This is a genomic window from Pseudomonas sp. GW821-FHT09C08 (assembly GCF_059418125.1).
On sequence record NZ_JBWKPG010000002.1, the window covers coordinates 581798 to 637298 of the forward strand.

Here is a 55501-nt window from a genome sequence, read left to right on the forward strand (position 1 = left end):
GTGTCGCTGTTGGGGCTGGCGGCGGCGATCGCGATGCCGAACCGGGTACTGCGCGGCCGTGAAGACAAGGCGCGCTGACCCACTAGGCGCCTGGCTTGCCGACCCCCATCGCCGGCAAGCCGGGCTCCTACAAGGTCAACCTCAAGGGCTGTAGTACCCGACCGCCACCATGAAATGCCCGGCCTTGCGCACATACGCATGTTTGTTCTCGACCTTGTCGGTCACCGGGTTCTTCCAGCGATATTTGTATTCACCCTGGTCCTGCTCGGCCATCAGCTTGAGGATCGGCTCGCCTACCGGCTTGCCGTCGGGGTCCTTGATCTTGCTGAAGTCGGTGTTGAGCAGGCGCAGGTTGGTGCCATGGGCCACGTAGCGCCGGGTATTGAGGTCGACCACAAACACATAGAGGTCATCCTGCAGGAAACCGCCCTGCAAGGCGTTGATCGCCTTGAGCGTACCGGCCTCATCCTTGAGCAGTGCATTCACCGCCTTGTTGCGCAGCGCCCGTGCCTGTTCCGGTGTGGCGCGCGGCAGGTAGTAGCCGACCGCCAGGATGCGTTCGCCCACGCGCTGATAAAACACGTGCTTGTGCTCGACCTTGCCATCGTTCCAGTTCTGCCAGCGGTAGTCGGCCTGCTGGATGCCCTGGTCCTGCGAGACCTTGAGCGCGTCCTTGAACGACTGGCGCAGATCCGGGCCGAGCACTTCAGAGACATCGCGTCCGATCAAGGCGGAGGAGGGGCCGCCGCTGGCCAGCAGTACGCCCTGGGTGTCGACCACGAACACATAGCGATCTTGGTCGACAAACTCGCCCTGGCGGCTGAACGCGGCAAACGCCTTGTCGCCGTTACTCTGGTAGTAGGCCAGGGCTTTTTGCAGCAGTGCCTTGGCGGCCTGGGCGTCCTCGTCCTGAGTCGTCGCGGCGTGCACCTGGCTGAAACACAACAGCAGCAGCGCGGTGATGCGGAGCAGTCCCTTCATGTTCCGTCCCTCATTATTGTTGATGTGACAAGAGCGTAGACGCCTATGGCTCAAGGCGCCGCCAGCCATTGATCGACGATACCGGCATACACCCCGGTGGCCACGCTCAGGTGCAACCATTGGTCGACATAGCTTTTCCAGGCCACATCGTCGCGGGGCAGCAGGAAGGCCTTTTCGCTGTACTGCATCTGCCGCTCCGGGTTGACCGCGCACAGCCCTGGCTTGAGCTTCTGCTGGTAACGCGCTTCGCTGGCGTCGGTGATCATCACGTCGGCCTTGCCTGCCAGCAACTCGTCGAAAATGGTCACGTTGTCATGCAGGCGGATGTTGGCCTGGCCGAGGTGCGCGCGGGCAAACACTTCGTTGGTGCCGCCCGCCGGTTCGATCACCCGTACCTGTGGCTGGTTGATCTGCTCGACGGTCTGATAGCGCTGCACATCCGCGCAGCGCACCAGCGGGATCTTGCCATCGACGCCGAGAGACTGGCTGAAGAAGGCCTTTTTCTGACGCTCGAGAGACACCGAAATACCGCCCACGGCGATGTCGCAGCGCTGGGCGAGGAAATCCGGCATCAGGCTTTTCCAGGTGGTCGGCACCCACTGGATCCTGGCGTTGAGGCTCTTGGCCAGGGATTCGGCCATGGCAATGTCGATGCCTTCGTAGCTGCCATCGGCGCGCAGCGAGGTATAGGGTTTGTAGTCGCCCGTGGTGCACACGGTGAGCGTGCCGCGCTGCAACACCTCATCAAGGCGCGACGGCGCGGTGTCGGCCAGGGCCGAGGTGGCGAGGCTCGCCAGTACGCATAAGGTTATTGTTGTTTTCATGCGATCGAGTCCTTGGGGCATGATCGGGGGCGGTCATTATTTCCAGGCGAATGGCCAGGTAGCAAGGGCCGTCGAATGTTTAGCCAAGTTGCAACCAAACTCCGCCAACCCTGAATTTAATCGCCTATGCGGGCATGTGACGCTGTCCGGCATCTTCCTCAGTGTGATTCCCGCATGGACGGCTGCCCCGACGCTCACCCCGCGACACTGCCGTCCGCACTGGCCTTCTGGGCGCTGTTTCACTGCCGACATGCGCGCCCACCAGATAGCTTTCTCCTACGTTGATCCACCTCACGGATGACGCGCACCTGTGCGCATCTGCCCGGCGGCGCCTGCGCGCCTGCCTGACGCAAACGTATGAGATTTCCCATGAGTGTTTTTGCCAGCCTGCACGAAGCCCAAGCTTTCCTTGAGCAGCACCCGGACATCGAGATGTTCGAGCTGTTTATCTTCGACAACAACGGCGTGCCACGTGGCAAGTTGCTGCACCGCGACGAACTGCTGGCGGTGTATGCCAGCGGCCGGCCGTTGCCCAGCACGATCCTCGGCCTGACCATCAATGGCGATGACGTGGAAAATTCCGGGCTGGTGTGGGAGGTCGGCGACATCGACTGCCGCGCCTACCCCATAAGCGGCAGTTTGCAGCGCATGCCGTGGCGCCTGATCCCGACCGCCGCCGTGCAGGTCAGCATGCACCCCACCGAGGGCTTGCCCGCCACTGTGGCCGACCCGCGGCATCTGCTCGCCAAGGTGATCGCGGGGCTGAATGCCGACGGGTATTACCCGGTGATGGCAGCCGAGCTGGAGTTTTACCTGCTCGACCAGAAGCCCGACAGCCACGGCCGCCCCCAACCGGCACGGGACAGCGACGGTGGCCGCCCGCGTTCGACCCAGGTGTACGGCTTGCGTGAGCTTGAGCAGATCGAGCCGTTCCTGGCGGACCTGTACAGCGCTTGCAAACTGCAAGGCATCCCGGCGCGCACGGCGATTTCCGAATACGCCCCGGGCCAGGTGGAGATCACCCTCGAGCATCGCGCCGATGCCCTGCAGGCGATGGACGAGGCGGTGCGCTACAAGCGCCTGGTCAAGGGCGTGGCGCATAAACACGGGATGAGCGCCTGCTTCATGGCCAAGCCGTTCGACGACCTGGCGGGCACCGGCATGCATATGCACGTCAGCCTGGCGGACGCCGAGGGCAACAACCTGTTTGCCAGCGAGGCCGCCGACGGCACGCCGCTGCTGCGCCAGGCGGTGGGCGGCATGCTCAGCACCTTGCTCGACTCGTTGCTGATGTTCTGCCCCAATGCCAACTCCTATCGCCGCTTCCAGACCAACAGCTACGCGCCGCTCGCCGCCACCTGGGGCGTCGACAACCGCACCGTGAGCCTGCGCGTGCCCGGTGGCCCGGCCTATTCGCGGCACATCGAACACCGCATCTGCGGCGCCGACGCCAACCCCTACCTGGCGGCGGCCGCGATCCTCGCCGGCATCCACCGTGGCATTCGCGAACAACGCGACCCCGGCGCACCCGTGGAAGGCAATGGTTATGCCCAGGCCAAGGAGCTGCTGCCGACCGACTGGCTCACCACCCTGCGCGCACTGGAAGGTTCGAGCTGGGCGCGCGAGGCGTTTGGCAGTGAATTCCTCGGCGTGTACCTGGCGGTGAAACGTGCCGAATATCGCCAGTTCATGGGGGAGGTGGGCGAGCAGGACTGGCGGTGGTACCTGCATCAGGCGTGATGCTTGGCTAGGCGGGATGAGCGCAGCGTTGCTTTTGTGGTGAGCGGGCTTGTTGTGGCGAGCGGGCTTGCCCCGCGTTGGGCGGCGAAGCCGCCCCTTCCTAAGGCCCCCGCAGTGTGTCAGGCATAACCGGTTGACTGATTTTGGGGCGGCTTCGCCGCCCAACGCGGGGCAAGCCCGCTCGCCACAATAAGCCTGTTCAACCAAGCCTGCTGCCCACAACAAACCTGTTCAACCAAGCCTGCTGCCCAAAACAAGCCTGCTCAACCAAGTCTGCTGCCCACAACAAGCCTGCTTAACCAAGCCTGCTCTCCATAACAAGCCTGCTCACCACAACAAGCTCACTTGCCACAGAGATCACTACATCCTTCCCCAGCACCCCCCCCGTCACGCGTTTCAACTTTTTTTTCACGTTCCGCTGGTTAAGCTGCGAATCAAGGTCGTTCACTACCGTTTAACTCACATGAGCCTGTGATGTCGCCACAACCGCCTTCTTCCATCGAGATTGAATACGCCGAGCGCTGTGACCGTGAGCACGCCAGGGTCTGCGGCGATACACGTCCGCCAGGGCTGCGGCGGCGCCTGGCGTCGTGGCGCGATGAGTGGCTGGTGCGCCAGGCGCTGAAAGTCGCCGGCGAACCGGGGCTGGTGCTGGACCTGGCCTGCGGCTCGGGGCGGTTCTGGCCGGTGTTGGCCGAACACGTCAACCGGGTGATCCTGGCGTCGGACAACTCCCAGGCCATGCTCGACCACGCCCGCACCCACCACCCGGCGTCGTTGCTCAAGCGGGTCAAGACGTTTCAGGGCTCGGCGTTTTCCGTCGGCTTGTCGGCCAACGCGGTGGATTGCATTTTTTGCCTGGAATTATTTCGTCATGTGCCCAGCAGTGAAGGGCGCCTGGCCTTGTTGCGCGAGTTTCACCGGGTCAGCCGTGACACGGTGATTGTGTCGGTGCCGTCGCGTACCCCGGTGGAAGAGGAGTTTCGCCAAGCCGGCTTCAAAATCCTGCATCACCAGGAATTCATGCCCGGCTCCCACCTGTGGCGGGTCTACGTTCTGCGTAAGAGAGGATAAGTCCCGCCTGTCGGACTATTCTTCATCTCTTGTCTGAGTTTTCATGGACGCCTGTGCACTGCGAATGCTCGCAAGTCCCTTTCGCGATATATACTGCGCGCCATTCTTCAAGGGAGAGCCGTGTGGCCATCGATATTCACTGGATCTGCGACAACGATAGCCTCGGCCAGCATTGCGCCGAATGGCAGCAGTTGCCATTCGTCGCCCTCGACACCGAATTCATGCGGGTCGACACCTTTTATCCCATTGCCGGGCTGATCCAGATCGGTGATGGCGTTCGCGCTTACCTGATCGACCCCCTGACCATCGACAACTGGCAACCTTTGGCCGCCTTGCTGGAAAACCCAGCGGTGATCAAGGTGGTGCATGCCTGCAGCGAAGACCTCGAAGTGCTGCTGCGCCTGACTGGCAGCCTGCCGGTGCCGTTGTTCGACACCCAATTGGCGGCGGCCTACCTGAACCTTGGTTTCTCCATGGGCTATTCGCGCCTGGTGCAGGCCGTGCTCGATATCGAGCTGCCCAAGGGCGAGACCCGCTCCGACTGGCTGCAGCGGCCATTGTCGGAGACGCAAATCAGCTACGCCGCGGAAGACGCGGTGCATCTGGCCGAAGTCTACACACGCCTGCGCCCGCAGCTTTCCGACGACAAGTACGCCTGGGTCCTGGAGGACGGCGCCGAGCTGGTCGCCAACCTGCGCCGCGAGGTCGACCCGTACGAGGTGTACCGCGACGCCAAGCTGGCGTGGAAACTCTCGCGTGCACAGCTCGCCGTCTTGCGCGAGCTGTGCGCCTGGCGCGAACAGCAGGCGCGTGCGCGTGACTTGCCGCGCAACCGCATCATTCGCGAACACTCGCTGTGGCCCCTGGCCAAATCCCAGCCGGATAACCTCGCCGCGCTGGGCAAGATCGAAGACATGCACCCGCGTACCGTGCGACAGGACGGCCAGTTCCTGCTGGACCTGATCAAGCGTGCCGGCAGCGTGCCCATGGACCAATGGCCACCAGCCGTTGCTGAACCGCTGCCGGTGGACGCCGCCGCGCTGATCAAGCAACTGCGTGCCCTTGGCCAGACCTTCGCCGAGCGCCTCGACATGGCGCCCGAGCTGATGCTGCGCAAGAAAACCCTCGAAGCCCTGGTCAAAAGTGGCTATCCCGATGGGCCTTACCAATTGCCAGACTCGCTGCGTGGCTGGCGCCGCGAGTTGATGGGCCAGGCGCTGCTCGACAGCCTGGCCACTGCCGGAGAACAGCCTTGAAACGTATCTGCTCCATCTATCGCAGCTTGAAACGCAACGAAATGTATCTCTATGTGCTGAAAAGCGATGCCCTGGAGCGCGTGCCGGAACCGTTGATGGAAGCCTTCGGCAAGGCCCATCACGCGTTTGACATGGTACTGACGCCGGAGCGCAAGCTGTCGCGCGAAGACATCACCGTGGTGCTGGAAAACCTCGAAAAGCAGGGCTACCACCTGCAAATGCCGCCGGCCGAGGACGAGTACATCGAGCACTTGCCCGAAGAGCTGCTGCGACGCAACGACCCGGTGTGATCGGTGGGTGCCCTGTTCAGGGCACATTCATCCATGGAATCGTATTATCGGGCGCTGGCCGCAAGGGATGCGGGCGGCCGTCTGCACTGTTTTTGAAAGGTTTGAAGCATGCGTGTTCTGATTGCTGAACAGGATCACCCTCTGTACGCCCGGTTGCTGGGCGAAGCGGCACCGGACCTTGAGGTGCTCACCAGCGGCGACTCGGCCGAACTGTCGCGCCTGGCCGCCGATTGCCCGGTATGGCTCGGCCAACCTGACCTGCTGGCGACGTTGTTGCGCCAGGGCCATCAACCGCAATGGCTGCAATCGACCTGGGCGGGCATCACGCCGCTGCTGGCCGACGGCTTGCCACGCGATTATCGCCTGACCCGTGCGGTCGGCATCTTTGGCCAGGTCATGGCTGAGTTCGTCCTCACCTACATGCTCGGCCACGAGCGCGAAGTACTCGCGCGGCTGGTCAGCCAGGTCGAGCGCAAATGGGACAACCGCATGGGCCAGAGCCTGGCGGGGCGTACGGCGCTGATCGTCGGTACCGGCGATATCGGCCAGAGCGTGGCGGAGTTTCTCGTGCCGTTTGGCGTCAAGGCGTACGGCATCGCCAGCACCGCGCGGGAACAGGCGCCGTTTATCGAAGTGGCCGGGCTCGATCAGCTCGGCCGGCTGGTGGGCGAGGCGGATTATGTGATCAACCTGCTGCCCAACACGCCGAACACCCACGACCTGTATGACGCGGCGCTGTTCAAGCAATTCAAGCCGACCGGGCTGTTTATCAACGTCGGGCGCGGCGTGGCCGTGGTCGATGCCGACCTGGTCGAGGCCTTGAAGGAAGGCCACCTGGCCGGCGCGGTGATCGATGTGTGCCGCCAGGAACCGCTGCCGCAGCGCCATCCGTTCTGGACTGCGTGGGGCCTGTTGCTGACCGGGCACAGTTCCGCACCGACCTCGCCGTCGATGATGGTCGAGTTGTTTGTGCAGAACGTGCGCGCGTTTCAGGCCAAGCAAGCCCTGCGCGGAGAAGTGGATTTCGAGCGCGGTTACTGACGGCGACACACAACCTGACAGTCAAGATGGAACCTTCTTCGCGAGCACTCCCACCCAGTGACCGCAAAGGGCGCAAGGTCGCGCCCTTTAAGGATATCCATATGACTAAGGACAGGTTCGCCCATGACCACGCTCACCCCTTCCTCTTTCAATACGCCAGCCTTGGCGTTTTCCAGCCGGGGAGCACCGGCTCCGACCGACGCCGCCTTGGCGGCCAAACAAGCTGTATCCGGTGGACTTGAATGGCATGCCTGGGGAGTTCATGGTGCCGGTGGTCAAGCGCGTGTATGACCGGCAAGTCGCCGAACTGCGGGCGGCGTTCAATGAGCTGATCGCCCCCGCGTCTTGACCGGCTCACCCTGGCGTTCGGCAACGCCAGGGTGACACGGCTCAAAGGCTGAAATCACCCTCTGACACCAGCTCGCTCAGCGGCTTGCGCGGGCTCGGTGCTTCGCGGCCTTGCAGGTACTCGGGCAAGGTCGACTTGTCACCCAGCTTGCCGACGGCCACGGCCGCGTGCAGCGCATACCCTTCAGGAATCTTCAGCTCCTTGCGGGTCAGCTCCTGGTCGAAGCCGGCCATGCCGTGGGTGTGCCAGCCGCTGAGGCTGGCTTGCAGCGCCAGGTGGCCCCAGGCCGAGCCGGTGTCGAAGGTGTGCCACAGCGCCGGGGTTTCTTCCGTGGCGCCGGGGGCGGTGAAGTCGGTTTTCGAGGCGATGATCACCAGGGCCGAGGCATGCTGCGCCCACCCACGGTTGAATTCATTCAGCAGGCCCAGGAAACGTTCCCAGTCCGGCGTGTCGCGGCGCGCGTAGAGAAAGCGCCATGGCTGCGAGTTGTAGGCCGACGGCGCCCAGCGTGCGGCTTCAAAGAAGCTCAGCAGGGTTTCCTGGGGAATGCTTTCACCGGTAAAGGCGCGTGGCGACCAGCGCTCGGTGAACTGGGTGTGGATCGGGTAATCGGCAACGCGTGGATTTGTGCTCATGAACAGTTCCTGATGACGACGATGGGCTACGGTGAGATAGGCAAGCGCAGTTCAAAAAAACGGGGCACCGATGAGCTCGGCGAGGGTTTTTTCAAGGCTCCATGGGGCGTCGTGGGCAATGCGGCGAAGCATTTATGGCGGCCGACGCAGGGCCTTCGCGGCTCACAAAGCTACTGCGACGAAGGGTCGCTGACAAGTCTTGTCGTACCGACAGTCGCCAGCGCTTGGCCCCAAGGGCCTTGGGCACTAGACTGGCGGCCTTTTCACCTACCGATACTGATGCAGAGCCATGGCCGCCAAAGTCGAACCTTTCTGGATACGCAAAACCCTTGAACACCTCGACCAGGAGGAGTGGGAGTCGTTGTGCGACGGCTGTGGCCTGTGCTGCCTGCAAAAGCTTGAGGATGAGGACGACAACAGCGTCTATTACACGCGTATCGCCTGCAAACTGCTCGACCTGAAGACCTGTCAGTGCACCGACTACCCCAACCGCCGCGCCTCGGTGCCCGACTGCATCCAGCTCACCCCGGGCCAGGCCGACCAGTTCAAATGGCTGCCGCCCACCTGCGGCTATCGCCTGGTCAGCGAGCGCAAGGACCTGCCGCTGTGGCATCACCTGGTCTGCGGCGACCGCGACGCCGTGCACCATGAACGCATTTCCCAGTCCGGGCGCATGCTCAGCGAAGGCAGCGTGCCCGAGGATGACTGGGAGGATTACCTGATTTTCCGCGCGGGCTGAACGAGGAGTGTGTATGAGGGCGGGAACCCAGCTGGCGGCAAGCCTGGTGTTACTGGCGTTGAGCATGCCTGCGTGGTGCGCGAAGAAGGTCGACCTGGATTATCACGTCAAGTTGTTGCCCCAGAGCGATCAGGCCGAGGTGCGCGTGAGCCTGTCCCAGGGCTCGGCGGTGCGCAGCCTGGATTTCGACCTTGGCCATGACGGTGACTACAGCGACTTCAAGGCTGATGGCCAATGGAGCGTCACCGAGCACCGCGGCCGGTGGCAACCCGGCGCCAACAAGGCCAGCCTGACCTACCGGGTTCGCCTCACCCACGCGCGCAAGCCAGGCATTTATGAGGCGCGGATGACGCCGAGTTGGGCGCTGTTTCGCGGCGAAGACCTGGTGCCGCCCGCGCGCCTCGACCAGCAGGACGGGGTGGAGTTGGTCTCGCGCCTGGTGTTCGAACTGCCGGCAGGCTGGAAAAGTATCGAAACCGCCTGGCCACGCATCGGCAAGAACAAATTTCGTATCGACAATGTTTCGCGCCTGTTCGACCGGCCGACCGGCTGGATGCTCGCCGGCACCCTCGGCAGCCGCCGCGTGCGCCTGGGCGAGAGCGAAGTCACCGTCGCGTCGCCCAAGGGCCAGGCCATGCGTCGCATGGATGTGCTGACGTTGCTGACGTTCGTCTGGCCCCAGGTGGAAGCGGCGTTCCCGCGCCATCCGGCCAAGCTGCTGGTGGTAGGCGCCAGCGACCCGATGCGCCGTGGCGCGTTTGCCGCGCGCGACTCGATCTACCTCAACAGCCGTACGCCGCTGGTCAGTGAAAATGGCAGCAGCCCGCTACTCCGTGAAGTAGTGCAGGCGATTGGCCGTTTCAACGATCACGACACCAGTGACTGGATCAGCGAGGGCCTGGGCGAGTACTACGCCATCGAGCTGCTGCGCCGTGCCGGCGGCATTACCGATGAGCGATATCAGGCAATCCAGGCGCGGTTGGTCAAGGAGGGCAAGGACGTGACCAGCCTGCGCGGCGAGCACGTCAGCGGGGCGACGGTGTCACGGGCGGTGGTGGTGATGCAGGAGCTGGATCGCGAGATCCGCGTGAAAACCCACAACAAGCGCTCCCTGGATGATCTCGCCCAGGCGGTGATGCGGGCCAACAGCATTACCACCGCGGAGTTTGTGCAACTGGCCGAGAGCATCATCGGCGAGACGTCGGTGGTGCTGGACAGCAAGCTGCTGCGCTGAACCCGCCGAACAGACTGCAACTTCCTGTAGGGGCCCGGCAAGCCGGGCTCCTACACGAAAGGCTAGCCGGTGGTTTTTACCGCTTTTTCAGCCGCCACTTCGGCCTTGGTCTTCAGGTTTTTCAGCTCTTCACCGGCGCGCTCGATCTTTGTACGCACGCTGTTCATTTCCTGACGGCCCTGTTCCAGCTTGTCCTTGAGCGAGCTGTGCCCGGTGACGCCGCGCACCAGCGCCACGCCGCCAATCGCCACCTGGATCAAGCCGAAAATCCCGCCGCGGCGCAGGCCTTTGCCGACCATCATCACGCCACCGGCCACCGAGCCGATGCGTTCCCAGCCGTGCACGTTCTGGGTGGGCTGGGTCTGGAACGGCGTGTGTTCGATGATAGGGCGCAAGGTTTTGCTGTCGCTCATGATCTGTCTCCAACGAGGGCTAGTGATATGCAGCTGACTGCGGGCAGGCGCCGGATGTTCCCGATAAATCAGTACTTGGGGCCCGAACGGGTGTTGTTGCCCTTGGCCAGGCGGTCGTAGAGCACCACGTTGACGGTCGCGGCGAGGTTCATGCAGCCGGTCGTCGGGATGTACACGACGTCTTCGCACCAGTCGCGGATCTCTTTATCCAGCGAGCCATCTTCGGGGCCGAAGATATACAGCGCGCGGTCAGGGTGCGTGTATTCGGGCAGCGGGCGGGCGCCTTCCACCAACTCCACGGCGACCGGGATGCAGCCCAGGGGGAGGATCTTCTTCAGGTCGTCGATGCCGATCAGCGGAATGTCGTGATGGACTTTCTTGGTGTCGGTGATGAAGTCCCGGGCGCGCTCGTAGCGCACGCCGGTGTAGAACACCGAGGCCACGCCGTAGCAGCCGGCGGCACGCATCACCGAACCAACGTTTTCGGGGGATTTGGGGTTATACAGACCGATGCAGCTGTAGCGTTTATTGCCCACGGGAGTGCCTTAAAAAGGCAGCAGTATAGCGGCAAGCTACGAGCTGCAAGTAAAAGCGGCATGGCTTTTTCTTGTGGCTCGCTGCTTGAAACTTGAAGCTGCGTCATTCAGTCGTCTTTCTTCATCAGCCCCGCCAACGCCGCAAACGGGTTGTGCGTGGCCTTGGCAATCGTCGGGCTGCTGGTGGAGCCTTCGCCGAAGTACTGCTGGTCGGTGTAGCGCGAGTGTTCGTTGTCGTGGCAGTACAGGCACAGCAACTCCCAGTTGGAACCGTCCTGGGGGTTGTCATCATGATTGTGATTTCGGTGGTGTACGGTGAGCTCGCTCAAGCGTTTGCCGGAGAACTCACGGGCGCAGCGGCCGCACACGTGGGGGTACATCTTCAAGGCTTTGTCGCGGTAGCCCATTTCCCGGTCACGCTGGGCATCGGCCAGGATGCGGTCCAGCTTGGCGGTGTGGGAGGGCGGGTTGGTCGAGCTCATCATGGCTCCTGGCTATTTGGTGGGTCACGGATAGGGTTGATTCTAGCCGCTCGCGCTGTAAAAGACCGCTGGCTTTTTCAGCAACCGTACAGCCTGGCCGCGACGAACGTTTGTAGTATCGGTTCACTCACTTTCATAAGGATCTGAAGCCTATGCGTTTACCTACATGGACAGTTGCACTGCTGCTTTGCGTGCTGGCGGCTCAAGCCCAGGCGTTTTCCACCCCCAAGCCCGGCCAGGTGATCGAGGTCAGCCTCCAACAGCTGCACCCGACCCAGGCGGTGGTGGGGTTCGACCAGATTTACTACAGCCTGGGGCTGTTTGCCGACAAACCGAAGAAAGTCTTCGATGAGTACTGCGAAACCAACGGCCAGGGCGAAGCCGACAACGTGCCGAAAAAGGCCGACCTGCAGCGGCCCGACAGCTTCACCTGCAAGGACCCGGTGGGCACCCATCCTGAAGACATGAAAACCGTGGTGGTCGGCCCCGCGGGCCAGTTGTACCTGACCGACGGCCACCACAGTTTCACCACCTTGTGGGAAGTCCCCGGCGGCGGTCCCCGGTTGAACATGTGGGTCAAGGTCACCGACGACTTCAGCGACAGCCGCGACCTCGCCACGTTCTGGCAGCGCATGCAGGCGGCGCGCAAGGTCTGGCTCAAGGACAACCAGGGCCAGACCCTGCCGCCGGCGCAATTGCCGGCCCACCTGGGCTTCAAGAACCTGCAGGACGACATGTTCCGCAGCCTCGTGTACTTCACGCGCAAGGCCGCCTATGGCAAGCCGGAGGAGGGTGCGGTAGCGCCGGAATTTCTGGAGTTCTACTGGGGCAACTGGCTGCGCACGCAGATCGACCTGAGCCAGTACAACCTGGACAAGAAAAGCGGCTACAAGGACGCCATTGAAGCCGTCGCCCAGCGCATGGTCAGCCTCGCGCCGGGCTCACAGGTTGGCGACAGCGGTTTTACCGCCCATCAACTGGGCGGCATGACCACGCTGGACCGCGATGAGCTGGAGAAGACCTTCGAGAAAAAAGTGCCGTATGTGATTGATTACCGCAAATCCCGCAACTGACGCGGGATTGGAGATGCGGGCGCTGGCTGGCCTGCGATGTGGGCACCCGGGGGGCAGGCGCACCGGGTTGATGCCATCGCAGGCCGGCCAGCGCCTACAGTGGCTCAGCCCTTGAGCTTCTCGGCGATCCAGATGGTGTGCCGGGTGCCCTTGTTACCGTGGGCGAACACCTGCACTTCTTCGGCCTTGAAACCCGCCTTGCGCAATTTGTCGCTGAACAGTTTGTCGGCGCTGGCGGACCAGACCGCCAGCACGCCCTTGGGGCGCAGGGCCTTGGCACAAGCTGCCAGGCCACCGGCGGAATAGAGCCAACTGTTGGCTTTTTGCGTCAGGCCTTCGGGGCCGTTGTCGACGTCGAGCATGATCGCGTCAAAACCCTGGGGCTCGGCCTGCAGTACGTTGGCCACGTCTTCCAGGCGGATCACGGTGCGCGGGTCAAGCAATGGCCGACCGGATTTCTCCCCCAGCGGGCCACGGTTCCATTCCACAACGCCGGGCACCAGTTCCGCTACCACCACCTCGGCAGTCTTGCCCAAATGCTTGAGCGCCGAAGCCAGGGTAAAGCCCATGCCCAGCCCGCCGATCAACACCCGCGAACCCGGACGGCCAGCGACTTTGCGGCAGGGAATTTCCGCCAGGGCGTCTTCCGAACCGTGCATGCGCGTGTTCATCAACTGGCCGCCGTCCCCGCCCTGGATCTTGATGACAAAATCCTCACCGTATTCGAACAGGCACAAGGCTCCGCCATTGTCGGGGATCGGGGTGGTGTCCAGCAGAACGAAACGTTTCATGGAAATCTCATTGGGAAGGGCATTCTTGCGCGGTTGGGAGTAGCCTTGTGACATTCCGGTCAGGCCATGGAGCCATCGATGAAGTGCAGCATTCTAACGGTCATTGTGTTGAGCGCGCTCGCATTGGGTGCGGCGCAGGCTCAGGAGTTGCAAACCGTACCGGTCGCCCCGACGCCAACCCCAGGCGCGCCGGGCACGCCAACGCCGACGCTCTACCCGCAAGTCACCCCGCCCGCCGTGCCCAAGACCAACGGCTCGCCGCCCCTGGTGCCCATCGTGCTGCCAACGCCGCCGAAGGACCAGACGGTGCCCGGCCTGTTGCAAAACGACAGCAAGCCGAAGACGCCCGGCGGCTAGAACTGTTGCGAGAGTAATTGCCCGTCGGCCATGCGCAGGCGCTTGGACAGGGCAATGGCAATGGCGCGGATGATCTTGGCGGCCACCCGGGGCGCTTCGTTGAGCATCTTCTCCAGGGAATCCTTGCCCAGGTTCAACAGCACGCAGTCACTGGCGGCCACGCAGCTGGCCGAACGCCGCTCGCCGTCCAGCACCGCCATTTCACCGAAAGCGCGCCCACTGCGCAGGGTGGCGATCGTCAGGCGCTGGCCGGTGTGGCTGGATTTCTGCACGGCCACCTGGCCGCTGTGGAGGATGCACATGAACGTGCCGGCATCGCCCTCGAGGAAAATCACCTCATCGCGGGCAATGCTGCTGATATTGAAGTAGCCGGCGGCCACGTGGAAATCTTCCGGCAACAGCGGGTCGAACAGGCCGCAGTCCATGAGCATGTCGCGGATTTCGTTATTCAGGAGCGTCGGTGGAGGCATGGCTGCAGTATTGATCCATCAATCAGGTAGGCGGTCCTGTGTTCAGACAGGACCGCCGCGCTAAGTTCCTTAAACCAGCCCCAGCGCCTTGAACACAAATGCATATTCGAGCGCTACGTCACGTAATCCCTGGTAACGACCGCTCATCCCACCATGGCCGGCGCCCAGCTCGGTCTTGAGCAGCAGGAGGTTGTCGGAGGTGGCGGTGTCGCGCAACTTGGCCACCCACTTGGCCGCTTCCCAGTACTGCACGCGGCTGTCGTTGTAGCCGGCAATCACCAGCAGGGCCGGGTAGGCCTGGGCGCTGACGTTTTCGTACGGCGCGTAGGCCTTGATGCGCGCATGCACCTCGGGCTCTTCGGGATTGCCCCATTCATCGTACTCGGTGATGGTCAGCGGCAGTTCCGGGTCGAGCATGGTGTTGAGCACATCGACGAACGGCACCTCGGCAATCGCCGCCTGGAACAGCTCCGGACGCTGGTTGAGCACCGCGCCGATCAACAGCCCGCCGGCGCTGCCGCCACTGATCGCCAGTTGGCTGGACGTGGTCAGGCCCTGGGCGATCAGGTGTTCGGCACACGCGATAAAGTCGCTGAAGGTGTTCTGCTTGTGAGCCTGCTTGCCGTTGCGGTACCAGGCTTCACCCAGTTCGCCGCCGCCGCGCACATGCGCAATGGCGAAGGCGACGCCACGGTCGAGCAGGCTCAGGCGCGCATGCGAGAACCATGGGTCGAGGCTGTGGCCGTAGGCGCCGTAGCCATACAGGTACAGCGGCGTCGGCTTGCCGAGCTGGTCGCGCTTGACCACCAGGCTGATCGGCACCTGGGTGCCATCGGCGGAGGTGGCCCACAGGCGCTGGCTGACGTAGTCATCGGCATTGAACACGCCAAGTACCGGGGTTTCCTTGAGCACCTGTTGTGCGCCGCTGGCCAGTTCCAGCTGACGGACCTGGGCCGGGCGGTTCAGGGCTTCGTAGCGCAGGCGAATCTTGTCGCTGGGGAATTCCAGGCTGTTCTGTACGTAGAGGCTGTAGGCAGCGTCAGGCAATTCCACGCGATAGGCCGGCACGCCTTGCGGGTGCACTTCGATCACGGGCAGGCCGCCAATGCGCAGGCTCAGGGTCATGGCGCTGGCGTTCAGGCTGACGCCGTCGAGCATCACGTCGTCGCTGTGGGGGATCAGGTTCTGCCACTGGTCCTCGGTTGGCACATCGCCGGTATCGGCAGCGACGAACAGCGCGTAGTTGATGCCATCGCGGTTGCTGCGGATAAACCAGGTCCACTCGCCGTCGAGCTTGCCGTGGTCGACGTCATATTCATGGTCCTCGACCCGTGGCGCCAGGCAAGTGAAGTCCAGGTGCGGCTGGTTGGCGTCCAGCGCCCAGATTTCGCTGGTGGTCTTGCTGCCCAGGGCCAGCATCAGTTGGCGCTCGGAGCTGGAGCGGTAGCAATGCAGGAAGAAACGCCCGTCGGGCTCGTGGAACACTTCCTGCGCTGCGGTGCCGTCCAGGCGATAGCGATACAACTTGTGCGGGCGGTGAGTGTCGTCGAGTTCGCCGAAAAACAGGGTCAGGCTGTCGTTGGCCCAGGTCATGCTGCCGTCGCAGTTCTCGAACGCCAGTTCGCTGACCTTGTCGGTGGCCAATTCCTTCACGAACAGGGTGTAGATCTCCTCGCCACTGGTATCCAGGCTGTAGGCCAGGCGTTGGTGGTCGGGGCTGATGCTGAATGCCCCGAGGGAGAAGAATCCGCCATTGGCCAGCACGTTCGGGTCCAGCAGCAGTTCTTCGCTGCTGTCGTCGACCTGGTTGCTGTCGTCGGCCGGACGGCGGCAGCGGTAGTGACGGGCGTATTCGTCACCGGCGGTGGTGCGCGTGTAATACAGGTACGGGCCCCACGGCGAGGGCAGCGACAGGTCGGTTTCGAGGATGCGGCCCTTGATCTCTTCGAACAGCGTTTCGCGCAAGGCCTGCTGGTCGGCGAGCTGGGCTTCCTGCCAGGCGTTTTCGGCCTTGAGGTAATCGAGGACTTCGGCGCTGTCACGCTCCTGCAGCCAGGCGTACGGGTCCTGGCCTGGGGCCTTGCGGGCAATCGGGGCGGCAGTGATGTGGGTCGATGACGGCATGGATCACTCTCTGTCTGGCGGAAGGTGGCAGGCATTGCAGCCGCGACACGCAAAAGCCGTTATCATAGCCGCCTGTTTGCCTACCTTGCCATGGACACCATGACCGAGAACGACTATCTGACCGCTTGGGGCCTCTACGCCTTTGCCGCTTTGGGCTGCCTGTTGGTGTGGTGGCGCATGACCCGCTGGATCTGGCGCTGGCTGCGCGAGCCGCTGCAATTGCTGATGGCGGTGCTGCTGTTCAGCCCGACCATCGTCGACCCGGTCAAGACCCAGTTCGCGCCGGCCGTGGCCATTACTGCGCTGGACCTGGTGCTCAAGGTCGGCAACAACGCCTGGCGGGCGATCTCCGATCTGTTCATGTACACGATGATCGCGTTTGCCGTGTACCTCGTGTTCGTGTTGATCCGTTGGCCCATCGAGCGCGCCGCCAATGCCCGCCGGGAGCGCAAGGCCGCCGTCGATGCCGCCCTGGCCGCCGAGCCGGACGATGACGACGAGCCTTTGCGCCGTCCTGCCCCCGTGAGCGGTATGCGCGTCGAGCCGCGCCTTTAACGTTGTCCGCCCTGCAGCGAGAGCCCTGGCATGTGTGAATTATTGGGCATGAGTGCCAACGTCCCCACCGATATCGTGTTCAGCTTTACCGGGCTGATGCAGCGCGGTGGGCGCACCGGCCCGCACCGCGACGGTTGGGGCATCGCCTTCTACGAAGGCCGTGGCCTGCGCCTGTTCCAGGACCCGGCCGCCAGCAGCGAGTCGGAAGTCGCCCTGCTGGTGCAGCGTTATCCCATCAAGAGCGAAGTGGTGATCGGGCATATCCGCCAGGCCAACGTCGGCAAGGTGAGCCTGGCCAACACTCATCCGTTCGTGCGTGAGCTGTGGGGGCGCAACTGGTGTTTCGCCCACAACGGCCAACTGGCGGACTTCACCCCGCGCGCCACCTTCTACCGCCCGGTCGGCGATACCGACAGCGAAGCGGCGTTCTGCGACCTGCTCAACCGCGTGCGCGAGGCGTTCCCCGAGCCGGTGGACATCGAGCGAATGCTGCCGGACCTGATCGCCGCCTGCGCTGAATACCGCAGCAAAGGCGTGTTCAACTGCCTGCTCAGCGATGGCGACTGGCTGTTTTGCTTTTGCTCGACGAAATTGGCGCAAATCACCCGGCGTGCGCCGTTTGGCCCCGCGCGCCTGAAAGATGTCGACGTGATCGTCGATTTTCAGGCCGAAACCACGCCCAACGATGTGGTGACGGTGATCGCTACCGAGCCGTTGACCGACAACGAAAACTGGACCCGCTACGAACCGGGCCAATGGAGCCTGTGGCGACGCGGTGAATGCGTCAGCCAGGGCATCACCGAGTAAGGATATCGACCATGTTGCTCAGTTACCTGCGGTTGGTGCTGTTTGCCATTGGCTTGTTGGTCGGCGTGCAAGTGCCGGGGTTCATCAACGATTACGCCAAGCGCGTCGAAGCCCACTTGATCGAGGCCCAGACCGGCCTGCGCGGGTTCGAGTCCACCGCGCAGCAGTTCTTCAATGGCGACCTGCAGGCGCTGGTCGCCCACTACCGCGCCAGCGATGACCCGGTGTTCCAGAGCGATGCCAACAGCCTGGGGGCCATGCTCGATCGGCAGGTGGCGCTGGACAAGCAATTCCAGGCGATGCAAGGCCCCTGGTACATCCGCGCGCTACAAGTGGCCGTGGCTGCCGACCCGGATATCCGCCTGGAAACCTGGAATGGCTACAGCTACCAGATCCTGTTGACCCCCGAAGCCATGGGCTGGGGCCTGGGCGGGGCGATGCTGCTGTCGTTCGGCCTGGAATGCCTGTTCCGCCTGATCGACTGGGTAGTGCTGGGCGGCAAGCGCCTGCGCCAGAGCCGGCCGATCGAAGAGCGAGATCTGAAAGGCCTCTAACGGCCACCTTGATGCACTGTAGGCGCCCGGCTTGCGGCGATGGGGCTCACGAGACTCTGAGGCGCTATCGCCGGCAAGCCGGCTCCTGCAGGTTTGGACGGGTCAGGCCAGCACCATGCGCTCCGCGCCTGCTTCCTTGGCATACTGCGCCACCACCTTCTGGCACAGCCCGACAATCTCCTCGACCAATTCCACCCCCACACGCCACGACACCACCACCTGCAGATTCGGCAGTTGCTGCGCCATCGGCAGCATCACCAGTTCGCCGCGCGCGAGTTCCTCAGTGACCAGCACCGGCGGCAGTGCGCCAATGCCGAAGCCATCACGCAGCAACCGCGTGATCGCCGACACGGAGTTCACACAGTTCATCCTCGGCGCGGCCACGCCATTGGCTTGCATCAGGCTGAGCACATCCTGGTGCGGGTGGGAGTTTTTCGAATAGGTGATGATGCGCTCCTGAGCCAGTTCGGCCAGGGACGCGTAGTCGCGGTTGTAGATCGATTGGCTGGCGACGATCCAAGCCATGGGGTGGCTGGCCAGTTCCAGGCTGCGCACGGTTTCCAGGCGCAGCAGGTCGGTTTGCAGGATCAAATCCAGAAAGCCTTTTTGCAGCTGATCGCTGAGGTTCAGCGCTGTATCGGCGACCAACTCGATTTCCACCAGCGGGAAATGGTCCATCAACTCGGCGACCAGCGGGCTCAGCCACGTGTGGATCACCGTGTCCATCGCGCCGATGCGGATGCGCCCGACCTTGCTGCTGGTGGTCTCCAGGGACTGCTTCAGGCCTTGCATGGTCACCATCATCTGCTCGGCATAATCGAGCACCTTCAGGCCTTCCGGGGTCAGGCTCACGCCCCGTGAGTCGCGCAGAAACAACTTCACACCCAGCTCGCTTTCCAGCACGGCAATGCGGCTGGAAATCGAGGCCTGGGTGGTGAACAACTTCTCGGCGGTCAGCCGAAAGCTCTTGAGCTTGGCCACCCAGACGAAGGTTTCGAGGAACTTCAAATTCATGGGATCAACTTTTCTTATGCTTGGATCGGTTTTTATTAGTTGGACGCCGCACCGGGCCAGCGCCAAAAATCGAGTTATTCCACGATAAGCGTCGTTGGGGTGCCAGGACAAGTTGCGAGTTCTGTGTAAAAAATCCCACACTACAAAAAAACAAAGCCTACAGGAGCGACCACCGTGAGCCGCCTGCTACTGAATTGCGACATCGGCGAAAGCTTTGGCAACTGGACGATGGGTCTGGACGCCGAGGTCATGCCGTTCATCGATTGCGCCAACGTGGCCTGTGGCTTCCATGCCGGCGACCCGAGCATCATGCGCAAGACCGTCGGCCTGGCGCTCAAGCACGGTGTGCAAGTCGGCGCGCACCCGGCGTATCAGGACCTGCAAGGTTTTGGCCGTCGCTCCATGGCCTACACGCCCGAAGAAATCCAGGACCTGCTGCATTACCAGATCGGCGCCCTCGACGGCATCTGCCGCGCCCAGGGTGGGCGGGTCAGCTACGTCAAGCCACACGGCGCGATGTACAACGACATGATGGCCAACCCGGTGCAGCTGCGCGCGGTGATCCAGGCCGTGGCCGCCTATGGCGACCTGCCACTGATGCTGCTGGCTACCCGCGACAACAGCGCGGCCCAGGCCCTGGGCGATGAATACGGGGTCATCCTGTGGTTCGAGGCCTTCGCCGACCGTGCCTACGACCCCAAGGGGCATCTGGTTTCGCGCCAATTGCCGGGTGCCGTGCACCATGATTCCGACACCATCGTCCAGCAGGCCCTGACCCTTTCCCGTGGCGAGGCCCTGACGGCCAGCGATGGCAGCCCGCTGGTATTGCGGGCCAACACCCTGTGCGTGCATGGCGACAACGCCAGCTCGGTCGCCGCCGTGCAGCGCATTCGCGAGGCATTGAAGCCAGCATGAAGCCACGCATTGAAGTGGTGGCCATCGACGCGCTGATGGTGCGTCTGTTTGACGTGATTGCCGAAGCCAACATGCCGTGGATGCTCGCCGCCACCCAGCGCTTGCGCAGCGGTTTCGGGTCCGCGCTGGTCGACCTGGTGCCGTCCTACACCACGTTGATGGTGCATTACGACCTCACCGCGTTGAGCCCGTCCCAGGCCCGCGCGTTGATCGACGAAGCCCTGACTGACCTACAGCCCCAAGCCCAGGGCGGCGGCCGGTGCCATGTGCTGCCGGTGTGGTACGACCCGAGCGTCGGCCCTGAACTGACGTTGCTCGCCCAGCGCAGTGGCTTGGCTGTCGATGAAGTGATCCGTCGTCACAGTGCCCACCAATACCAGGTATTCGCCCTCGGCTTCGCTCCCGGTTTTGCCTTTATGGGGCTGGTCGACGAAATCCTCGCCACACCACGCTTGAGTACCCCGCGCAAACGCGTGGCGGCCGGCAGCGTCGGCATCGCCGAGCGGCAAACGGCCGCCTACCCGGTGGTATCTCCCGGCGGCTGGAACCTGATCGGCCGCACCCCGGCCAAGCTGTTCGACCGCGAACGCGACGGCTACAGCCTGATGCAACCCGGTGATACGGTGCGTTTTGAAGCCGTCGATCACGCGGAATTTATCCACCTGGGTGGCGATGACACGCCGTTGGAGGCGCAGGCATGAGCCGCTTGTTGATCGAGGCCAGCACGCCACTGTGCCTGTTGCAGGACGCCGGCCGCTTTGGCGTGCGCCACCTGGGCGTGACCCAGGGCGGTGCGCTGGACTGGGTGTCGCTGTCCTGGGCCAATTGGCTGCTGGGCAATGCGCTGGATGCGCCGGTGGTGGAAATCACCCTCGGCGGTTTTACCGTGCAGGCCGAGGAATATTGCCTGCTGGCCTTGGCCGGTGCGGACCTGGGTGCGTACATCGACGAACGCGCCATCAGCCCCGGCCGCAGTTTCATCCTGCAAAAGGGCCAGCGCCTGCGCTTTACCCAGCCGTTCAGCGGGGCCAGGGCCTACCTGGCGGCGCCGGGCGGCTTTGATGCGCCGCAGGTGCTGGGCAGTTGTGCCACGGTGGTGCGCGAGGAGTTGGGCGGGCTGGATGGCTTCGGCAGGGCGTTGGTCGAAGGCGCGCGGTTGGGCTATTCCGGGACCGGCGGTGCGATGAAGGTGCTGAGCGATTTTGTCCTGCCCGCCAAGGGGCCACTGGACGTGATCGTCGGTGCACAGATCGGTCAGTTCAGCGGCCAGAGCCTGTTCGATGCCTTCAATACCGAATGGGCGCTGGACAGCCGCGCCGACCGCATGGGCATGCGCCTGTTGGGCACGCCGTTGCAGTACCAGGGGCCGTCATTGATTTCCGAAGGGATTCCGTTGGGGGCCATCCAGGTGCCACCGGATGGACAGCCGATTGTGTTGCTCAATGACCGGCAGACCATTGGCGGGTATCCACGCCTTGGCGCGTTGACGCCGTTGGCGCTGGCGCGACTGGCGCAGTGCCTGCCGGGGGAAAAACTCAGGTTGGCGCCGGTGGTGCAGGAGACGGCGCATCAGCAGCATGTGGCGTATCTGCGCAGGTTTACCGCGTAAAGAAAACTCCTACGGGAGTGCCAGCGTTTGTCGTCTTCGCTGCTTGAGTGCAGTCATGCAAATCTTGATAGGTCCATCCCCTAGTCAGGTTTTGCCATGCGCTATTTGAAGATATTTGCCCAAGATGTGTTCGATAACGATATTCCCGACGTGGTCTATCTGGAGTTCTATGACGACTCCCAAGCCCCCGCGCTTGTCCACCGGGCGACGGCGTTCGATATCACCGAAAACGGCAAGTTCGACTGGGTCATTGCGGACGATCTCAATCAGGACGGTATTGTCGACGCCGTGGACCGGGAGATGGCCCTTGAGTTTGCCCAGTTGTTCCTGGCGTTCGAATGGTTCAGCCTCGATGAACCCTTCGACAAGTACCTGAAGGTATTTGCCGGGGACTTTGATCACAACGGGATTCCCGACACGGTGCGCTTGCACTTTCATCAAGGGGAAGGGGCGCCCCGAGATGAAACCATTGTCTATTCGGCGGCGGTGTACAGCGACGGTAATGGTCGGGGGAGCACTGTCTCGATCAACCAGGACGTCAACAATGATGGGAAAGTCGACCGTCAGGATTCGGAACTGGTCAAACAGTTCGCTGCGCTGTTCCTCAAGTTTGCCTGGATCGACAGCGAGCACTGCTGAGTGAAGTTGCCTGTAGCCGATACCATCGTCTACAGGCCTGCCATCACTTGGACAGGAAGCGCATCCCTTCTTCCAGCCCGCGCAGCGTCAGCGGGTACATCTGGTCTTCGACCAACTCGCGCACAATCCCCGTCGACGCCGTATAGCCCCAGGTGTCTTTGGGGTACGGGTTTATCCAGATCAGCTTCTTGTACTTGGCCATGAAGCGCTGCATCCACACGTACCCTGGCTCTTCATTCCAATGCTCGACGCTGCCGCCGGCCTGGGTGATCTCATACGGCGCCATCGACGCGTCGCCGATAAAGATCACTTTGTAGTCGGCGCCGTACTTGTGCAGCAGGTCCTGGGTGGAAGTGCGCTCCGAGGTGCGGCGCTGGTTGTTCTTCCAGACCGACTCGTACACGAAGTTGTGGAAGTAGAAGTACTCCAGGTGCTTGAACTCGGTCTTGCATGCCGAGAACAGTTCCTCGCAGATCTTCACATGGGCGTCCATCGAGCCGCCGATGTCGAACAGCAACAACAGCTTGATGGTGTTGCGCCGCTCCGGGCGCATCTGGATGTTCAGCAGCCCGGCGTCGCGGGCGGTGTGGTCGATGGTGCCGTCGATATCCAGCTCTTCGGCCGCACCCTGGCGCGCGAATTTGCGCAGGCGGCGCAGGGCGATCTTGATGTTGCGCGTGCCCAGTTCCACCTGGTCGTCGAGGTTCTTGTACTCGCGCTGGTCCCAGACCTTGACGGCCTTGCCCTGGCGTTTGCCGGCGTCGCCGACGCGAATGCCTTCCGGGTTGTAGCCGCCGGAGCCGAACGGGCTGGTACCGCCGGTGCCGATCCACTTATTGCCGCCGGCGTGGCGTTCCTTCTGTTCTTCCAGGCGTTGCTTGAACGCCTCGATCAGCTTGTCGAGGCCGCCGAGGGACTGGATCTGTGCGCGTTCCTCGTCGCTCAGCGAGCGTTCGAATTCCTTGCGTAGCCAGTCTTCGGGGATCAGCGCCTGCAGGTGGTCGTCGAGCTTTTCGAGGCCGTTGAAGTAGGCGCCGAAGGCTCGGTCGAACTTGTCGAAATGCCGTTCGTCCTTGACCAGGATCGCCCGGGCCAAGTAGTAGAACTCGTCCATGTCGGCGAAGGTCACGCGCTGTTTCAGCGCGTTGATCAGGTCGAGCAGCTCGCGCACCGAGACCGGCACCTTGGCTGCGCGCATTTCATTGAACAGGTTGAGCAACATTATCGATTACCGCGACGGCTCATGAATGCCAGACGTTCAAGCAGTTGCACGTCTTGCTCGTTCTTCACCAAGGCACCGGCCAGCGGCGGGATTGCCTTGGTGGGGTCGCGCTCGCGCAGCACCGCTTCGCCGATATTGTCGGCCATCAGCAGCTTGAGCCAGTCCACCAGTTCGGAGGTGGAAGGTTTCTTTTTCAGGCCCGGCACCTTGCGCACATCGAAGAACACGTCCAGCGCTTCGCTGACGAGGTCCTTCTTGATGTCGGGGTAGTGCACATCGACGATCTTTTGCAGGGTGGTACGGTCGGGGAAGGCGATGTAGTGGAAGAAGCATCGGCGCAGGAAGGCGTCCGGCAGCTCTTTTTCATTGTTGGAGGTAATGATGATGATCGGGCGTTTCTTCGCCTTGATGGTCTCGTCGATTTCGTAGACGTAGAACTCCATCTTGTCGAGTTCCTGCAACAGGTCGTTGGGGAACTCGATGTCGGCCTTGTCGATTTCATCGATCAGCAGGATCACGCGCTCTTCGGACTCGAACGCCTCCCACAGCTTGCCCTTCTTCAGGTAGTTGCGCACGTCGTGCACCTTGTCCACGCCCAGTTGCGAGTCGCGCAGGCGGCTGACCGCGTCGTACTCGTACAGGCCCTGGTGGGCCTTGGTGGTGGACTTGATGTGCCAGGTGATCAGCTTGGCACCGAAGGATTCGGCCAGTTGCTCGGCAAGCATGGTCTTGCCGGTGCCGGGCTCACCCTTGACCAGCAGCGGACGCTCCAGGGTAATGGCAGCGTTGACGGCCAGTTTCAGGTCATCGGTGGCAACGTAGGCCTGGGTGCCTTCGAACTTCATCGGTCATTCCTCGAATTCATCAATGCCCGGACTATACCGCGCGGCCCCGGCGACTGTGAACGCAGACGGGTTATTCAGTCTCTGAATGGCCGGTCAGGCTCAATCCGCCGATGGCTTGGGTTGTTCATAGCGCGCGTTGAATGCCTGGATGAAGCCATTGCGCAAAATCGCCAAAAACGCGGAGAACGCGCTGACATTCTGCTGATGCACGCTGCCACTCAGCTCCACGCGGGTGGCGAACTGGTTCTTGGCCTGGTTCTTCAGCACCGTCTCGCTGGCGCCGACCACGGCCTCCCAGATCGAGCGGAAGATGTTCTTGTCCTTGTTTTCGACGTCCTGTTGCCAATCGAAGACTTCCACATTGCGCAGCAGCGGCTTGATGTAGCCGGTCAACTGGCCTTTTTCCGCCTGGGCCTCGATCACCACATCACCGGTACCGGCCTTGAAGTCGAATTTGCCGTACGCCGACGCGAAATCATTCATGCGGCGCAGCTGCAGATCCCTGGCGCGAAAGCGGAATTCGAAGTCTTCGAAGTTGCTCAGCGGATCAAACGTGGCAGTCGCTTCCAGGGGCGCCTGGCCCTGCAGCAGGGCCTTGCCGTCGAAGCGGGCGTCGCGCTTGCCTTTGACGTCGACCACGTTGGTGAGGTTATAGAAGCTGGCGTTGACCGACGTGGCGTTGATGTTCACCGGCGGTTTGGAGCTGAAGTTGTGGAAGGCGATCTTGCCGTCCTGGATGCGCACTTCGTTGAGGGTGATCGGCAGCAGTTTGCTCAACTGCGCGCGCCAGTCGGTGCCTTTACCGGTCTGGGACGCCTGCTTGTTGGCCCCGCCGTCGACGAAATTGACCTCGGGGTTGACGAACTGCACCTCAGCCACCACCGCATGGTCGTACCACAGCGAATGCCAGCTCACTGCCAGGTCGATCAACGGCGCCTTGACGAACGGTACCGGTACCTTACCGTCGACCTTGACGATCTGCAGGCCGTTGATCCTGTACGCGCCGCGCCACAGGGCCACGTCCACGTCGGTGACCTGGCCACGGTAGTCGCCCATGTCGGCGAGTTTGTCATTCAAATAGTTGCGCACCAGGTAGGGCAGGGCCAGGTCGATAGCAACCAGCACCACCACCAGGGCGGCGAAGGTCCAGAGTGGCCAACTGTAGCGACGTCTCATGGTCAGGTTCTCCAACGGTATAGGCGATGGACCGCCCGGGTGGGCGCAACGTTCCTCTGACTGGACGCCTTGGTGGACGAGGCATACCCTTGTGACCTTCTTGAAATTGCCTTAAGGACCCGTCATGAGCCGCATCTTTGCAGACAACGCGCACTCCATCGGTAACACGCCCCTGGTCCAGATCAACCGCATCGCCCCGCGTGGCGTGACCATCCTGGCCAAGATCGAAGGGCGTAACCCGGGTTACTCGGTGAAGTGCCGCATTGGCGCAAACATGATCTGGGACGCCGAAAGCACCGGCAAACTCAAGCCGGGCATGACCATCGTCGAACCTACCTCCGGCAACACCGGTATCGGCCTCGCGTTCGTGGCCGCTGCCCGTGGCTACAAGCTGCTGCTGACCATGCCGGCGTCGATGAGTATCGAGCGCCGCAAGGTGCTCAAGGCCCTCGGCGCCGAGCTGGTGCTGACCGAGCCGACCAAGGGCATGCCAGGGGCCATCGCCAAAGCCGCTGAAATCGTCGCCAGCGACCCGGCCCAGTACTTCATGCCAGGCCAGTTCGAAAACCCGGCCAACCCGGCGATCCACGAGAAAACCACCGGCCCGGAAATCTGGAATGACACCGATGGCGCCGTCGACGTGCTGGTCGCGGGCGTGGGCACCGGCGGCACGATCACCGGGGTGTCGCGTTATATCAAGAACACCGCGGGCAAGCCGATTCTGTCGGTGGCCGTGGAGCCGCTTGTGTCGCCGGTGATCACCCAGGCCCTGGCCGGTGAAGAGATCAAGCCGAGTTCGCACAAGATCCAGGGCATTGGTGCCGGTTTTGTGCCGAAGAACCTGGATCTGTCGATGGTCGACCGCGTGGAACTGGTGACCGACGAAGAGTCCAAGGCCATGGCCCTGCGCCTGATGCAGGAAGAAGGCATCCTCTGCGGAATCTCCTGCGGGGCGGCGATGGCCGTGGCCGTGCGTCTGGCGGAGAAGCCGGAAATGCAGGGCAAGACTATCGTAGTCATTTTGCCGGATTCCGGTGAGCGCTACCTGTCGAGCATGCTGTTCAGCGATTTGTTTACCGAGCAGGAAAACCAGGCTTGATGATTGTTTTGTGGTGAGCAGGTTTGATGTTTTGTAGTGAGCAGGTTTGATGGGGTGAGTAGGCTTGGTGTTTTGTGGTGAGCAGGTTTGATGGGGTAAGTAGGCTTATTGTTGATTTGTCGTGAGCGCGCTTTCCGCTTCCTGTGGTGAGCGGGCTTGCCCCGCGTTGGGCTGCGAAGCGGCCCCAATCAATCCAGCGGGTTTTTCCAGGGAGAAGCGCGGTGAATGGTTTCAGGGCCGCTTCGCGCCCCAACGCGGGGCAAGCCCGCTCGCCACAATAAGCCTGCACTAGCCACAACAAGCCCATCCATCACAAGAGATCCGCTTGCCCCACCCGCGTTGCTTGCAATGTTTGATTTGTGTCAGCCGGTCAGCTCGGGCCTTCTGCATAATGGCCCAACTGTTTATCATGGCCGGCTGCTACGTCTGCTGTTGGCCAGGCGCTTATTTTCAGGAGTTGCTGCATGACCTTTTCTTTGGCCGCCAAACTGTCGGTGCTGGCGTTGTTTATCGGCAGCACGCTGTATGTGCACCTGCGAGGCAAGGCCCGTTTGCCGATGTTGCGCCAGTTCGTCAACCATTCGGCGCTGTTCGCCCCGTATAACGCCTTGATGTACCTGTTCTCCGCCGTGCCGTCCAAGCCCTACCTGGACCGCAGCAAATTCCCGGAACTGGATGTGCTCAAGGACAACTGGGAAGTGATCCGCGAAGAGGCCATGCACCTGTTCGACGAGGGGTACATCCGCGCCGCCGAAAAGAACAATGACGCCGGGTTCGGTTCGTTCTTCAAGAAGGGCTGGAAGCGTTTCTACCTCAAGTGGTACGACAAACCCCTGCCATCGGCCGAGGCGCTGTGTCCGAAAACCGTGGCGTTGGTGAGCAGCATCCCCAACGTCAAGGGCGCGATGTTCGCGCTGTTGCCGGGCGGCAGCCACCTCAACCCGCACCGCGACCCGTTTGCCGGTTCGCTGCGTTATCACCTGGGCCTGTCCACGCCCAACTCCGACGACTGCCGCATCTTCGTCGATGGCCAGGTGTACGCCTGGCGCGACGGTGAAGACGTGATGTTCGACGAAACGTATGTGCACTGGGTGAAGAACGAAACGGAAAAGACCCGTGTCATCCTGTTCTGCGACATCGAACGCCCCCTGAGCAACCGCCTGATGACCCGCGTCAACCGCTGGGTCAGCAAGCAGCTGGGCCGCGCCACCGCGCCGCAGAACCTCGACGACGAGCGCGTCGGCGGCATCAACCAGGCGTATGCCTGGAGCAAGACCTTCAGCGACAAGTTCAGCGGTGTGGTCAAGCAGTGGAAGCGCAAGCATCCCAAGGCCTACCGCATTGCACGGCCGGTGCTGGCGGTAGTGGTGCTGGTGCTGTTGTGGAAGTGGTTGTTCGGCTGATCTCAAATGCAGTCGAAACTGTGGGAGCGGGCTTGCCCGCGAATGCGGAGTGTCAGTCGATACATTCTTGACTGATCCACCGCATTCGCGAGCAAGCCCGCTCCCACAGTTGGTTTTGCAGGGTTGTTTAAGAGGCGATCAATTGGCGCAGCACGTAGTGCAGGATGCCCCCCGCCTTGAAGTACTCCACCTCATTCAGCGTATCGATCCGGCACAGCACCTCGACCTTCTCGCTGCTGCCATCTTCCCGGGTAATCACCAGGGTCAGGTTCATGCGCGGCTCAATCTCGGCGTCCGTCAGGCCGAGGATGTCGATCTTCTCCTTGCCGGTCAGCTTGAGTGACTTACGGTTCTGATCCAGCTTGAACTGCAGCGGCAGCACGCCCATGCCCACCAGGTTGGAGCGGTGGATGCGCTCGAAGCTCTCGGCGATCACCGCCTTGACGCCCAACAGGTTGGTGCCCTTGGCCGCCCAGTCGCGGCTGGAGCCAGTGCCGTATTCCTGGCCGGCGATCACCACCAGCGGGGTGCCCGCTGCCTGGTATTTCATCGAGGCGTCGTAGATCGGCATTTTCTCGCCGGTAGGGATGTACAGCGTATTGCCGCCTTCCTCGCCGCCGAGCATTTCATTGCGGATCCGGATGTTGGCGAACGTGCCGCGCATCATCACTTCATGGTTGCCCCGGCGTGAGCCGTAGGAGTTGAAGTCACGCGGTTCCACGCCCTGCTCGCGCAGGTAGCGGCCGGCAGGGCTGTCGGTCTTGATGTTGCCGGCGGGGGAGATGTGGTCGGTGGTCACCGAATCACCGAGCAGGGCCAGCACGTTGGCGCCCTTGACGTCCTTGATCACCGGCAGCGGGCCGGCAATGTCGTCGAAGAACGGTGGGTGCTGGATGTAGGTGGAATCCTTCTGCCACACATACGTTGCCGCCTGCGGCACCTCGATCGCTTGCCACTGTTCGTCGCCGGCGAACACTTCGGCGTATTCCTTGTGGAACATACTCGTGCTGACCTGCGCTACCGCGTCGGCGATTTCCTGGCTGCTGGGCCAGATGTCCTTGAGGTACACCGGCTTGCCGTCCTGATCGTTACCCAGTGGTTCGCTGCTGATATCAATGCGCACGGTGCCGGCCAGTGCGTACGCGACCACCAGCGGTGGCGAGGCCAACCAGTTGGTTTTCACCAGCGGATGCACGCGGCCCTCGAAGTTGCGGTTGCCCGACAGCACCGAGGCGACGGCCAGGTCGGCTTTCTGGATGGCTTTTTCGATCGGCTCGGGCAAGGGACCGGAGTTGCCGATACAGGTGGTGCAGCCGTAGCCGACCAGGTCGAAGCCCAGCTTGTCGAGGTAGTGGGTCAGGCCGGCTGCCTTGTAGTAGTCGGTGACCACTTTGGAGCCCGGCGCCAGCGAGGTTTTCACCCAGGGTTTGCGTGTCAGGCCCTTTTCCACGGCCTTTTTCGCCACCAGGCCGGCGGCCATCATCACGCTGGGGTTGGAGGTGTTGGTGCAGGAGGTAATCGCGGCGATCACCACCGCGCCGTTTTTCAGACGGTAGGTCTGGCCGTCGTATTCGTAGTCGGTTTCGCCGACGAGGTCGGCATTGCCCACGGCGACACCGCCGCCGCCTTCACTTTCCAGGCGGCCTTCTTCCTTGTTGGTCGGTTTGAATTGCAGGTCGAGGAAGTCGCTGAAGGCCTGGCCGACATTCGGCAGGGACACACGGTCCTGCGGGCGTTTCGGTCCGGCCAGGCTGGCTTCGACACTGCCCATGTCCAGCGCCAGGCTGTCGGTGAACACCGGTTCCTGGCCAGCGTTGCGCCACAGGCCCTGGGCCTTGGTGTAGGCCTCGACCAGCTTGACGGTTTCTGCCGGACGCCCGGACAGGCGCAGGTAGTCCAGCGTCACCTCGTCCACCGGGAAAAAGCCGCAGGTGGCGCCGTATTCCGGGGCCATGTTGGCGATGGTCGCGCGGTCAGCCAGCGGCAGGTCGGCCAGGCCGTCGCCGTAGAACTCGACGAACTTACCCACCACGCCTTTCTTGCGCAGCATCTGGGTGACGGTCAGCACCAGGTCGGTGGCAGTAATACCTTCTTTCAATTTACCGGTGAGCTTGAAGCCGATCACTTCCGGGATCAGCATCGACACAGGCTGGCCGAGCATCGCTGCTTCCGCCTCGATACCGCCCACGCCCCAGCCGAGCACGCCCAGGCCGTTGATCATGGTGGTGTGCGAGTCGGTGCCCACCAGGGTGTCGGGGAACGCATAGGTGCGGCCGTCCTCATCTTTGGTCCACACGGTGCGGCCGAGGTATTCGAGGTTGACCTGGTGACAGATACCGGTGCCAGGCGGCACCACGCTGAAGTTGTCGAAGGCGCTCTGGCCCCAGCGCAGGAAGGCGTAGCGTTCGCCGTTGCGCTGCATCTCGATGTCGACGTTCTGCTCGAATGCGCTGGTGGTGCCGAACTTGTCGACCATCACCGAGTGGTCGATGACCAGGTCCACGGGCGACAGCGGGTTGATGCGCTGCGGGTCGCCACCGGCCTTGGCCACGGCGGCGCGCATGGCGGCCAGGTCGACTACGGCGGGGACCCCGGTAAAGTCTTGCATCAATACTCGGGCGGGGCGGTACTGGATCTCGCGGTCGGACTTGCGCTCTTTGAGCCAGGCGGCGATGGCCTTCAGGTCGGCGCCGGTGACGGTCTTGTCGTCTTCCCAGCGCAGCAGGTTCTCCAGCAGCACTTTGAGGGACATCGGCAGCTTATCCAGGTCACCCAAGCTCTTGGCGGCTTCGGGCAGGCTGAAATAGTGGTAGGTTTTTGCGTCAATCTGCAGGGTCTTAAGGGTTCTCAGGCTATCAAGGGATGACATTACATGACTCCTTATGGTCCGCACGGCTACGGACCTGACGGGACGAACAGAGCTTTCAAACTAGCCCTGTTTTCAGTAGCTGGCTAATTACTGGACTCTATGGACAGAACCAAGGTTCCGAACTCGGCTATCATGCGCGCGTTTTCATGACAGGCCTTGCGCTACAGCAAGCGTGTTACCAGGAGAGTTGATGAACACCCTTTTTATGCACTGCCGCCCGGGTTTTGAAGGCGAAGTCTGTTCCGAGATCGCGGAACACGCCGCGCGCCTGAACGTTTCCGGCTACGCCAAGGCCAAGACCGGCAGCGCCTGCGCCGAATTTGTCTGCACCGAAGAAGACGGCGCCCAGCGCCTGATGCACGGCCAGCGCTTTGCCGAGCTGATCTTCCCAAGGCAGTGGGCGCGCGGGGTGTTCATCGACCTGCCGGAAACCGACCGCATCAGCGTGATCCTCACCCACCTGCGCGAGTTTCCGGTGTGCGGCAGCCTGTGGCTGGAGATGGTCGACACCAATGACGGCAAGGAACTCTCCAACTTCTGCAAGAAATTCGAAGTGCACCTGCGCAAAGCCCTGCTCAACGCCGGCAAGCTGGTGGACGACCCGAGCAAGCCGCGCCTGCTGCTGACCTTCAAGAGTGGCCGCGAAGTGTTCATGGGCCTGGCCGAGTCGAACAACTCGGCGATGTGGCCGATGGGCATCCCGCGCCTCAAGTTTCCGCGTGAAGCACCCAGCCGCTCGACCCTGAAGCTGGAAGAGGCTTGGCACCACTTCATCCCTCGCGACCAGTGGGATGAACGCCTGCACGGCGACATGACCGGCGTCGACCTCGGCGCAGCGCCGGGCGGCTGGACCTGGCAACTGGTCAATCGTGGCATGCTGGTGACCGCCATCGACAACGGCCCGATGGCCGAAAGCCTGATGGACACCGGCCTGGTGCAGCACTTGATGGCTGACGGCTTCACCTTCGTGCCCAAGCAGCCGGTGGACTGGATGGTCTGCGACATCGTCGAAAAGCCGGCGCGTAACGCAGCCCTGCTAGAAACCTGGATCGGTGAAGGACATTGTCGCGAGGCGGTGGTCAACCTGAAGTTGCCGATGAAGCAGCGCTATGCCGAAGTGAAGCGTTTGCTGGAGCGCATCGAAGACGGCTTCAAGGCGCGTGGCATCCGCGTGGAGATTGGCTGCAAGCAGCTGTACCACGACCGCGAGGAAGTGACGTGCCACCTGCGTCGGTTGGTCGATGTAAAGAAATCTAAAGGCCGCTGAGATCAAAGGCAGGCGCTGGCTTGCCGGCAAAAGCGGTATAACGGTCGAAATTTATGTTGAATGTGCCCCGTCATCGCGGGCAAGCCCGCTCCCAGAGTGGAGCAGGCTGGATTTAGGAGTAAATGATGAATCAGTCTGTTGATTTGCCTGTCGACGCGACCTTGGACGCCACCGGCCTCAACTGCCCGGAGCCGGTGATGATGCTGCACCAGCACATCCGCGACCTGCCGGCCGGCGGCTTGCTCAAGGTCATCGCGACCGACCCGTCGACGCGTCGCGATATCCCCAAGTTCTGCGTGTTCCTCGATCACGAACTGGTGGATCAGCAGGAGCAGGCCGGCACGTACCTCTACTGGATCCGCAAGAAGGCCGATTAACCCCGCGCCTTGTCCAGGCGAATGCGCCGGCGTGCACTGCGCGCCAGGCGCACCAGCAACATCCCCGCCGCACAGCTCAGGCCGACGATCAGCCCCTGCCACAAACCGCTCGGGCCGCTGGGCTCGTCGAGCCAGTTGGTCAGGCCCAGCGCATACCCCACCGGCAGCCCCACGCCCCAATAGGCAAACAGCGTCAGCACCATGGTCACGCGGGTGTCCTGGTAACCCCGCAGGGCGCCGGCGGCGGTGACCTGGATCGAATCCGAGAACTGGAACAGCGCCGAGAACACGATCAGCGTCGAAGCCAGGTGGATCACGATCGGGTCCGGGGTGTAGATCGTCGCGATCTGCTCGCGGAACACCAGCATCAGGCTGCAGGACAAGCAGGCATACGCCAGCGCCGTGCCCATCCCGACCCCGGCGGCGAAGCGCGCTTCACGCGGCTCGCCGCGCCCCAGGGCCTGGCCGACGCGCACGGTGACGGCCATGCTCAGGGAGTAGGGGATCATGAACACCAGGGAGCTGACGTTCAGGGCGATCTGGTGCCCGGACACCACCGTGGCACCGAGGCTGCCGATCAGCAGCGCGATCACCGCAAAGATGCTCGATTCGGCGAAGATCGCGATACCGATCGGCAAGCCGATCCCCAATACGCGCTTGATCACCGCCCACTGCGGCCAGTCAAAGCGCGTGAACAGCTCACTGCTCTGGTAGGCCGGGCCCCAGCGGGTCCAAACGGCCAGGCCGAGCATCATCACCCACATTGCAATCGCCGTGGCCCAGCCGCAGCCCACGCCGCCCATGGCGGGCACGCCGAGGTGGCCGTAGATGAAGATGTAGTTCAGTGGAATGTTCAGCGCCAGCCCGCACAGGCCCATGACCATGCTCGGTCGCGTGCGGCCCAGGCCATCGCTGAAACAGCGCAGCACGTAATACAGCGCAATGGCCGGCATGCCGGCGGCGATGCCGTGCAGGTAGCCCATGGAGGGCTTGATCAGGTCGGGCTCGACCTTCATCGCGTGCAGGATCGGTTCGGCGCAGAGCAGCAACAGGGCCGCGCTGATGCCGACCACCACCGCCAGCCACAGTGATTGGCGCACCAGCGGACCGATCTCGCTGAACTGCCCGGCACCGTAGCGCTGGGCAACTTTTGGCGTGGTCGCCAGGAGCGTACCGGTCATCAGCAGGTACACCGGGATCCAGATCGAGTTGCCCAGGCCCACTGCCGCCAGGTCCTGGGGGCTGACGCGCCCGGCCATCACCGCATCGACAAAACTCATCGCGGTGGTGGCCAGTTGGCCGATCATGATCGGCAGGGCCAGCGTCAGCAGGCCGCGCACTTCCCGGCTGATGCGGGCGGGGCGGGTAAGGGGAGCGGTGGCAGTGTTCACGTACAAATGTCCAGTCGAGCAGCGCAAGGACGGCGGATTCTACGCCTTGACGCAACGGTCAGGAAAAAACCTGTGTTAGCGATTTGTAAGCGACGGCTGTGATGCCTGTACACTGCTGATCCGCCAAAGGAGCCTGCCATGTTGATTGTTGCCGACGAAAATATCCCGCTGCTCGATGCATTCTTCGAAGGGTTTGGCGAGATTCGCCGCGTGCCCGGCCGTTCCATCGACCGCGCCACGGTCGAGCAGGCCGACGTGCTGCTGGTGCGCTCGGTGACCAACGTCAACCGTGCGCTGCTCGAAGGCAGCAACGTGCGCTTTGTCGGCACCTGCACCATCGGCACCGACCACCTGGACCTGGAGTATTTCCGGCAGGCGGGCATCCAGTGGTCCAGCGCGCCGGGCTGCAACGCGCGCGGCGTGGTCGATTACGTGCTGGGCAGCCTGCAGACGCTGGCCGAGATCGAAGGCGTCGACCTTAACCAGCGAACCTACGGTGTGGTCGGCGCCGGTGAAGTGGGCGGGCGGTTGGTCAAGGTACTCAAGGGCCTGGGCTGGAACGTGCAGGTGTGCGACCCGCCACGCCAGATTGCCGAAGACGGCGATTACGTCAGCCTGGAGCAGATTATCGAGCAGTGCGACGTGATCAGCCTGCACACGCCGCTGACCAAGTCCGGCAATGGCTCCACCTGGCACCTGTTCGACCGCCAGCGCCTCGAGCAGCTTAAACCGGGCACCTGGCTGATCAACGCGAGCCGCGGCCCGGTGGTCGACAATGCCGCCCTGCGCGAAGTCCTGCTGGCGCGCGAAGACCTGCAAGCGGTGCTGGATGTGTGGGAAGGCGAGCCGGAAGTGGACGTCGACCTGGCCGACCTGTGTGTGCTGGCCACCCCGCACATTGCCGGCTACAGCCTGGATGGCCGGCAGCGCGGCACGGCGCAGATCTACCAGGCGTTCTGTGCCTACCTGGGCCAGGAACCGGTGATTCAGTTGAACGACCTGCTGCCAGCGCCCTGGTTGGCCGAGGTGCATTTGAACGCGGCCACCAATCCGGCCTGGGCCCTGGCCACCTTGTGCCGCAGCGTGTACGACCCGCGCCGTGATGATGCGGATTTCCGCCGTAGCCTGGTGGGCACCGTGGAAGAACAGCGCAAGGCGTTCGACCTGTTGCGCAAGGGCTACCCGGCGCGGCGCGAGATTGACGCGCTGAAGGTGCGTATCAATGGGGAGTCTGCCGCGCTCTCGGCTATGGTCTCGGCCCTCGGCGCAAAATTGCTCTGACCTCGACTCGCGGGTCGCTCCTACAGGGTGGCGGGCATAAAAAAACCGGCCACCTGGGCCGGTTCTAAAAGAGCGTGGGCGCTTCAGCCTTGCTGGGCAGGCTTGACCAGTCGTTGTTCCAGCTCGCTGCAGGCTTGCTGGATCATCTCTTCGGTAATCTGCACTTCGCGGCCCGTGGCGTCGATGTACGAGCAAGGCAACTGTTGCGGTTGGCGGATCACTTCAATTTTGGCGTCGCTGCTGTTTTGCAAGGTCATGGCCTGTCTCCTCATCAGGTTGTGTACCTACTCTGAACCCCCCGCGTGACCAAGCTGTTACAACTCCTTGCACAGTCAGCGGTTCGAACACCCAGTCCACCAGAAACCACTGTGGATTTCCAGCCGGGCGTTAGACCGATAGCCTCTAGGGGCCAGCATCGGCGGGCATAATTAACCTGACTCATTGTTATTCGCGCAAGTTCCCCCCATGTAAGGACGCAGGTACCAACCCTTTCCGATCAGGTGATGCCCTCCATGTTCTCAGTCCGTCAACGCCGTGCAATTCGCCTGGCCAGCCGCTTCATCGCGCCGTACCGCTGGCAGGCCCTCGGTGCCCTGTTGGCGCTGATCGTTACCGCCGGCATCACCTTGTCGATGGGGCAGGGCATTCGCCTGCTGGTGGACCAGGGCTTCATGACCCAGTCGCCGCACCTGCTCAACCAATCCATCGGCCTGTTCATGGTGCTGGTAGTGGGCCTGGCGGTGGGCACCTTTGCGCGGTTTTACCTGGTGTCGTGGATCGGCGAGCGGGTAGTGGCTGACATTCGTCGCCAGGTGTTCAACCATTTGATCTACCTGCATCCCGGGTTCTACGAGAACAACCGCAGTTCGGAGATCCAGTCGCGCCTGACCACCGACACCACCTTGCTGCAATCGGTGATCGGCTCGTCGCTGTCGCTGTTCCTGCGCAATGCCTTGATGGTCATTGGCGGCATCGTGCTGCTGTTTGTCACCAACCCCAAGCTCACCAGCATCGTGGTGATCGCGCTGCCGCTGGTGCTGGCGCCGATCCTGATCTTTGGCCGCCGTGTGCGCAGCTTGTCGCGCCTGAGCCAGGACCGTATCGCCGATGTGGGCAGCTATGTGTCCGAGACTCTCGGCCAGATCAAGACGGTGCAAGCCTATAACCACCAGGTCCAGGATGAGCAGCGCTTTGCCGTCACGGTGGAGGAGGCGTTTGCCACCGCGCGCAAACGCATCACCCAGCGCGCCTGGTTGATCACGTTGGTGATCATGCTGGTGCTCGGGGCCGTGGGCGTGATGCTCTGGGTCGGCGGCATGGACGTGATCAGCGGGCGCATTTCCGGCGGCGAACTGGCGGCATTTGTGTTCTACAGCCTGATCGTCGGCAGCGCCGTCGGCACCCTCAGCGAAGTGCTCGGTGAACTGCAACGTGCGGCGGGTGCCGCCGAGCGGATTGGCGAGTTGTTGCAGTCAAGCAACGAAATCCAGGCGCCGGCCAGCGGCAGCGTGCAGTTGCCCGAACGCGTCAGTGGCCGGATGGAGCTGCAGGACCTGCGTTTTTCCTACCCGTCACGGCCGGACAGTTACGCGATCGATGGGCTGAGTCTGACTATCAACCCCGGTGAAACCCTGGCGTTGGTGGGGCCTTCCGGCGCGGGCAAGTCGACGATTTTCGACCTGTTGCTGCGTTTCTACGATCCCCAGCATGGCCGCATCCTGCTCGACGGCCATCCACTGACCGAACTCGACCCCCTGGACCTGCGCCGGCATTTCGCGCTGGTCTCGCAGAGCCCGGCGCTGTTTTTCGGCAGCGTCGAAGAAAACATCCGCTACGGCAACCCGACCGCCACGCGCGAGCAGGTTGAAGCTGCCGCGCGCATCGCCCACGCCCACGACTTCATCCTGCAAATGCCCGATGGCTACCAGACTCACCTGGGCGACGGCGGCATGGGCCTCTCCGGCGGCCAGCGCCAACGCTTGGCCATCGCCCGTGCGTTGCTGGTGGACGCCCCGATCCTGCTGCTCGACGAGGCCACCAGCGCCCTCGATGCGCAAAGTGAACACCTGATCCAGCAGGCCTTGCCGCAACTGATGCAGGGGCGCACCACGCTGGTGATCGCCCACCGCCTGGCGACGGTGAAACATGCGGACCGCATTGCCGTGATGGACCAGGGCAAGCTGGTGGCGGTGGGCACGAATCAGCAGCTGATTGCGAACAATCCGCTGTATGCGCGGTTGGCGGCGTTGCAGTTCAATGATGGGATAGAGGTTGCGAAAAACGAAGGCTAGCTGGGGGCAAGCGAGCAGGCTTGTATGTGGTGAGCGGGCTTGTTTGTGGTGAGCGGGCTTGCCCCGCGTTGGGCTGCGTAGCAGCCCTAAAACCTGCTGCCTAGGTTTTCCAGTTGGAGTGAGGGCAGCAGCAGGCTTGTTTGTGGTGAGCGGGCTTGTCCCGCGTTGGGCTGCGTAGCAGCCCTAAAACCTACTGGCTCGGTCTTCCAGTGGGAGTGAGGGTGGCTTGGATGGGAGCGCTTCGCGCTCCAACGCGGGGCAAGCCCGCTCGCCACAAAAAGCCCACTGAGTCCACAACAAGTACGCTGAATCCACAACAAGCCCACTCAATCCACAATAAGCCAGCTCACCACGAACAAGCCGGCTGGCCATAGTCCGGCTGATCGCGGGGCTTTCTTCAGTGTGAATCACTGATCATCGAAATACCGCTCATGCCAATCCACCAGCGGCTGTGGCGAGTTGAGCTTTTGCCCGTAGATCACCGAATAAGACAGCACGTTCTGCACGTACTGGCGGGTTTCGTCGAATGGAATGCTTTCCACCCACACGTCGAAGCTCAGGTGGTCGGCACCCCGCAGCCATTGGCGCACGCGGCCGGGGCCGGCGTTGTAGGCGGCGGAGGCGAGCACGCGGTTGCCGTTGAATTGGCTGTGTACCTGGCTCAGGTACGCGGCGCCGAGCTGGATGTTCTTGTCCGGGTCCAGTACCTGGGCCGGTGAGGCCAGCGGGATGCTGAACTTGCGCGCGGTGTCCTTGGCGGTGCCGGGCATCAGTTGCATCAGGCCGCTGGCGCCGACGCCGGAGCGCGCGTCATCCATGAATGCGCTTTCCTGGCGAGTAATGGCAAACACCCAGCTGGAATGCAGGCCGCGGACCTTGGCTTCGCGCACCAGGGTGTCGCGGTGGGCCATCGGGAAGCGGATGTCCAGGTCGTCCCAGTACTGCGCCTGGCTGATGGTGCGAATCGCCGGGAAGTACCACTTCATGTCATAGGCCAGCTTGGCCTGGGCGACCATTTCGTCGCGGTTGAAGTGACGGCTGACGTGGTACCACTCGCGGCGCCCGTCGACCACCTGGCCACGTGCGTAGAATTCCAGCGCACGGCGCACGCCTGGGGTGTTGCGCACTTTGTTGACCAGCGCCTGGCTCATCAGCAGTGGCTTGTTCTTCAACTGATACGGGGCCTTGGAGCGATCCGCGGCGAGGAAGCCATAGAAGTCGCGTTCCTGCGCGAGGTTCTTGTACAGCACCAGGGCTTGCGGGTTTTTCGGCTCGGCCAGTTCCAGGCTACGTGCCTGCCAGTAGCGCCAGCGGTTGGTGGTGGCCAGGTCTTGTGGGAGTTTACGGGTCAGCTGGTAGGCATCTTCCCAGCGGGCCAGGCGCAACAGCAGGCGCAGACGCCATTCCGACACAGTGTTGTCGCGCAGCTCCGGGTCGTACTTGGTCATCACTTCAAGGGCGCGTGGGTCGAAACGCTTGGCCAGGGTCAGGCCGATCTCACGGGCGATTGCCACTTTTTCGTCACGGGAGAAGTGCATGCTGCTGGCATAACCGTCGAGCAAGGCCATGGCCTTGTCGGGATCCTGGCGCGCCAGGCGGCGAAGACCCAGCCCGACCGCGTCAGACATGGCCTCGTTGGCCGGCAGGAAACGCGACGGATCGCTGAGCATGTCGGGCTTTTGCGCCACGTCCACCATCAGGCGGCCCTGGGCGCCGAGGGTCGGCAGGGTTTTCACCAGGCTGTTGGCCAGCGCGTAGTTGCGGGCCTCGGCGGCCAGCTTGGCGCGGTCCCAGATCTTCTGTTCGGTGAGCTGGCCATCGGCGGCCCATTGGCCGAAGGTGGCGTCGCAGGCGGCCGGTTGGGATTTGCCGGTCATCCAGAGTTTTTCGGTGGTCTTGTACCCTTCGGCCTTCAGGTTGTGGGTGAGCTGGTACTGGCCGTGGAGGCAGTCCAGCTCGACGAAATTGAGCTTGGGGTCGTAGTACTTTTCAAAGGTCTGCCAGTCGCCACGGTCGGCGAGCCAGCGCAACCAGCGCAGCTTCATCCAGTTGGCCTGGGGCAGGTCGCCGTTCTTGGCGAGGAATTGTTCGATTTCCTCGTTGCTGGCGCTTTTCAGGCGTGCGGTCAGTTCGTCGTAGGCAAGGTAGGGCGTCAGCGGATAATCGGCCAGCGCCTGGCTGTATTGCATGTACGGGCCGGTATCGCCCTTGGCCAGCGCACGTTTGGCTTCATCGTAATATTGACGTTGGGTGGTGAGGTCCACGGCCTGGGCAGATTGAACGGCGGTGGCGGAAAGAAGCAGACAAGACAAGAAATTGAAAAGGCGACTGCGCATGAGACGTCCGTGCAGAGAAATCACGACTAGCACCGGCACCGCCGACACTGATTGCCCCTAGCTTAGCCTTTTGCCCGACGCCTACGAAAGCTTTGCCGGCCGGTTCGTTCAAGTTCGCGGCAAATGTCCTGCTGAACGTGTCAGCTGGGAAAATGCTGGCCGCATCCCCTCCTCAAGTCAGGTAGAATGCGCGCCCAGTTTTTGGAGAAGCGTATGACCCTGCTCAAATTCAGCGATGTGTCCCTTGCTTTCGGCGCTATGCCGTTGTTGGACAAGGTGTCCTGGCAGATCGCCCGTGGTGAGCGGGTGTGCATCATCGGCCGCAATGGCACCGGCAAGTCCAGCATGATGAAGCTGGTCAAAGGCGACCAGAAGCCCGACGACGGCTCTGTCTGGCGCGCCCCGGGCCTCAAGATCGGCGAATTGCCGCAGGAATTGCCGGTGGCCGACGGACGGACAGTCTTCGACGTGGTTGCCGAAGGCCTGGACGGCGTGGGCGCGTTGCTCGCCGAGTACCATCACCTGGCGCAGAACTGCGTCACCGAGGCAGACCTGGACAAGCTGATGCATGTCCAGCAAGACCTCGAAGCCCGTGACGGCTGGCGCTTGCAGCAACTGGTCGACAGCACCCTGAGCCGCCTGCAACTGCCGGCCGACAAGACCCTTGCCGAGTTGTCCGGCGGCTGGCGTCGCCGCGTGCTGCTGGCCCAGGCCCTGGTCTCCGAGCCGGACTTGCTGCTGCTTGACGAGCCAACCAACCACTTGGACATCGGCGCGATTGCCTGGCTGGAAGAAGCCCTCAAGGATTTCCAGGGCGCCGTGTTGTTCATCACGCACGACCGCTCCTTCCTGCAGAACCTGGCGACCCGCATTCTTGAGCTGGACCGTGGTGGCCTGATCGACTGGAACGGCGACTACGCCAGCTTCCTGGTGCACAAGGAGGCCGCCCTGGCCGCCGAAGAAACCGCCAACGCCTTGTTCGACAAGAAGCTGGCCCAGGAAGAAGTCTGGATTCGCCAGGGCATCAAGGCCCGCCGCACCCGTAACGAAGGCCGCGTACGTGCCCTCAAGGCCCTGCGCGTTGAGCGCAGCGAGCGTCGCGAGCGCACCGGCAAGGCCAATATCCAGCTGGATACCGCCGATAAATCCGGCAAGCAGGTGATGGTGCTGGAGAACGTCAGCTTCCATCACCCGGACGGTCCGTTCCTGATCAAGGACTTCTCGATGGTCCTGCAGCGCGGCGACCGCATCGGCCTGTTGGGCGCCAACGGTACCGGCAAGACCACCTTGCTCAAGCTGATGCTCAGCGGCCTGCAACCGACCAGCGGCACCGTGGAAGAGGGCACGCGCATCGACGTGGCGTACTTCGACCAGTTGCGTCACCAGTTGGACCTGGAAAAAACCGTGATCGACAACGTCGCCGAAGGTCGCGACTTTATCGACATCGACGGCCAGAGCCGCCACGTGCTGAGCTACCTGGGCGACTTCCTGTTCAGTCCGCAACGTGCCCGCACACCGGTGAAAGCCTTGTCCGGTGGTGAGCGCGCACGCCTGCTGCTGGCCAAGCTGTTCAGCAAGCCAGCCAACCTGCTGGTACTCGATGAACCGACCAACGACCTCGACGTGGAAACCCTCGAGCTGTTGGAAGAAGTGCTGCTGACCTTCAACGGCACTGTGCTGATGGTCAGCCACGACCGGGCATTCCTCGACAACGTGGTCACCAGCACCTTGGTCTTCGAAGGCGAAGGCAAAGTGCGTGAATACGTCGGTGGTTATCAGGACTGGCTGCGCCAGGGCGGCTCGCCGCGCCTGCTGGGCGTGACCGAGAGCAAGTCCGGCAAGGCCGACTTGACCTCCGCTGTGGTCGCGCCAGTGGCCGCTGCGGCACCCGTGCAGGAAACCGCTGCGCCGGCGGCCAAGAAGAAACTCAGCTACAAGCTGCAGCGCGAGCTGGAAGCCTTGCCGGGTGACATCGATGCGAAGGAGCAGCAGATTGCCGCCGTAGAAGCGGAAATGGCTGACGCGGGCTTCTACCTGCGTCCGGCGGCGGAAACCGCCAAGGTCATCGCTTCCCTGGAAACGTTGAACCAGGAGCTGGAAGCGCTGGTTGAGCGTTGGGCCGAGCTGGATGCCTGAGTGATCTAGCTGCACTAAAAAAGCCCGGCGTTCATTCCTATGAGCGCCGGGTTTTTTATATGAAATGCGATCCAAATGTGGGAGCGGGCTTGCTCGCGAAAGCGGTGTGTCAGTTACCAGATGCATCAACTGACAAAAAGCTTTCGCGAGCAAGCCCGCTCCCACATTTGATCTTCGTTAGGATTACGAGGCTTTGACCAGCTTCACCGCCAGCACATCACACGGCGCGCCGTGCAGCACGTCGTTGGCGGTCGAACCGAGCAGCAACGCCAAGCCGTGGCGGCCATGGCTGCCGACCACGATCAGGTCGCAGCCCTGTTCCTTGGCGAGGTGGTGGATTTCCTGGCGCGGTTGGCCGTAAGTGAGGTGGGAGTTTTCCTTGGTCACTTCCGGGTATTTGAGGATCAAGCGGTCCAGGCGCTCCTTGGCCTGGTCAAACTGCTGTTGCTGCAGTTGGGAAAGGTCCATGGGCACGTCACCGCCAAAGGCCATGGCCATCGGCTCGACGATGTGCACCAGGGAGAGTTTGGCGTTGCTGGCGACCGCGAAGGCGCGGGCGCGCTTGATCACTGGATCGCACTCTTCGGTCAGGTCGACAGCGACCAGAATATGTTCGTAGGACATGGGGCGTTCCTCCAGGGGACTGCAATAGATTCAGTATGGCTGCTTTCAAGCGGATGGGGTTGCGTCAGGTCAAATCCGCTCATCTAGAAATTCGGGAGTACACATATGACGGTCTGGATAGTGGTGTCAATCCTTGTGGTGGTTCTGAGCCCCCTGGCATGGCTGCGGCCGTCGCGCCATCAGAGCGGGCGCATGGCCCTGCGCATGGAGGCGCGCCGCATCGGCCTGGCCATGCAATTGGCGCCCCAGGAGTGGCCGCACTGGCTCAAGCAGGAGCCGCCGAGCCCGTGTGCGCAGTACTGCCGGCCACGGCGCAGCAGTACGCCAACGATCTGGAGTTACTGGCAGTTGGAGCCGGGCGTGTGGGTCAACCAGTGGCGTGAGGTGTGCGTCGATGAAAAGTTGTTGCCGTATTTTGCGACGCTGCCGGCCAACGTCTACAAAGTCGAAGCCGACAAGCAAATGATCGCCTTGTACTGGGGCGAGAAGGGCGAGCCGAGTGTGTTGAAAGACATTGATGCGTTGCTCAAGGCGCTGGCCTGACACCTATCCTCCCGGCCCTGGGCTTCTACGGTCGTCGTATTCGGGAGAAAAAGCAGGCAATAAAAAGCCCGACATCATCATCGGGCTGGAGTTGGCCAGGCAGGCCGGTAAATCTGTGGTTCCCGCGACGGATGTTCATCCAGTCGCGTTACGGTTGTCGCAAGCCTAGCGGCATATCCCGTTCTGTACAGCCTTTTCCCACATCTTTTCTATTATTGATCTTGTGAATATTTGAATATTGACGAGTCACCGGCTTAAGGTCGGGGTTCTGAAATGACCGGAAAGTCGCGTTTTTCCTAGCCTTTCGAGCGATTGACAATTGCCCGGAATTGGATGAAGGTGGCGTACCCAAATCAAACGGGCGTATGAATTGAGCGTTTGTCTGTCAGACCGCTCATACAGAATCCCGACTATCGCATTGGCGGGTGTGCCTGGCGGATTGGCATGAGCATTGACGCAACAGTCAGTGTCCAACCAGAGGCCAGCGTCCAGTGTGTACTGTTCAGCTTCCATATCGTGGAGATCAGTTGATGATTTACGAAGGTAAAGCCATCACGGTTAAGGCTCTTGAAAGTGGCATCGTCGAATTGAAATTCGACCTCAAGGGTGAGTCCGTCAACAAGTTCAACCGTCTAACCCTGAATGAATTGCGTCAGGCCGTAGACACCATCAAAGCAGATGCTTCGGTCAAGGGCGTGATCGTCTCCAGCGGCAAGGACGTGTTTATCGTCGGCGCTGACATCACCGAATTCGTCGACAACTTCAAGCTGCCCGATGCCGAGCTGGTGGCTGGCAACCTCGAAGCCAACAAGATTTTCAGCGATTTCGAAGACCTCAACGTGCCGACCGTGGCTGCCATCAACGGCATCGCGCTGGGCGGCGGCCTGGAAATGTGCCTCGCGGCAGACTTCCGTGTCATGTCGGCTACCGCCAAGATCGGCCTGCCTGAAGTCAAGCTGGGCATCTACCCGGGCTTTGGCGGCACCGTGCGCCTGCCGCGCCTGATCGGTGCCGACAACGCGATCGAGTGGATCGCCGCCGGTAAGGAAAACAAAGCCGAAGACGCGCTGAAAGTCGGTGCTGTCGACGCTGTAGTCGCCCCCGACAAACTGGCCGAAGCCGCGCTGAACCTGATCAAGGGCGCCATCAGTGGCGAATTTGACTACAAGGCCAAGCGTCAGCCGAAGCTGGAAAAACTCAAGCTCAACGCCATCGAGCAAATGATGTCGTTCGAAACCGCCAAGGGTTTCGTGGCTGGCCAGGCCGGCCCGAACTACCCGGCGCCGGTTGAAGCGATCAAGACCATCCAGAAGGCCGCGAACTTCGGTCGCGACAAAGCCCTGGAAGTGGAAGCGGCAGGTTTCGTCAAACTGGCGAAGACCTCGGCAGCCCAGAGCCTGATCGGCCTGTTCCTGAACGATCAGGAGCTGAAGAAAAAGGCCAAGGCGTACGATGAAATCGCCAAGGACGTGAAACAGGCTGCCGTACTCGGCGCCGGTATCATGGGTGGCGGTATCGCTTATCAGTCGGCGTCCAAAGGCACGCCGATCCTGATGAAGGACATCAACGAGCACGGTATCGAGCAAGGCCTGGCAGAAGCCGCCAAGCTGCTGGTCGGCCGCGTGGACAAAGGCCGCATGACCGCCGCGAAAATGGCTGAAGTGCTTAACGGCATTCGTCCTACGCTGTCCTACGGCGATTTCGGCCACGTCGACCTGGTGGTCGAAGCCGTTGTCGAGAACCCGAAGGTCAAGCAAGCCGTACTGGCAGAAGTGGAAGCCCAGGTCAAAGACGACACCATCCTGGCGTCTAACACCTCGACCATTTCCATCTCGCTGCTGGCCAAGGCCCTCAAGCGTCCGGAAAACTTCGTCGGCATGCACTTCTTCAACCCGGTGCACATGATGCCGCTGGTGGAAGTGATCCGTGGCGAGAAGTCCAGTGAGCTGGCAATCGCCACCACCGTGGCTTACGCCAAGAAAATGGGCAAGAACCCGATCGTCGTCAACGACTGCCCGGGCTTCCTGGTCAACCGTGTACTGTTCCCGTACTTCGGCGGTTTCGCCAAGTTGGTGAGTGCCGGTGTGGACTTCGTGCGCATCGACAAGGTCATGGAAAAATTCGGCTGGCCGATGGGCCCGGCGTACCTGATGGACGTGGTCGGCATCGACACCGGCCACCACGGTCGCGACGTAATGGCCGAGGGCTTCCCGGACCGCATGAAAGACGACCGTCGTTCGGCGATCGACGCGCTCTACGAAGCCAAGCGCCTGGGCCAGAAGAACGGCAAGGGCTTCTACGCCTACGAGGCTGACAAGAAGGGCAAGCAGAAGAAAGTGGCCGACCCGTCGGTGCACGAAGTACTCGCGCCGGTCATCTACGAACAGCGTGAGGTGTCCGATGAGGACATCATCAACTGGATGATGATCGCCCTGTGCCTGGAGACCGTGCGTTGCCTGGAAGACGGCATCGTCGAGACCGCCGCCGAAGCCGATATGGGCCTGGTGTACGGTATTGGTTTCCCTCCATTCCGTGGCGGTGCGCTGCGTTACATCGACTCGATCGGTGTGGCCGAGTTCGTTGCCCTGGCTGACAAATACGCTGATTTGGGCCCGCTGTACCACCCGACCGCGAAGCTGCGTGAAATGGCCAAGAACGGCCAGAGCTTCTTCGGTTAAGCGTCCCATACACTTGAGCGAGAATATTTATGAGCTTGAATCCAAGAGACGTCGTGATTGTCGACTTCGGTCGTACTCCGATGGGCCGCTCCAAGGGCGGCATGCACCGCAACACCCGCGCCGAAGACATGTCGGCGCACCTGATCAGCAAACTGCTGGAGCGTAACGTCAAGGTCGACCCGAACGAAGTCGAGGACGTGATCTGGGGCTGCGTCAACCAGACCCTGGAGCAGGGCTGGAACATCGCGCGCATGGCGTCGTTGATGACCCAGATCCCGCACACGGCCGCTGGCCAGACCGTCAGCCGCCTGTGCGGCTCGTCGATGAGCGCGCTGCACACCGCCGCCCAGGCGATCATGACCGGCAACGGTGATGTGTTCGTGGTCGGTGGCGTGGAGCACATGGGCCACGTCAGCATGATGCACGGCGTCGATCCTAACCCGCACATGTCGCTGTACGCGGCAAAAGCCTCGGGCATGATGGGCCTGACCGCGGAAATGCTCGGCAAGATGCACGGCATTACCCGTGAAGCCCAGGACGCCTTCGGCCTGCGTTCCCACCAGCTCGCCCACAAGGCGACCGTGGAAGGCAAGTTCAAGGATGAGATCATCCCGATGAACGGCTATGACGAGAACGGTTTCCTGAAACTGTTCGACTACGACGAAACCATTCGTCCGGATACCACCCTGGAAAGCCTGGCGGCCCTCAAGCCGGCCTTCAATCCAAAGGGTGGCACCGTGACAGCCGGTACTTCGTCGCAGATCACGGACGGTGCTTCGTGCATGATCGTGATGTCGGCGCAGCGGGCCCAGGACCTGGGTATCCAGCCGATGGCGGTGATTCGTTCGATGGCAGTCGCAGGTGTGGACCCGGCAATCATGGGCTATGGTCCAGTACCGGCCACACAAAAAGCCTTGAAGCGCGCAGGCCTGACCATCTCCGATATCGACTTCTTCGAGCTCAACGAAGCTTTCGCCGCACAGGCCCTGCCAGTGCTGAAAGATCTGAAAGTACTCGACAAGATGAACGAGAAGGTTAACCTGCACGGCGGTGCGATTGCCCTGGGCCACCCATTTGGTTGCTCCGGTGCGCGTATTTCCGGCACTCTGCTTAACGTGATGAAGCAAAATGGCGGCAACCTTGGGGTTGCTACCATGTGCATTGGCCTCGGCCAAGGCATCTCCACCGTCTTCGAACGCCTCTAAGCGTTGGGATGACGGAAGCCGGGGCCCAGTGCCCCGGTTTTTGTTTTTTGGAATTTTTAATATTTTTTTTCAACAAATTTTGTAAGAGGGCCAGAGCATGAAAGTCGAACCAGGGCTCTACCAACATTACAAGGGGCCGCAGTACCGCGTATTCAACGTGGCACGGCACTCCGAGACCGAAGAGGAAGTGGTGTTTTACCAAGCACTGTATGGCGATTGCGGCTTTTGGGTACGTCCTTTGAGCATGTTCCTGGAGACCGTCGAAGTTGACGGCGAGCAGGTCCCGCGCTTTGCTTTGGTCCAGGCCGAACCCAGTCTTTTTTCAGGGCAATAACGGCAGGCCGCGCAGAATGCTGCGCTTGACCTCACCTTGTTGCCACTATATATAGCGTTGCCGCGACAGGCGCCAACTGCCTTTCACTTCTCGAATTCAGGAATTTTCCGATCCATGGGCAAATCGCTGGTCATTGTGGAATCCCCGGCTAAGGCCAAGACCATCAACAAGTACTTGGGCAACGAGTACGTGGTGAAGTCGAGTATCGGCCATATCCGAGACCTGCCCACCAGCGGTTCGGCTAGCGCCAGCAAGGAGCCAGCCGCCAAGCGCGGCAAGGCAGCTGCGGGCGAAGGTCCGGTGCTCAGCCCTAAAGAGAAAGCGCGCAAGCAGCTGGTCTCGCGCATGGGTGTGGACCCGGAACATGGCTGGAAGGCCAAGTACGAAATCCTTCCAGGCAAGGAAAAGGTCATCGAAGAGCTGCGCCGGCTCGCCAAGGATGCTGACACCATCTATCTCGCGACGGACTTGGACCGCGAAGGGGAAGCCATTGCCTGGCACCTGCGGGAAGCCATCGGCGGTGACGACAGCCGCTACAAGCGCGTGGTGTTCAACGAAATCACCAAGAAAGCCATCCAGGAAGCCTTCTCCAAGCCGGGCGAGCTGGATATCGACCGCGTCAACGCCCAGCAGGCCCGGCGTTTCCTCGACCGCGTCGTCGGTTACATGGTTTCGCCGCTGCTGTGGGCCAAGATTGCCCGTGGCCTGTCCGCCGGCCGTGTGCAATCGGTCGCGGTAAAGCTGGTGGTGGAGCGTGAGCGCGAGATCCGTGCGTTCAACCCCGAAGAATACTGGGAAGTCCACGCCGACCTGGGGACTGCCAAGGGCGCCAATGTGCGCTTTGAAGTGGCCCGTGAGAAAGGCGAGGCCTTCAAGCCGCTGAACGAAGCCCAGGCCATGGCCGCGCTGGAGAAGCTCAAGGCCTCCAGCTACAGCATCGTCAAGCGCGAAGACAAACCGACCAGCAGCAAGCCGTCGGCGCCGTTCATCACCTCCACCCTGCAACAGGCGGCGAGTAACCGCCTGGGCTTCGGCGTGAAGAAAACCATGATGATGGCCCAGCGTCTGTACGAAGCCGGCTACATCACCTATATGCGTACCGACTCCACCAACCTGTCGGTTGACGCGGTGGCGATGGCGCGTACGTATATTGAAAGCGAATTCGGCAAGAAGTACCTGCCGGAGAAGCCGAACGTCTACAGCAGCAAAGAGGGCGCCCAGGAGGCTCACGAAGCGATTCGTCCTTCCGACGCGAACACCGAGCCGAGCAAGCTGAGCGGCATGGAACGCGATGCAGAGCGTCTCTACGAGCTGATCTGGCGCCAGTTCCTGGCTTGCCAGATGCTGCCGGCGCAATACCTGTCCACCACCGTCAGCGTGGGTGCTGGTGACTTCGAGCTGCGTGCCAAGGGCCGTATCCTCAAGTTTGATGGTTACACCCGCGTCATGCCGCAGATCGCCAAGCCGGGCGACGACGATGTGTTGCCGGACATGGCCCAGGGCGACACGTTGAAGCTGATCAAGCTCGACCCGTCCCAGCACTTCACCAAGCCGCCGGCGCGTTATTCGGAAGCCAGCCTGGTAAAAGAGATGGAGAAACGCGGTATCGGTCGTCCGTCGACCTACGCCGCGATCATTTCCACCATCCAGGACCGTGGCTACGTCGCGCTGCACAACCGTCGTTTCTATTCGGAAAAGATGGGCGATATCGTCACCGAGCGCTTGTCCGAGAGCTTCTCCAACCTGATGGACTACGGCTTCACCGCCGGCATGGAAGAGAACCTCGATGACGTGGCCCAGGGCGAGCGCGACTGGAAGAACGTGCTCGACGAGTTCTACGGTGACTTCAAGAAAAAACTCGAAGTGGCCGAAAGCCCCGAGAACGGCATGCGTGCCAACCAGCCGGTGATGACCGACATCCCGTGCCTGACGTGCGGCCGCCCGATGCAGATTCGTACCGCGTCTACCGGCGTATTCCTCGGTTGCTCGGGCTACAGCCTGCCGCCGAAAGAGCGCTGCAAGGCTACCGTCAATCTTGTGCCGGGTGATGAAATCGCCGCCGACGACGAGGGTGAATCCGAGTCGCTGGTACTGCGTGGCAAGCACCGCTGCCCGATCTGCAGCACGGCGATGGATGCCTACCTGCTCGACGAGAAGCACAAGTTGCACATCTGCGGTAACAACCCGGATTGCGACGGCTACGAGATCGAGGAAGGCAGCTACCGCATTAAGGGCTACGAAGGCCCAAGCCTGGAGTGCGACAAGTGCGGCAGCGAGATGCAGCTCAAGACTGGCCGCTTCGGCAAGTTCTTTGGTTGCACCAACCCGACGTGCAAGAACACCCGCAAACTGCTGAAAAGCGGTGACGCGGCGCCGCCGAAAATGGACCCGGTGAAGATGCCTGAACTCAAGTGCGAGAAGGTCAACGACACCTATATCCTGCGTGACGGCGCTTCGGGGCTGTTCCTGGCCGCCAGCCAGTTCCCGAAGAACCGCGAGACCCGAGCGCCGCTGGTGCTGGAGATCGTGCCGCACAAGGATGAGATCGATCCTAAGTACCACTTCCTGTGTGAAGCGCCGAAGAAGGATCCCGACGGTCGTCCGGCCGTGATCCGCTACAGCCGCAAGACCAAGGAGCAGTACGTGCAGTCCGAAGTGGACGGCAAGCCTACCGGCTGGAAAGCGTTCTACGACGGCGGTAAGTGGAAGGTCGAGGACAAGCGCCAGGGCGCTTGATCGACGTGGTCGAGTAATACGAAAGTCGCCTGAAACAGGCTGAAAGCAAATGCCCCGACTTGTCGGGGCATTTGCTTTTGTGGTTATGCAAAAGGACTTTCCATTCAAGACACGCAGGTTAGCTGTCAGAGAAATGAGTGACAGGTGACGGAACGTTCCCGATAAAGCTGACCACCTATTAGCCGGGTATTAGCCCGTCAATTATCTATAGGGCGCCATGTGAATGGGGTTGGAGACGCTGGTGATGCCTGCAATTAAGGGCGCTGATGAGAAAGAAGGTGTGCACCATCGTAGATAGTGTCTAAAGAGGGGGAGTGCCCGCCCTCTACTCCATGCTTGCAGTGTGGGCGGTTGATCCGTGACACTGTTAAGCCAGCATCACGCTTTTTCGTTGTGGAGACTGCCGTTATGGCCAACGAACTCTATACCCGTACCAACCAGAAAATTTACTTCGCGGGCTTATCCCTGGAAGCCCTCGGCCGCGCCGAGGAAGGGAAGGAGATGAATGCCATCGCGCTGGTCCAGGCGGGGCGTGAGGCGGCGTTGTTCCACCTGTACGGCGCGTTGCTGGGGCTGTGCCATGAAATCGCCGGGTTCTATCGCTTGCCCCAGGCGGGTTCGCCGCGCGCGGAAATGATCATGAACCGCGAAGTGCTGGAGACCATGGCTATTCCTGAGCTGGCCGAGCTGGTGGAAATGGCCCAGAGCCCTGATAGCTGGGTGGCGCGCCTGCTCAAGGCGCATGCGGATATGTTCCAGCCACCGCGAATTCCCCACGTGCCCAAGGGCGACGTGACTCAGCCGTTGATCGTAGCGGTTGCGCTGGAAGAGGAAGAGCCCAAGCCCCTGAGCCGGGAAGAGCTGGAAGGCTGGCGCCAGGAGCTGAAAAAGATGGCCCTGCGCTTTCGTGAAGGCCTCAACGAGTGCTGAGGCGGCGTCACTGATTTACACCAGGACGGGCTTGCTCGCGAAGGCGGAGTGCCAGGCGTTTATAGGGCACTGATGCACCGCCTTCGCGAGCAAGCCCGCTGCCGCATTTTAACCAAGGCATACCGGCACCATTCATCAAGCCGCAAAGAAACCTGGCCAGATCCTCAGCGATTCCGGGTGGATGACTGATATAATCCCGGCCTTTCGTGGAGAACAGACTTTTATGCCAACGTCCTTTCTGGAAATTGTTGAGTTGCCTGACGGCCGAATCGAGCTGCGCCGGGCTGAGGACGAGGGTTCTCTGGTTATTCTGGATTTTTCCGAGGACGCCAAGGTGTTCCTCCAAGGCCAGCACGTGGAAGTGGCTAAAGCCATGTTGAGCGTGGGCGTGCAGATGGCTGGTCGCCTGGCGGAAGGCGAGCCGGAGAAAGAAGACGGGCCCCGAGTGCTTCACTGAGTTCTGTTGTTAGCAGGCTTGTTGTGGCGGAGGCGGGTGTCTTGAGGGGCGCCAGATCTCTTGAGGTGAGTCAGGTTTGCTTTGGCTAGTAGGCTTGTTGAGGTGAATCGGCTTGCTGGTTAATCGGCGTGTTGTGGTGAGCTGGCTTGTGTGGCGAGCGGGCTTGCCCCGCGTTGGGCTGCGAAGCAGCCCTAAATGGATTCAACGCGATATATCAGGTATTCCACGGTGCTTGGTTTGGGGCCGCTTCGCAGCCCAACGCGGGGCAAGCCCGCTCGCCACATATAAGCCCGCCCACCACATATAAGCCCGGTTGTCACATAAGCCCGCTTGTCATAACAAGCCCGCCATTCATAGAGGTCGGCTCTTAAGATAAGCCCGCTCCTCACCAAGCTGGGTCTTCGTGTTATCCCAATCGAATATTCAAACTCTGCGCGTCGCCTGTGCGCGCTGCGCTGATCAGCTGTTGCTTGGCGGTGGCATTCAGTGGGTTCAGCCAGCTCACCACAGTGTGGCTGCGGCCCAGGCGCAAGGCTTCACAAGTCAGTTGCTGGGCGCTTTGCGTGCCGCGTGGCTGCAATAACAGGATGCGCTCGCGGTTGAGGCCCGCGTCCCGCAGCCAGGCCTGGGTCAGGCTGGCGGGCGGGGCGATCAGGGTCAGCCAGCGCGCGTCCTGTTCTTCGCTCAATTCGCGAAGGATCGGCGCCAGCAGGCTCAGGCAGCTCCCAGCTGCACCGCGCAACGACAATTCACTGAACGCCTCGGGTTCGGCACTCCAGGGCGCCTCGACCGCTTCCTTGAGGATCGGTGCAAGGGGTTGGGCCATGAAGGCCTCGAACAGCGACAGTTGTGTGTGTTGGGGGGTGTGCACGAGCTGCATGATGCCTCCTTTAGCGGCGAATGACGCCGACACTCAAGCCTTCGATCACCAGGTCCTGATCTTTCAGGTTCACTTCAATCGGGGCGAACTCAGGGTTCTCGGCCAGGAGCCAGACCTTGCTGCCTTCGCGCTTGAAGCGTTTGACGGTGACTTCATCGCCGATACGGGCGACGACGATCTGGCCATTACGGGCTTCGCGGGTGGTGTGGACGGCGAGCAGGTCACCATCGAAAATACCCACGTCCTTCATGCTCATGCCGTGCACCCGCAGCAGGTAATCGGCGCGAGGGTGGAAGAAGGTGGGGTTGATGTTGCAGGATTCCTCGACGTGCTGTTGCGCCAGGATCGGCGCACCGGCAGCGACGCGACCGATGATCGGCAGGGTCGATTCGTCGGCCTTGGCTTCGAAGCCTGGGATGCGAATGCCGCGCGAAGCACCCGGGGTCATCTCGATCGCGCCTTTGCGAGCGAGGGCCTTGAGGTGTTCCTCGGCGGCGTTAGGGGACTTGAACCCCAGTTCCAGCGCAATTTCCGCTCGTGTCGGCGGGTAGCCGTTGTCATCGAGGCAGCGCTTGATAAAAGCCAGAATCTCAGCTTGGCGTGGCGTCAGTTTTAGCATGTTGATCGCTCTGTCTTTTTATACAGTGACTGGGATTATATACAGTGAACTGCGCTTGGCAATCATCCTTTTCGGGCACTCCGCTGGACGGTCATTCGTCATCCGTCCTACAGGGCAGAGATAGCGCTGCCTACAGACCGGTAGGGATGTGATTAAATAGCGACGAAATAGATGACTGCCCGGCCGGAAAGCGAACCCGCAGGCTTGACAAGACACACCCTGAAACGTATGTTTCAAACAAGTGTTTGTCAGGCGGAGTAGCCATGGCCCAGTCGGAAACCGTTGAACGCATTCTCGATGCTGCCGAGCAATTGTTCGCGGAAAAAGGATTTGCTGAAACTTCATTGCGGCTGATCACCAGCAAGGCCGGGGTCAACCTCGCCGCCGTGAACTACCATTTCGGCTCGAAAAAGGCCCTGATCCAGGCCGTGTTCTCGCGCTTCCTGGGGCCGTTCTGTGCCAGCCTCGACCGTGAGCTCGAGCGCCGTCAGGCCAAGGCCGATCACAAGCCAACCCTGGAAGACCTGCTGGAAATCCTCGTCGAGCAGGCGTTGGTGGTCCAGCCGCGCAGCGGCAACGACCTGTCGATCTTCATGCGCCTGCTGGGGCTGGCATTCAGCCAGAGCCAGGGCCACTTGCGGCGTTATCTGGAAGACATGTACGGCAAGGTGTTTCGTCGCTATATGTTGCTGGTCAACGAGGCCGCCCCGCGTATCCCGCCGATCGAACTGTTCTGGCGCGTGCACTTCATGCTCGGTGCGGCGGCGTTCAGCATGTCCGGGATCAAGGCCCTGCGTGCGATTGCCGAGACCGATTTCGGCGTCAACACTTCCATCGAGCAGGTCATGCGCCTGATGGTGCCTTTCCTGGCCGCCGGCATGCGCGCCGAAACCGGTGTGACCGACCCGACGATGGCCGCCGCGCAATTGCGCCCACGCAGCAAATCCGCGCCGACCGTCGCCAAGGTTTGACCGCTTCGGGTGTGCGTGGCCGCTTGCATCCGCTAAGCTAGCCGCCATGCCGAATTCAGCTATTTACTCGCAACCCGTTGAGCTCACCGCGCCAGTCGCGCCGTGTGAGGTCAACGGGTTGTGTGCGTTATTTAAGGAAGGATTATGAGTGTTGCGCTGCAAGGTTCTTTGATGGTCGACGTGGCCGGTACCTGGCTCACGGCCGAGGATCGCCAGTTGTTGCGCCAGCCCGAAGTGGGCGGCCTGATCATTTTTGCGCGCAATATCGAGCATCCACGCCAGGTGCGGGAGCTGAGCGCGGCGATTCGTGCCGTGCGCCCGGATCTGCTGTTGGCGGTCGACCAGGAGGGTGGTCGGGTACAACGCCTGCGCCAGGGCTTTGTGCGCCTGCCGGCCATGCGAGCGTTGGCGGATAACCCCAACGCCGAGTACCTGGCCGAGCAATGCGGCTGGATCATGGCCACCGAGGTGCTGGCGGTCGGCCTCGACCTGAGCTTCGCCCCCGTACTGGACCTGGACTACCAGCGCAGCGCCGTGGTCGGCACCCGTGCGTTCGAAGGCGACCCCGAACGTGCTGCGGTACTTGCCGGGGCCTTTATCCGGGGCATGAACAGTGCCGGCATGGCCGCCACCGGTAAGCATTTTCCGGGTCATGGTTGGGCTGAGGCGGATTCCCACGTCGCGATTCCCAATGATGAACGCAGCCTGGAACAGATTCGTGCGAATGACCTGGTGCCTTTCGCACGCCTGAGCCAGCAATTGGCGGCGGTGATGCCCGCGCATGTCATCTACCCACAGGTTGACCCGCAGCCGGCCGGTTTCTCGCGTCGTTGGCTGCAGGACATTCTGCGCGGCGAGCTGCAGTTCGATGGGGTGATTTTCAGCGATGACTTGTCGATGGCCGGGGCGCATGTGGTCGGTGATGCAGCCAGTCGCATCGAAGCGGCGCTGACCGCCGGTTGCGACATGGGCCTGGTGTGCAATGACCGCGCGGCGGCGGAACTGGCGCTGAGTGCGGCGCAGCGCATGAAGGTGACGCCGTCGGCACGGATTGCGCGGATGCGTGGGCAGGCGTTTGCTTCGACGGACTACAAGCAGGATCCACGTTGGTTGGCGGCGCTGACTGCGCTGCGGGATGCTCAGTTGATTGATTGAGACCGCGTTGCGCCCATCGCCGACAAGCCGGTTCCTACAGGCGAATGCGTTCCAATGGTAGGAGCCGGCTTGCCGGCGATGGCCATCTGGCCGTCAACGTTTCTCTTGCTTGTTGGGCAACGGCGCAAACAGCGCCTCGATATCCTCGTTGCCCAACTGCCAATCCCCGGTCGT

General features: G+C 61.9%; 54 protein-coding genes (2 of these 54 cut by a window edge). 33 read left to right on the plus strand and 21 right to left on the minus strand.

Annotated elements, in window-relative coordinates; translation table 11 throughout:
- On the plus strand, positions 1 to 78 hold the final stretch of the coding sequence (locus AC07OJ_RS09320; RefSeq protein ID WP_495094429.1) for an MDR family MFS transporter. It extends 1440 nt beyond the left edge of the window; 78 of the gene's 1518 nt are visible here — the last part of the coding sequence; its start codon lies beyond the left edge, outside the window; the stop codon is at positions 76 to 78.
- A gap of 63 nt (positions 79 to 141) precedes the next feature.
- Here AC07OJ_RS09320 and AC07OJ_RS09325 read toward each other — a convergent pair whose 3' ends face one another.
- Together AC07OJ_RS09325 and AC07OJ_RS09330 are read right to left on the minus strand one after the other, a co-directional pair.
- Positions 142 to 981 carry a cache domain-containing protein gene (locus AC07OJ_RS09325; RefSeq protein WP_495094430.1) on the minus strand — a complete coding sequence of 280 codons (840 nt, stop codon included), beginning with the start codon at positions 979 to 981 and terminating at the stop codon, positions 142 to 144.
- 50 nt (positions 982 to 1031) lie between these two features.
- Positions 1032 to 1805 (minus strand): transporter substrate-binding domain-containing protein, encoded by a 774-nt coding sequence (locus AC07OJ_RS09330; protein WP_495094431.1) that lies wholly within the window; start codon positions 1803 to 1805, stop codon positions 1032 to 1034.
- A 369-nt stretch (positions 1806 to 2174) separates the two neighbouring features.
- Between AC07OJ_RS09330 and AC07OJ_RS09335 the strand changes: the two genes are divergently transcribed.
- From AC07OJ_RS09335 to AC07OJ_RS09355, 5 genes are all read left to right on the plus strand, one after another.
- The gene (locus AC07OJ_RS09335; protein ID WP_495094432.1) at positions 2175 to 3545 is read left to right on the plus strand and encodes a glutamine synthetase family protein; all 1371 of its coding nucleotides are present in this window, start codon (positions 2175 to 2177) and stop codon (positions 3543 to 3545) included.
- Positions 3546 to 4019: 474 nt separating this feature from the next.
- Positions 4020 to 4619: a class I SAM-dependent methyltransferase gene (locus tag AC07OJ_RS09340; protein ID WP_065902090.1), complete on the plus strand. Its 600-nt coding sequence runs from the start codon at positions 4020 to 4022 to the stop codon at positions 4617 to 4619.
- A 122-nt stretch (positions 4620 to 4741) separates the two neighbouring features.
- A complete protein-coding gene (gene rnd / locus AC07OJ_RS09345; protein WP_065902088.1) occupies positions 4742 to 5875 on the plus strand; it encodes a ribonuclease D in 1134 nt (377 codons plus the stop codon).
- Complete coding sequence (locus tag AC07OJ_RS09350; RefSeq protein ID WP_065902086.1) at positions 5872 to 6165, plus strand: YcgL domain-containing protein; 294 nt, start codon at positions 5872 to 5874, stop codon at positions 6163 to 6165. Before rnd ends, AC07OJ_RS09350 begins: the two co-directional genes overlap by 4 nt.
- Positions 6166 to 6273: 108 nt before the next feature.
- Complete coding sequence (locus AC07OJ_RS09355) at positions 6274 to 7206, plus strand: D-2-hydroxyacid dehydrogenase (protein ID WP_495094433.1); 933 nt, start codon at positions 6274 to 6276, stop codon at positions 7204 to 7206.
- Between the two features lie 390 nt (positions 7207 to 7596).
- Here the strand turns inward: AC07OJ_RS09355 and AC07OJ_RS09360 are convergent, their stop codons facing one another.
- Positions 7597 to 8190, minus strand: a complete 594-nt coding sequence (locus AC07OJ_RS09360; RefSeq protein WP_065902081.1) for a nitroreductase family protein — start codon at positions 8188 to 8190, stop codon at positions 7597 to 7599.
- Positions 8191 to 8479: 289 nt separating this feature from the next.
- Here AC07OJ_RS09360 and AC07OJ_RS09365 point away from each other — a divergent pair, with 289 nt between their 5' ends.
- Together AC07OJ_RS09365 and AC07OJ_RS09370 are read left to right on the plus strand one after the other, a co-directional pair.
- On the plus strand, positions 8480 to 8929 hold the full coding sequence (locus tag AC07OJ_RS09365; protein ID WP_003172524.1) for a YcgN family cysteine cluster protein: 450 nt from the start codon (positions 8480 to 8482) through the stop codon (positions 8927 to 8929).
- Positions 8930 to 8942: 13 nt separating this feature from the next.
- The gene (locus AC07OJ_RS09370; RefSeq protein WP_495094434.1) at positions 8943 to 10163 is read left to right on the plus strand and encodes a hypothetical protein; all 1221 of its coding nucleotides are present in this window, start codon (positions 8943 to 8945) and stop codon (positions 10161 to 10163) included.
- A 62-nt stretch (positions 10164 to 10225) separates the two neighbouring features.
- Here the strand turns inward: AC07OJ_RS09370 and AC07OJ_RS09375 are convergent, their stop codons facing one another.
- The 3 genes from AC07OJ_RS09375 to AC07OJ_RS09385 all read right to left on the minus strand — a co-directional run bounded on the left by AC07OJ_RS09375 (position 10226) and on the right by AC07OJ_RS09385 (position 11594).
- Positions 10226 to 10576, minus strand: coding sequence for a YgaP family membrane protein (locus AC07OJ_RS09375; RefSeq protein WP_065902075.1), 351 nt, complete (start codon positions 10574 to 10576; stop codon positions 10226 to 10228).
- A 68-nt stretch (positions 10577 to 10644) separates the two neighbouring features.
- Entirely contained in the window at positions 10645 to 11112 is a 468-nt protein-coding gene (locus tag AC07OJ_RS09380; RefSeq protein ID WP_003189607.1) for an RNA methyltransferase, read from the minus strand.
- A gap of 107 nt (positions 11113 to 11219) precedes the next feature.
- On the minus strand, positions 11220 to 11594 hold the full coding sequence (locus AC07OJ_RS09385) for a YajD family HNH nuclease (RefSeq protein WP_025858458.1): 375 nt from the start codon (positions 11592 to 11594) through the stop codon (positions 11220 to 11222).
- A 152-nt stretch (positions 11595 to 11746) separates the two neighbouring features.
- On the opposite strand from AC07OJ_RS09385, the gene AC07OJ_RS09390 reads away from it, so the two are divergent.
- Positions 11747 to 12667: a ParB/Srx family N-terminal domain-containing protein gene (locus tag AC07OJ_RS09390; RefSeq protein ID WP_495094435.1), complete on the plus strand. Its 921-nt coding sequence runs from the start codon at positions 11747 to 11749 to the stop codon at positions 12665 to 12667.
- 104 nt (positions 12668 to 12771) lie between these two features.
- Here the strand turns inward: AC07OJ_RS09390 and AC07OJ_RS09395 are convergent, their stop codons facing one another.
- A complete protein-coding gene (locus tag AC07OJ_RS09395; RefSeq protein ID WP_065902069.1) occupies positions 12772 to 13458 on the minus strand; it encodes a spermidine synthase in 687 nt (228 codons plus the stop codon).
- 78 nt (positions 13459 to 13536) lie between these two features.
- On the opposite strand from AC07OJ_RS09395, the gene AC07OJ_RS09400 reads away from it, so the two are divergent.
- Complete coding sequence (locus tag AC07OJ_RS09400) at positions 13537 to 13815, plus strand: hypothetical protein (RefSeq protein ID WP_065902067.1); 279 nt, start codon at positions 13537 to 13539, stop codon at positions 13813 to 13815.
- Here the strand turns inward: AC07OJ_RS09400 and AC07OJ_RS09405 are convergent.
- Both AC07OJ_RS09405 and AC07OJ_RS09410 read right to left on the minus strand, forming a co-directional pair.
- Entirely contained in the window at positions 13812 to 14285 is a 474-nt protein-coding gene (locus tag AC07OJ_RS09405) for a cyclic nucleotide-binding domain-containing protein (protein WP_065902066.1), read from the minus strand. The two genes, AC07OJ_RS09400 and AC07OJ_RS09405, sit on opposite strands and share 4 nt — an antisense overlap.
- A 69-nt stretch (positions 14286 to 14354) precedes the next feature.
- Positions 14355 to 16409 carry a S9 family peptidase gene (locus AC07OJ_RS09410; RefSeq protein ID WP_495094436.1) on the minus strand — a complete coding sequence of 685 codons (2055 nt, stop codon included), beginning with the start codon at positions 16407 to 16409 and terminating at the stop codon, positions 14355 to 14357.
- A gap of 24 nt (positions 16410 to 16433) precedes the next feature.
- On the opposite strand from AC07OJ_RS09410, the gene AC07OJ_RS09415 reads away from it, so the two are divergent.
- From AC07OJ_RS09415 to AC07OJ_RS09425, 3 genes are read left to right on the plus strand one after another with little or no spacing between them, the layout of a single operon-like run.
- Positions 16434 to 16964 (plus strand): MFS transporter, encoded by a 531-nt coding sequence (locus tag AC07OJ_RS09415; RefSeq protein WP_065902064.1) that lies wholly within the window; start codon positions 16434 to 16436, stop codon positions 16962 to 16964.
- 30 nt (positions 16965 to 16994) lie between these two features.
- The gene (locus tag AC07OJ_RS09420) at positions 16995 to 17771 is read left to right on the plus strand and encodes a class II glutamine amidotransferase (protein WP_106804832.1); all 777 of its coding nucleotides are present in this window, start codon (positions 16995 to 16997) and stop codon (positions 17769 to 17771) included.
- Positions 17772 to 17782: 11 nt separating this feature from the next.
- Positions 17783 to 18325, plus strand: a complete 543-nt coding sequence (locus AC07OJ_RS09425) for a DUF2937 family protein (protein WP_106804831.1) — start codon at positions 17783 to 17785, stop codon at positions 18323 to 18325.
- A gap of 102 nt (positions 18326 to 18427) precedes the next feature.
- Here the strand turns inward: AC07OJ_RS09425 and AC07OJ_RS09430 are convergent, their stop codons facing one another.
- On the minus strand, positions 18428 to 19339 hold the full coding sequence (locus AC07OJ_RS09430) for a LysR family transcriptional regulator (RefSeq protein ID WP_065902058.1): 912 nt from the start codon (positions 19337 to 19339) through the stop codon (positions 18428 to 18430).
- Positions 19340 to 19513: 174 nt separating this feature from the next.
- Between AC07OJ_RS09430 and AC07OJ_RS09435 the strand changes: the two genes are divergently transcribed.
- From AC07OJ_RS09435 to AC07OJ_RS09450, 4 genes are all read left to right on the plus strand, one after another.
- The gene (locus AC07OJ_RS09435; protein WP_106804829.1) at positions 19514 to 20254 is read left to right on the plus strand and encodes a 5-oxoprolinase subunit PxpA; all 741 of its coding nucleotides are present in this window, start codon (positions 19514 to 19516) and stop codon (positions 20252 to 20254) included.
- Positions 20251 to 20955: a 5-oxoprolinase subunit PxpB gene (gene pxpB, locus AC07OJ_RS09440; protein ID WP_495094437.1), complete on the plus strand. Its 705-nt coding sequence runs from the start codon at positions 20251 to 20253 to the stop codon at positions 20953 to 20955. Before AC07OJ_RS09435 ends, pxpB begins: the two co-directional genes overlap by 4 nt.
- The gene (locus AC07OJ_RS09445) at positions 20952 to 21863 is read left to right on the plus strand and encodes a 5-oxoprolinase subunit C family protein (protein WP_495094438.1); all 912 of its coding nucleotides are present in this window, start codon (positions 20952 to 20954) and stop codon (positions 21861 to 21863) included. Before pxpB ends, AC07OJ_RS09445 begins: the two co-directional genes overlap by 4 nt.
- 96 nt (positions 21864 to 21959) lie before the next feature.
- Entirely contained in the window at positions 21960 to 22502 is a 543-nt protein-coding gene (locus AC07OJ_RS09450) for a hypothetical protein (RefSeq protein ID WP_120447891.1), read from the plus strand.
- Positions 22503 to 22545: 43 nt separating this feature from the next.
- On the opposite strand, the gene AC07OJ_RS09455 is transcribed toward AC07OJ_RS09450, so the two are convergent.
- The 3 genes from AC07OJ_RS09455 to AC07OJ_RS09465 all read right to left on the minus strand — a co-directional run bounded on the left by AC07OJ_RS09455 (position 22546) and on the right by AC07OJ_RS09465 (position 25745).
- Positions 22546 to 23724 (minus strand): vWA domain-containing protein, encoded by a 1179-nt coding sequence (locus AC07OJ_RS09455; protein WP_106804825.1) that lies wholly within the window; start codon positions 23722 to 23724, stop codon positions 22546 to 22548.
- A complete protein-coding gene (locus AC07OJ_RS09460) occupies positions 23724 to 24569 on the minus strand; it encodes an AAA family ATPase (protein WP_003210690.1) in 846 nt (281 codons plus the stop codon). The genes AC07OJ_RS09455 and AC07OJ_RS09460 overlap by 1 nt, the downstream gene beginning before the upstream one ends.
- Before the next feature lie 99 nt (positions 24570 to 24668).
- Positions 24669 to 25745 (minus strand): DUF748 domain-containing protein, encoded by a 1077-nt coding sequence (locus AC07OJ_RS09465; RefSeq protein ID WP_201143739.1) that lies wholly within the window; start codon positions 25743 to 25745, stop codon positions 24669 to 24671.
- A gap of 124 nt (positions 25746 to 25869) precedes the next feature.
- Between AC07OJ_RS09465 and cysK the strand changes: the two genes are divergently transcribed.
- Together cysK and AC07OJ_RS09475 are read left to right on the plus strand one after the other, a co-directional pair.
- The gene (gene cysK / locus AC07OJ_RS09470) at positions 25870 to 26844 is read left to right on the plus strand and encodes a cysteine synthase A (protein WP_213552046.1); all 975 of its coding nucleotides are present in this window, start codon (positions 25870 to 25872) and stop codon (positions 26842 to 26844) included.
- Between the two features lie 464 nt (positions 26845 to 27308).
- Positions 27309 to 28247 (plus strand): aspartyl/asparaginyl beta-hydroxylase domain-containing protein, encoded by a 939-nt coding sequence (locus tag AC07OJ_RS09475; RefSeq protein WP_065902037.1) that lies wholly within the window; start codon positions 27309 to 27311, stop codon positions 28245 to 28247.
- A 127-nt stretch (positions 28248 to 28374) separates the two neighbouring features.
- Here AC07OJ_RS09475 and acnA read toward each other — a convergent pair whose 3' ends face one another.
- Positions 28375 to 31116, minus strand: a complete 2742-nt coding sequence (gene acnA / locus AC07OJ_RS09480) for an aconitate hydratase AcnA (protein ID WP_120447893.1) — start codon at positions 31114 to 31116, stop codon at positions 28375 to 28377.
- Positions 31117 to 31306: 190 nt separating this feature from the next.
- Between acnA and rlmM the strand changes: the two genes are divergently transcribed.
- Positions 31307 to 32383 carry a 23S rRNA (cytidine(2498)-2'-O)-methyltransferase RlmM gene (rlmM, locus tag AC07OJ_RS09485; protein WP_065902033.1) on the plus strand — a complete coding sequence of 359 codons (1077 nt, stop codon included), beginning with the start codon at positions 31307 to 31309 and terminating at the stop codon, positions 32381 to 32383.
- A 125-nt stretch (positions 32384 to 32508) separates the two neighbouring features.
- Positions 32509 to 32760, plus strand: coding sequence for a sulfurtransferase TusA (gene tusA, locus AC07OJ_RS09490; protein WP_065902032.1), 252 nt, complete (start codon positions 32509 to 32511; stop codon positions 32758 to 32760).
- On the opposite strand, the gene AC07OJ_RS09495 is transcribed toward tusA, so the two are convergent.
- Positions 32757 to 34151, minus strand: coding sequence for an MATE family efflux transporter (locus AC07OJ_RS09495; protein ID WP_495094439.1), 1395 nt, complete (start codon positions 34149 to 34151; stop codon positions 32757 to 32759). The genes tusA and AC07OJ_RS09495 overlap by 4 nt on opposite strands.
- Positions 34152 to 34289: 138 nt before the next feature.
- On the opposite strand from AC07OJ_RS09495, the gene pdxB reads away from it, so the two are divergent.
- Entirely contained in the window at positions 34290 to 35432 is a 1143-nt protein-coding gene (gene pdxB, locus AC07OJ_RS09500) for a 4-phosphoerythronate dehydrogenase PdxB (RefSeq protein WP_495094440.1), read from the plus strand.
- 83 nt (positions 35433 to 35515) lie between these two features.
- On the opposite strand, the gene AC07OJ_RS09505 is transcribed toward pdxB, so the two are convergent.
- Positions 35516 to 35689: a PA1571 family protein gene (locus tag AC07OJ_RS09505; protein WP_162946068.1), complete on the minus strand. Its 174-nt coding sequence runs from the start codon at positions 35687 to 35689 to the stop codon at positions 35516 to 35518.
- A gap of 246 nt (positions 35690 to 35935) precedes the next feature.
- Here AC07OJ_RS09505 and AC07OJ_RS09510 point away from each other — a divergent pair, with 246 nt between their 5' ends.
- Positions 35936 to 37723 (plus strand): ABC transporter transmembrane domain-containing protein, encoded by a 1788-nt coding sequence (locus AC07OJ_RS09510; RefSeq protein ID WP_495094441.1) that lies wholly within the window; start codon positions 35936 to 35938, stop codon positions 37721 to 37723.
- A 407-nt stretch (positions 37724 to 38130) separates the two neighbouring features.
- Here the strand turns inward: AC07OJ_RS09510 and AC07OJ_RS09515 are convergent, their stop codons facing one another.
- Entirely contained in the window at positions 38131 to 40059 is a 1929-nt protein-coding gene (locus AC07OJ_RS09515) for a transglycosylase SLT domain-containing protein (protein WP_106804818.1), read from the minus strand.
- A 213-nt stretch (positions 40060 to 40272) separates the two neighbouring features.
- Here AC07OJ_RS09515 and AC07OJ_RS09520 point away from each other — a divergent pair, with 213 nt between their 5' ends.
- The gene (locus tag AC07OJ_RS09520) at positions 40273 to 42195 is read left to right on the plus strand and encodes an ATP-binding cassette domain-containing protein (protein WP_065902020.1); all 1923 of its coding nucleotides are present in this window, start codon (positions 40273 to 40275) and stop codon (positions 42193 to 42195) included.
- 183 nt (positions 42196 to 42378) lie between these two features.
- Here the strand turns inward: AC07OJ_RS09520 and AC07OJ_RS09525 are convergent, their stop codons facing one another.
- Positions 42379 to 42819, minus strand: a complete 441-nt coding sequence (locus tag AC07OJ_RS09525; RefSeq protein WP_065902018.1) for a universal stress protein — start codon at positions 42817 to 42819, stop codon at positions 42379 to 42381.
- Positions 42820 to 42924: 105 nt separating this feature from the next.
- Between AC07OJ_RS09525 and AC07OJ_RS09530 the strand changes: the two genes are divergently transcribed.
- The 7 genes from AC07OJ_RS09530 to AC07OJ_RS09560 all read left to right on the plus strand — a co-directional run bounded on the left by AC07OJ_RS09530 (position 42925) and on the right by AC07OJ_RS09560 (position 51702).
- On the plus strand, positions 42925 to 43362 hold the full coding sequence (locus AC07OJ_RS09530; protein WP_065902016.1) for a hypothetical protein: 438 nt from the start codon (positions 42925 to 42927) through the stop codon (positions 43360 to 43362).
- A gap of 530 nt (positions 43363 to 43892) precedes the next feature.
- Positions 43893 to 46040, plus strand: a complete 2148-nt coding sequence (fadB, locus tag AC07OJ_RS09535) for a fatty acid oxidation complex subunit alpha FadB (protein WP_065902014.1) — start codon at positions 43893 to 43895, stop codon at positions 46038 to 46040.
- Positions 46041 to 46069: 29 nt separating this feature from the next.
- Positions 46070 to 47245 carry an acetyl-CoA C-acyltransferase FadA gene (fadA, locus tag AC07OJ_RS09540; protein ID WP_065902012.1) on the plus strand — a complete coding sequence of 392 codons (1176 nt, stop codon included), beginning with the start codon at positions 46070 to 46072 and terminating at the stop codon, positions 47243 to 47245.
- 97 nt (positions 47246 to 47342) lie between these two features.
- On the plus strand, positions 47343 to 47579 hold the full coding sequence (locus AC07OJ_RS09545) for a DUF1653 domain-containing protein (protein WP_495094442.1): 237 nt from the start codon (positions 47343 to 47345) through the stop codon (positions 47577 to 47579).
- 114 nt (positions 47580 to 47693) lie between these two features.
- Entirely contained in the window at positions 47694 to 50315 is a 2622-nt protein-coding gene (gene topA / locus AC07OJ_RS09550) for a type I DNA topoisomerase (RefSeq protein ID WP_065902010.1), read from the plus strand.
- A gap of 408 nt (positions 50316 to 50723) precedes the next feature.
- Positions 50724 to 51245, plus strand: a complete 522-nt coding sequence (locus AC07OJ_RS09555) for a DUF6586 family protein (protein ID WP_065902008.1) — start codon at positions 50724 to 50726, stop codon at positions 51243 to 51245.
- 223 nt (positions 51246 to 51468) lie between these two features.
- On the plus strand, positions 51469 to 51702 hold the full coding sequence (locus tag AC07OJ_RS09560; RefSeq protein ID WP_010212068.1) for a hypothetical protein: 234 nt from the start codon (positions 51469 to 51471) through the stop codon (positions 51700 to 51702).
- A gap of 406 nt (positions 51703 to 52108) precedes the next feature.
- Here the strand turns inward: AC07OJ_RS09560 and sulA are convergent, their stop codons facing one another.
- Positions 52109 to 52582 (minus strand): SOS-induced cell division inhibitor SulA, encoded by a 474-nt coding sequence (gene sulA / locus AC07OJ_RS09565; protein ID WP_065902006.1) that lies wholly within the window; start codon positions 52580 to 52582, stop codon positions 52109 to 52111.
- 10 nt (positions 52583 to 52592) lie between these two features.
- On the minus strand, positions 52593 to 53201 hold the full coding sequence (lexA, locus tag AC07OJ_RS09570; protein ID WP_003172575.1) for a transcriptional repressor LexA: 609 nt from the start codon (positions 53199 to 53201) through the stop codon (positions 52593 to 52595).
- 263 nt (positions 53202 to 53464) lie between these two features.
- On the opposite strand from lexA, the gene AC07OJ_RS09575 reads away from it, so the two are divergent.
- Together AC07OJ_RS09575 and nagZ are read left to right on the plus strand one after the other, a co-directional pair.
- Positions 53465 to 54172 carry a TetR/AcrR family transcriptional regulator gene (locus AC07OJ_RS09575; RefSeq protein WP_065902004.1) on the plus strand — a complete coding sequence of 236 codons (708 nt, stop codon included), beginning with the start codon at positions 53465 to 53467 and terminating at the stop codon, positions 54170 to 54172.
- A gap of 156 nt (positions 54173 to 54328) precedes the next feature.
- Entirely contained in the window at positions 54329 to 55327 is a 999-nt protein-coding gene (gene nagZ / locus AC07OJ_RS09580) for a beta-N-acetylhexosaminidase (RefSeq protein WP_177410376.1), read from the plus strand.
- Between the two features lie 93 nt (positions 55328 to 55420).
- Here nagZ and AC07OJ_RS09585 read toward each other — a convergent pair whose 3' ends face one another.
- Positions 55421 to 55501, minus strand: partial view of a DEAD/DEAH box helicase gene (locus tag AC07OJ_RS09585; RefSeq protein WP_120447900.1) — the end only. Its footprint extends 2613 nt past the window's final position; 81 of the gene's 2694 nt are visible here — the last part of the coding sequence; its start codon lies beyond the right edge, outside the window — the gene reads right to left on this strand; its stop codon occupies positions 55421 to 55423.

Bases quoted from the DNA above. Each gene is read 5' to 3' on its own strand.
- AC07OJ_RS09325 (WP_495094430.1), bottom strand. From the start codon at position 981: ATGAAGGGACTGCTCCGCATCACCGCGCTGCTGCTGTTGTGTTTCAGC.
- AC07OJ_RS09330 (WP_495094431.1), bottom strand. From the start codon at position 1,805: ATGAAAACAACAATAACCTTATGCGTACTGGCGAGCCTCGCCACCTCG.
- AC07OJ_RS09335 (WP_495094432.1), top strand. From the start codon at position 2,175: ATGAGTGTTTTTGCCAGCCTGCACGAAGCCCAAGCTTTCCTTGAGCAG.
- AC07OJ_RS09340 (WP_065902090.1), top strand. From the start codon at position 4,020: ATGTCGCCACAACCGCCTTCTTCCATCGAGATTGAATACGCCGAGCGC.
- AC07OJ_RS09355 (WP_495094433.1), top strand. From the start codon at position 6,274: ATGCGTGTTCTGATTGCTGAACAGGATCACCCTCTGTACGCCCGGTTG.
- AC07OJ_RS09360 (WP_065902081.1), bottom strand. From the start codon at position 8,190: ATGAGCACAAATCCACGCGTTGCCGATTACCCGATCCACACCCAGTTC.
- AC07OJ_RS09365 (WP_003172524.1), top strand. From the start codon at position 8,480: ATGGCCGCCAAAGTCGAACCTTTCTGGATACGCAAAACCCTTGAACAC.
- AC07OJ_RS09370 (WP_495094434.1), top strand. From the start codon at position 8,943: ATGAGGGCGGGAACCCAGCTGGCGGCAAGCCTGGTGTTACTGGCGTTG.
- AC07OJ_RS09375 (WP_065902075.1), bottom strand. From the start codon at position 10,576: ATGAGCGACAGCAAAACCTTGCGCCCTATCATCGAACACACGCCGTTC.
- AC07OJ_RS09385 (WP_025858458.1), bottom strand. From the start codon at position 11,594: ATGAGCTCGACCAACCCGCCCTCCCACACCGCCAAGCTGGACCGCATC.
- AC07OJ_RS09390 (WP_495094435.1), top strand. From the start codon at position 11,747: ATGCGTTTACCTACATGGACAGTTGCACTGCTGCTTTGCGTGCTGGCG.
- AC07OJ_RS09395 (WP_065902069.1), bottom strand. From the start codon at position 13,458: ATGAAACGTTTCGTTCTGCTGGACACCACCCCGATCCCCGACAATGGC.
- AC07OJ_RS09400 (WP_065902067.1), top strand. From the start codon at position 13,537: ATGAAGTGCAGCATTCTAACGGTCATTGTGTTGAGCGCGCTCGCATTG.
- AC07OJ_RS09405 (WP_065902066.1), bottom strand. From the start codon at position 14,285: ATGCCTCCACCGACGCTCCTGAATAACGAAATCCGCGACATGCTCATG.
- AC07OJ_RS09410 (WP_495094436.1), bottom strand. From the start codon at position 16,409: ATGCCGTCATCGACCCACATCACTGCCGCCCCGATTGCCCGCAAGGCC.
- AC07OJ_RS09420 (WP_106804832.1), top strand. From the start codon at position 16,995: ATGTGTGAATTATTGGGCATGAGTGCCAACGTCCCCACCGATATCGTG.
- AC07OJ_RS09425 (WP_106804831.1), top strand. From the start codon at position 17,783: ATGTTGCTCAGTTACCTGCGGTTGGTGCTGTTTGCCATTGGCTTGTTG.
- AC07OJ_RS09430 (WP_065902058.1), bottom strand. From the start codon at position 19,339: ATGAATTTGAAGTTCCTCGAAACCTTCGTCTGGGTGGCCAAGCTCAAG.
- pxpB (WP_495094437.1), top strand. From the start codon at position 20,251: ATGAAGCCACGCATTGAAGTGGTGGCCATCGACGCGCTGATGGTGCGT.
- AC07OJ_RS09445 (WP_495094438.1), top strand. From the start codon at position 20,952: ATGAGCCGCTTGTTGATCGAGGCCAGCACGCCACTGTGCCTGTTGCAG.
- AC07OJ_RS09450 (WP_120447891.1), top strand. From the start codon at position 21,960: ATGCGCTATTTGAAGATATTTGCCCAAGATGTGTTCGATAACGATATT.
- AC07OJ_RS09455 (WP_106804825.1), bottom strand. From the start codon at position 23,724: ATGTTGCTCAACCTGTTCAATGAAATGCGCGCAGCCAAGGTGCCGGTC.
- AC07OJ_RS09460 (WP_003210690.1), bottom strand. From the start codon at position 24,569: ATGAAGTTCGAAGGCACCCAGGCCTACGTTGCCACCGATGACCTGAAA.
- AC07OJ_RS09465 (WP_201143739.1), bottom strand. From the start codon at position 25,745: ATGAGACGTCGCTACAGTTGGCCACTCTGGACCTTCGCCGCCCTGGTG.
- cysK (WP_213552046.1), top strand. From the start codon at position 25,870: ATGAGCCGCATCTTTGCAGACAACGCGCACTCCATCGGTAACACGCCC.
- AC07OJ_RS09475 (WP_065902037.1), top strand. From the start codon at position 27,309: ATGACCTTTTCTTTGGCCGCCAAACTGTCGGTGCTGGCGTTGTTTATC.
- acnA (WP_120447893.1), bottom strand. From the start codon at position 31,116: ATGTCATCCCTTGATAGCCTGAGAACCCTTAAGACCCTGCAGATTGAC.
- rlmM (WP_065902033.1), top strand. From the start codon at position 31,307: ATGAACACCCTTTTTATGCACTGCCGCCCGGGTTTTGAAGGCGAAGTC.
- tusA (WP_065902032.1), top strand. From the start codon at position 32,509: ATGAATCAGTCTGTTGATTTGCCTGTCGACGCGACCTTGGACGCCACC.
- pdxB (WP_495094440.1), top strand. From the start codon at position 34,290: ATGTTGATTGTTGCCGACGAAAATATCCCGCTGCTCGATGCATTCTTC.
- AC07OJ_RS09505 (WP_162946068.1), bottom strand. From the start codon at position 35,689: ATGACCTTGCAAAACAGCAGCGACGCCAAAATTGAAGTGATCCGCCAA.
- AC07OJ_RS09510 (WP_495094441.1), top strand. From the start codon at position 35,936: ATGCCCTCCATGTTCTCAGTCCGTCAACGCCGTGCAATTCGCCTGGCC.
- AC07OJ_RS09515 (WP_106804818.1), bottom strand. From the start codon at position 40,059: ATGCGCAGTCGCCTTTTCAATTTCTTGTCTTGTCTGCTTCTTTCCGCC.
- AC07OJ_RS09520 (WP_065902020.1), top strand. From the start codon at position 40,273: ATGACCCTGCTCAAATTCAGCGATGTGTCCCTTGCTTTCGGCGCTATG.
- AC07OJ_RS09525 (WP_065902018.1), bottom strand. From the start codon at position 42,819: ATGTCCTACGAACATATTCTGGTCGCTGTCGACCTGACCGAAGAGTGC.
- AC07OJ_RS09530 (WP_065902016.1), top strand. From the start codon at position 42,925: ATGACGGTCTGGATAGTGGTGTCAATCCTTGTGGTGGTTCTGAGCCCC.
- fadB (WP_065902014.1), top strand. From the start codon at position 43,893: ATGATTTACGAAGGTAAAGCCATCACGGTTAAGGCTCTTGAAAGTGGC.
- fadA (WP_065902012.1), top strand. From the start codon at position 46,070: ATGAGCTTGAATCCAAGAGACGTCGTGATTGTCGACTTCGGTCGTACT.
- AC07OJ_RS09545 (WP_495094442.1), top strand. From the start codon at position 47,343: ATGAAAGTCGAACCAGGGCTCTACCAACATTACAAGGGGCCGCAGTAC.
- topA (WP_065902010.1), top strand. From the start codon at position 47,694: ATGGGCAAATCGCTGGTCATTGTGGAATCCCCGGCTAAGGCCAAGACC.
- AC07OJ_RS09555 (WP_065902008.1), top strand. From the start codon at position 50,724: ATGGCCAACGAACTCTATACCCGTACCAACCAGAAAATTTACTTCGCG.
- AC07OJ_RS09560 (WP_010212068.1), top strand. From the start codon at position 51,469: ATGCCAACGTCCTTTCTGGAAATTGTTGAGTTGCCTGACGGCCGAATC.
- sulA (WP_065902006.1), bottom strand. From the start codon at position 52,582: ATGCAGCTCGTGCACACCCCCCAACACACACAACTGTCGCTGTTCGAG.
- lexA (WP_003172575.1), bottom strand. From the start codon at position 53,201: ATGCTAAAACTGACGCCACGCCAAGCTGAGATTCTGGCTTTTATCAAG.
- AC07OJ_RS09575 (WP_065902004.1), top strand. From the start codon at position 53,465: ATGGCCCAGTCGGAAACCGTTGAACGCATTCTCGATGCTGCCGAGCAA.